Here is a 57,671-nt window from a genome sequence, read left to right as displayed (position 1 = left end):
GCACCACGCAAGGAAATGGAAGCCGCACCGTTCGGGTCACTCGTATTGGCGATAGTCAATCCAGGCACTTTTCCTTGAAGCAACTGAGCCGGAGAAGTATACACCCCCACATTCAAGTCTTCCGCTTTCACCGTAGTGATGGAACTGGTCACATCTTTACGCGTCATGCTACCATAACCAACCACCACTACCTCATCCAGTGTCTCGGTGTCTTCATTCAAAGTGACATTCAACACTTTCGAATCGACCTTTATTTCCTGAGTGGCAAAACCAATAAAAGAAAACACCAGTGTTTTTCCCTTCGGCACATTTACTGTATATTTCCCGTCAATGTCTGTCACCGTACCGTTCGTAGTTCCTTTTTCAAGCACATTTACCCCGATCAAAGGCTCACCAGCTTTATCGGTTACCACACCTCTCACCTGGTTCTGAGCAAATGCCAAGGTACTACTCAATAAAAACAACACAAAGCACAAGCCTTGCATCCATGTTCTTTTCCTCTCTGATTGTACATTAAGCATAATACAAATTTTTAGTTAGAAATATCTTTTTTCGACGGCAAAAGTAAATTGTCCTTGTTACAGAAATATTTCTCAACTATTAAGATTGTATTTACTACACTTCTCGAACAAACAGAATCAACGAGACAAAAATCTTTTCATTCTCTAATGAAAAGGTACAATAAAAATACTGCCTATTCCACCACTTCTATATCTTCATTTTTCAGGTCAATCCGGAAATTCACGCACGGTTCCCCGTTCAAAAATTTCTGAAACAAAGTAGAAAGATCCCGCACATATTCCACCGCCGGTGAAGATGATGCAGAGGTCTGCGCACGGTCAAACAAATAACGATAGGCAGCCAGACGTGATGCCGGAATATCCCTCAAGGCAAGCTGGTCGGCATAACGCAAGCGATAAAGGTCGAGAATCATGTCTTCCATGCACCATTGCGTCCACTCGGCCTCCGCCGATTTATCTTCTCCAGCCACTTCCTGCAACAAACGGGCTCCCGTAAACTTCAAGTAAGGCTTCCAGCTATCCGGCAAATCGCGCGGAATGAAACGCACACGTACCAAGTCACGGAACTGGTAATCGCAGAATTCACGATACGTACGGGAAGAAAGAATTTCCTTGTTCCACACTGGCAGATGAGCTTTCAAGGAATCGGAACGATATTCAGCCTGATACAAGGGAAACAGCTGATTGAATCCTGCCACTGAATCGAGCGTCACAGTATTCACCCGAAAGTCGTCGCTGTTTTCAATGGTCAGAATCTTATAGGCCGGTATGTAGGTAGCCAATGAAGGAATCTGTATATTATACAACTTCTTTCCATCCTTCCCTTCCCAAATACCTGTATCGTTCACGTGCATGTGTCCGGCAAAATGCAGACGGATACCCGCCTCCAGAAAAGCTTCGCTCACCTCTGATTCCGGCACACGGTCCAAATCGAAACGACGGTTGCCCCATATCTTCTTCACATAGTCCGACACGCCGTCGTTGAAATCTACTAACGGATAATGTGAAAAAGCGACCAGCGTTTTATGCAAGCGCTTGGCTTCGGCTACGACCTTCCGTACCCACGGCAATAAAAAAGGTTTATGTGCCAATACATTATTATATCCTATACTGGAACCTTGATACACCATCTTACCCTCTTTCATCCCTTTCGGCAGATAAGCACCGCCATCGATGGCCAGCAGCCAGAGTCCGTCTATCGGCTCTACCAGATAACTGGCATCCATTGCAGTCAGTGAGTCACACAGAGTGTAGGTTCTTTTTTCCAATCTCCCTTCTTTCTGCGCTTCTTTATAACTGTATTTCTCATACGCATAAGAAGTGAAAGGAGTTTCCCAGTACCGATATTCTTTCCTCGGGAAAAAACCGAATGTCGCGTAACACTTCATCTGGTCGGCATAACCGGCACACGAATCTTCCCGCGTCACGCGACTGCCATCCGCAGCCAGATAATTCACATTCTTCTGTTTCAACCCAAACGGAAGCGCCGGATCATGATTGCCGGTGGTCACAAAAAAGCGCATCCCTTTCCGACGGGCATAGTCGTCGAGAATTTCTTTCATTTTCTGCTGGTTGAAGAACTGCCCGTTGTCGGTCAGATCACCCGACAATACTACCAACTGGATGTTTCTTCGGGCTACGTCGTCCAACGCGGTCAGAAAGGCATAATAATTTTCATTGAACAAACGGGTGGACTGCACCTGTACCTCCATGGAACGTACTCGTTCCGGATGTCCGTCAATATCCTGAATATGTGCGTCCGAAATAAACGCAATCTGTGTCTGTGCGTTGCCCGTCAGCGTCATTCCTCCCAAAACTGCTGCAAGCAACAAGGAATAAATCTTATTCATAAAAGCATGATTGAAAATCAAGCACAAAGATACGAATTTTATTGAATGTAAAACCGCTGCCACATTCTTTTCCGCATCCCTATATTTTCTTTCAAATGCCTGCAAGAATTCTCTGTACCACTGTGTGGGATTTGTATCCCACAGTGTGAAATATATATCCCACACTGTGGTTTTTGTATTTCACAGTGTGGGACAGAGAATACACCCCTTCATTTCATCTTAAATGAAAGGGAGAAAGAAATTAATGATGTGCGCATTGATGGTCTTCCCCTTCATGATGATGCGCGCATTCCACTCCGGAATCCTGTATCTTTCCGGCCAGGTAATCTTCAGCTACCTGCATCACCGAGCCTTGACAGCCCCGGATGACCGTAATACCACAAGCCGAGAGCTTGGCCAACGCACCAGCTCCCATGTTTCCCGCCAGCATCACCGTCACGCCATCAGCCTGTAACTTGGACGCAATGTCCGACTTGCAACCACATCCTTGTGGAGAAGGAAGTACCTGCGTACGTGTGATGCGGTTCTCTTCGTCTACCGTAAAAATCGTATAAAACTCACAATGACCGAAATGGTCGTCTACTACTCCGCTACGAGTAGGTAAAGCTATTTTCTTCATCTTATTAATGGATTGATAAATTAATGATTCGCAAAAAGTAAAATACTATCCAAGGACGTTTCCCCAAAAGCACACATAACCTGCCACCATCAGCAACACCATCCCTCCTTCGGCCAGCCGGTTGATACGGATGGCCCGACGCATGTCGTCACTATTTACCGGACGAGGATTACTGCCGATGAAGGGCTTGTAGACTGTTTCCCCGAAATAATCGTGCGGACCGCCAAAACGACAGTTCAAGATACCGGCCAAAGCCGCCTCCGGATAACCGGAATTGGGACTGGCATGCATCCGTCCGTAATGGGCCACAAACTTCAGCAACGTCCAGCGACCGGACACCAATGCCATGAGCAGAGCGGTCAGTCGGGCCGGAATGTAATTGGCCACATCGTCTATACGGGCCGCCCAACATCCGAAATCCTTGTAACGCGCGTTCCGGTAGCCTATCATGGAATCGAGGGTATTCACCATCTTGTATGCCAGCATGCCGGGCACGCCCAGCAGAAAAAACCAGAAAAGAGGGGCAATCACCCCATCGCTCAGGTTCTCGGCCAAGGTTTCCAAGGCCGCCGTACGTACCTCTTGGTCCGACAGGGCGGAAGTATCCCGTCCCACGATGCGCGACACTTGTTTCCGTCCGGCTTCCAAGGAGATGTCGGCGGCTTCAAATACCATCCGTACTTCGTCTATCAAAGTTTTTCCAGCCAGGCAATAGAATACGGCTACTACCGAAAGAACTAACTTTAACCAAGGATGCACCCAATTGGCAGCTTCCAGCAGCCCCCAGCTCACCAGAAAGACCAGCAGAATCAGGCCCACGGCTGTCAGCGCTCCGTTCCGTTTGCGGTGCGTTTCCCGATTGCCCCGCCGTTCACACCGGGCTATCAACATTCCGAAGCCCACCACCGGATGGGGCAGCCACAAAGGGTCGCCCAATAACTTATCGAGCAGGAATCCTCCCAACAAGGGAATCAGTCCCATTCCTATCCACGTATCCATTCGCGTATGCCTTCAATTAATAAATTGTTTTCTTCTTCTGTCTGTATCGCAATGCGGAAATAACGGGCGTCCAGCCCTTCAAAATTGGATGCATCCCGAATGAGCAGCCCGTGACGTTCGGCCAAATAGGCTTTCAAGTCAGACGCACTTCCCTTCCGCAAACGGGCCAGAAAATAGTGGGTATCCGAAGGGAGCACCTCTACCCCACCAGTCGCTTCTAAAGCCTCAGCTACCCGTTTCCGTTCAGCTAACAACGCCGACACATCCATCCGGTACTCGTCCAAGTGCTGCAACAAATACTGTCCGGCTTCCACGGCCAACGCATTCACCGACCACGGCATACGACAGGCCCGTATCCGCTGAAGAAGGGCTTCGTTTCCCGTCACGGCACCCAGCCTCAATCCCGGTACCGCAAAACATTTAGTCATGGAATGCAACAACAAGACATTGGGACGGGCCACGGTCTCGGCCACGGAAAGCACCTCTTTCTCCGTAAAAAGCGCGTACGACTGGTCGATGACAAACAAGGTCCGGGGATACTGCGTAATCAAACGCCGCAACGTATCTGCCTCCCACGTCTGCCCCGTCGGATTGTTCGGATTGCACAACCAGCATATTCCTTCTTCCTCCGTCAAGGCCTCCACGCGGGAGATACCTTCTACCCGATGGGCATGCAGACGACAGGCATCGGCATACTCGCTGAACGTGGGTATCCACACCCGGGAACGACTGCCCCGGAAAGTCTGCGCAATGAGGTAAATGGCCTCCGTAGCCCCGTTGGTCACGCACACTTCCTCCGGACGCACTCCATACAGACGAGCCAGTTCAGTTCCTAACGTATAGGGTTCCGGTTCCGGATAAGAACGGATGCAAGAGAACCGTTCGGCCAGATAACGGTTCAATCCGTCATGATTCACCCGATGATACACATTCGAACTGAAATTAGCCCGAATATGCGCATAGCGAAAGGCATCGTCTCCGTGTCCGTTAATCATTTTTCGTCAGTATTTGGTAAAGCAACGGCAAGTTCAGGTGTTTCCGCACATGGTCTGCCAGTTTGTTGTATTGTTCTTCCTTAAAGGCGGCATAATCCAATGCCGGTTGCGTCAGTTTTTCGGCATAGGGTGCCAACAGCCATTCGATGACTGCCGGATTATCCAGTATCCCATGAATGTAAGAGCCGGCACACTTCCGGTCTGTCACACATCCGTCTGGAGTTCCATCCTCCAAATAGACCAGTGGAGTCATGGTTTCCCCCTCTAGCGCCGAGGTACGTCCCATGTGGATTTCATACCCCGTACAGTCCGGTGTATCGGATTCCAAGAAAGAGAAACGCACCTGCCGCGTGATCTTCTCTCCCTCCATGACCGTTTCCACCGGCAACAATCCCAGTCCCGGCAACTGACAAACATCACCTTCCACCCCGTCGGGGTCGGCAATGCGTTGCCCCATCATCTGGTATCCGCCACAGATTCCCATGACGGTCGCTCCCTTGCGGCGGGCCTGAAGAATGGCCTGTGCCACCCCGTTACGGCGCAGTTCGTACAAATCGCCAAGCGTATTCTTGCTTCCCGGCAACAGGATGATATCGGCTTTCAGCAAATCGTCCACGTTATTCGTGTAGTACAGATTCACCCGCTCATCATGCTCCAACATATTGAAATCGGTAAAATTAGAAAGGTGACGGAGCAAGACCACCGCCACATTGACTTTTCCCTGCACCGCTTTCCGCTGCTTCAGGGAAAGTTCCACCGAATCCTCTTCTTCAATGTAAATATCCTGATAATACGGTATCACGCCCAGTACCGGAATGCCACAGATTTCTTCCAGCATCTTCACGCCCGGCTCAAACAGACGGAGATCGCCACGGAACTTGTTGACGATGATCCCCTTGATGCGCTTGCGGTCTTCCGGAGTCTGCAGTGCCACCGAGCCATAAGCACTGGCAAACACACCTCCCCGATCGATGTCGGCTACTAAAATCACATCGGCATCGGCATGACGTGCCATGGGCAGATTTACTAAATCAATATCCTTCAAATTCAATTCCGAAATGCTGCCGGCCCCCTCCATCACAATCGGATTGTAGCGGGCTGCCAGTCGGTCGAAGGCCTGATTGACTTCCCGACGCAACTCCTCACGCCCTTCGGCACGGAAATATTCATACGCACTCCGGTTGCCGATGGGCTTGCCGTTCAGCACCACTTGCGTAGTCTGGTCAGAAGTAGGTTTCAGCAACAAGGGATTCATATCGGTATGACACGGTACGCCCGCCGCTTCGGCCTGCACCGCCTGTGCCCGGCCAATTTCCAGTCCTTCGGGCGTAGCATACGAATTGAGTGCCATGTTCTGTGCCTTGAACGGAGCCGGATGATACCCATCCTGCCGGAATATACGGCATAAGGCCGCAGCCAGCACACTCTTCCCCACGTCACTGCCCGTACCGGCCAACATGACCGGATGCAAGCGGGGAAGCGGCAAATCGATTTCCACCATTCCTCCGTAAGGAGGCAATGCCTTCATGGCATCTTCCAGCTTCACCTTTCCCGCATACACTTGCGCGGCTACCAGTACCCCGCCATGGGCAAAAATCAGCACCGGGCCTGACGTACGGTTCAAATGGTCCAGAAAATCGGATACCCGGGCCAGCACGTCCATGAAAGACTCTCCACTCGTAGTACGCACCCGCAGGTAATCCTGGTACCATTCCTGAATACGCGGGTCGGTAATCTCATCAAACCGCTGCATCTCCCACTCACCCATGTGCATCTCTTTCAACCGGTCGTCACGTTCCGCATCCGGGAAACCGCAATAGGCAGCCAGGCGCGTGCAACGAGACAACGGACTGGCATATACACGGGTAAAGTCGATGCCGGTGCGCCGGATGGCTTCCTTGCACACCGCCGCCTCTTCTTCAAACGAGACCCTCAGAGGCACATCGGTCTGACCATAACATGTACCAGATGGCACATCGACTGAAGTATGTCGAACCAAATATACTTTCATCTTCTATTCATCCTTAAAAATTATAAGTCACTGCCACCGCTCCCAGCCAGCACGCAAGCTCGCACAACAGGAAAAGGGCTCCGCAACAATCGCCGGTATATCCTCCCAGCCGACGCTTGAGCAAACACACCAACGCGACAAAAAGCACGCAGGGGAACAACAGCATCCCCCAATAAGAGAATGGCAGCAAACACAGCGGCAACAGTCCCCCTACCGCATTGGCCACCCACTCCGAGGTACTCATGCGGGTGTAGACCACCTTGGCCTTGCTTTCTTCCACCTTCCGGGCGTAAGGCAAGAACACCAACATGAAACTACAGACAAACTTGCAAAAAGGGTCGGCCACCCACAACACCCAGGGAATAAGCGGCACCGGCAGAGAAACGAGCAAAGAGAACGACAGCAGGTAATACAGAATCAGCCCTAACACTCCGTAACTCCCGATGTGGGAATCCTTCATGATGCGAAGAATCCCTTCCCGGTCGCGTCCACCGCCAAAGCCGTCGAAGAAATCGGCCAAGCCGTCCTCATGCAAGGCTCCCGTCAGGAAAAGACGGGCACACAATGCTAACAGCACCGCTACGGGGATTGGGAACCACAGGGAAAAAAGCCAGAAGGCAAGGGCCATCACCCCACCCGTGAGCCATCCGCACAGGCTCCAGTAGCTCACCACGTGCCGGAAACATTCGGAGGGCACGGAGCAAATCCGCCAAAAAGGAAGACGGGTGAAAAACATCAAAGCAGCCAACAGATTATGCATACGCTCAGAAATATTTGGTAATGGAAGCATGCGCAAAAGTGTCCATCTCGTTCAACATCCGCACCGCAGAATCGAGTATTGGATAGGCACAGACCGAACCGCTTCCTTCTCCCAGACGCAATCCTAAGTTCAGCAACGGACGGGCATGCAGATAGTCCAACAAGAGTTTGTGACCACTCTCATCGCCCTGATGCCCGTACACGGCATACGAAAGCACTTCCGGATACAAACGAGAAGCTGCCAGCATGCAGTTGGTCATGATAAATCCGTCCACCAAAATCACCATGCGCAGCTCGGCTGCACGCAGCATGCCGCCTACGGCCATCATCATCTCATACCCTCCGAAACGGCACAGGATTTCTTCCACCGTATGCTCTCCCGGGAAATGTTGGAGGGCCTGCTGAAGCACTTTGAACTTATGGGTCATGGCTTCGCCGTACAAGCCGCTGCCGGCACCGACGCACTGTTCCAACGGAATTCCCGTCAGGCAGCTCATCCACAGAGAGGAAGCGGAAGTGTTTCCCACTCCCATCTCACCAAAACTGATTACATTGCAACCGGCTTCCTTCACTCGGTCCACACATTGTGCACCTCGCTCCAAGCACAAATCCATCTCTTCGGGAGTCATCGCATCGCCATACAGGAAATTACGGGTACCCCTACGCACCTTCATATTCACAATCCCTTTTTCGTAAGGCAAGTCATAATCTACTCCGGCATCGACAATCACCAGTCGGAAACCGTGCTGGCGACACAAGAAATTGATGCCGGCCCCTCCGTGAAGGAAATTGCTGATTTGCTGCCAGGTGATTTCTTTAGGAGAGGCGCTGACGCCTTCTTCCACAATGCCGTGGTCGGCCGCAAAAAGCAGGTTGTGCGGACACTTCAAGGAGGGTGACAAAGTCTGCTGTATCATACACACCTGCAAAGCCAGTTCTTCCAAACGCCCTAAAGAACCCTTGGGCTTCGTCAGGTTGTCAATCTTTTCTCGGGCTGCCTGTTCCAACTCCGGACAGGCTATAGAGGGAATAATAAATTTACGCATAATTTATCCTTTCACTTTAAGCGGAATACCAGAAACCATCAGAACTACCTGGTCTGCTTTGGACGCGATGTATTGATTCATCCAGCCCTGCAGGTCGGTAAACCGGCGCTGTACTTCATTGGGAGATACGCCTCCCATTCCTATCTCATTGGTCACGAAGATAAACGTCGCCTCCTGTGCGGTAAAACGGTCGAATTCCTGCTTCAAGGCCTCCAAGGCCAAGGCCACGTCCTGCTGCTCCACAAAATAGTTCGTACACCAAAGCGTCACACAGTCGATTACGGCTACCCGGCCGGTGATATCGTGACGACTCAGTTCCTTTTCTTCCTCGATGTTCGTCCATTCGGGACCACGATTCTGCTGGTGACGCTCCACCCGCTTCCGGAATTCCTCATCCCAGATTTTCGCCGTGGCCATATACACCGGCGAAGAGGTCAGTTCATGGGCCAGCCGTTCGGCATAACTGCTCTTTCCCGACCGTTCGCCACCTGTTATCAAGATTATTTTCTTCATTTCTTCCTTCGCGCTGTTCCTTGCTTCCGTAGGTATATATAAAAAACTGTCTCAGGACAAATGCCGCAGTCCGTAGCCGGAACAACGCACCGTTTGTCCTGAGACAGTTTCCTTACTTCTCATCGTACGATCTACACCGTACGTATTTTTCCGTTTATTCAGCTGCTTTTTCTGTTTCTACAAAATCAGTTTCTCCGTTTGATACCAGCAGGTTGTACCACTGAATCAACTTCTTGATATCGCTGGTATGTACACGATCACGGTCATAATTCGGCAATACTTCCGCCATGAAAGCATGCAATTCTTCTGCAGAAGCCTTTTTGTAATCCAAAGCAGTCACATTACCGTTTTCTTTTTTCTTGACAGATTCCAGTACTTCACCCAGAGGTACTTCCTCTGCATCAGTATACATGGCGATATCACCTAATGAGATTACTTTATCGCTGGCATAAACTGGAACTCTTTTCTTTTCTGCACTGACAGTTTCCACAATCAGCATATTCTTTGCCTGAGAAATCAGTTTGTACAAACCGGGTTTTCCAGAAATAGCTAAAATAGTCTTCAACATATTCTTTTCTCTATGATTAAAATTTGATTACGAGTGACAAAAATACAACGGACGAATGAAATACACAAACTATCTGCCCGTTTTTCTATTGGCAAGCCAAGCTTCCAATGCGGCAATCTGTGTCTCCAATGGCATTTTCTCCTCATTATAGAGCACATAATCGGCTTTCCTTTTCTTTTCTTCATCGTCCATCTGCGCAGAAATCCGGGCTCTGATCTGTGCCTCCGAAGCCGAATCCCGCTGTATGGCCCGCTTGATACGTAATTCCAAAGGCGCATAAACCATTACCACATAATCCACTGTTTTCTGAAAGCCTGACTCAAACAGAATGGCACTTTCCATCATCACGACCTTTGCGCCCGCCTCTTCCTGCCGATGGGCCCACACCTGGAAATCCTCATACACACAGGGATGAATAATTCCATTGATTTGTTCGGCATGCTCCGGTGAAGAGAACAAATAGCTGGCAAGCAGTGGTTTGTTCAAGGTGCCATCCGCCTGATAAACCTCTGTTCCAAGCAAAGTTGAAAGTGCCTCCCGTATCCGGGGATGTGTCAGGGTCAGTCGCTTGGCCTCCCGGTCGGTATCATACAATGGAAAACCTTTCTCCTCCAGCAAATGCGCTACATAGGATTTTCCACTGCCTATTCCACCTGTAATTCCCAGTCTGATCATTCAGCAATCTCCTCTTTCTTGACGACCTTCTCCACGGTCTGTTGCTCAATCAAGTAATCGACGGACAAAGGACTGATACGGATGTGAGTGGCCACATCCGGATATCTTCTCAACGTAAGTGTCAGCTTTTCAGACTTATTGTCCAACACATCCGCATAAGATACTCCTACTAAGAAGTCGCTTGCTTTCACCGACTTAAAGTTCTTCAACCCTACCTGACAGGTCACCTGTACCTTCGAGGGAAAAGTACGCAACACTTTTCCCTGCGGGAAACCTATGCCGACCACCGGTACTTCAAAAGTCTTCTCCGAATACATGTCCACACAAGCCATGACATCGACCGAAGAAGGAACAAACTTCACCCCATGCAACTTCTGCAAATTAAGATGCTTTCTTAATGTATCCGTCACATTGGTCCAATGAAAAGGCTGGGTATAGGCAGTCAATACCGTATTCAATACGCCTTGAGGCGCATACACCACTACAGAATCAGGAATCACCCGAATTTCAGACACATAATACTGTCTTCCGGCCGAAACCTCTCCTCCGACTGCCACTGGTACTTTCTTGGCCACCCCTTTGGAGTAAATGAAATCCAACGTATCCGGATATACCGAAAGCAACTGGGTAGAGTTATTTAATTGAGTACTGATTTTCTTCAGAACCTCTTCCTGCGGAATGCGCACATAAGATCCTTTCTCCTGATAATCTTCAAAATTAAATGTCAGCGGGAAAAACGTACGCCCCAACATATAATTCAACAGTACCGTACCCCTGTCCTCCACTTTCACCCGAATCTCCTTGGGCAGTTCAGAAGTCATTACCACTTCCTTCGGTACATTCTTCAAACGGACAGGAATTTTAAATTCTGTCTGGTAAGTGTCATTCATTGTCTGAAGGAACCAGAAACACAAAGACACAAAGACAAAAAACAGAAAAATCAGAAACTCCCTGCTCTTTGTACTGAGCAAGAAGTTCCTGATTTGTCGTACGAATATCAAGTAATATCTCTTTATGTTCTTTCTATCGAACAGATCCATTGACAATTATTTTGCAGGCTGAGCCTGTGCGTCTGCATAAATTGAGTTCTTATCTACTTTAATTTTTACACCCGCAGCTATTTCCACTACAACTGTATTGTCTTCTACTTCCTTGATCTTTCCATAAATTCCCCCTGCAGTAACTACAGACTGGCCTACTTCCAAGCTCTTGCGGAACTTGGCAATTTCTTTCTGTTTCTTGTTCTGGGGACGAATCATAAAAAAGTACATAATGGCGAAAATAGCCACCATCATAATAAGGAAAGAGTAATCTGCTCCTCCCTGAGCCTCTAAAACAACAGCTAACAAATTCATACGTTTTCTCGGTTTAGATTAATAATAGCCTGACAAATATATTAGTTTTTAGTCAGCTTATTTTCCTTTTTCAATTGATTAACAATTCCGTCCAATGTTCCATTGATAAAGCCGCCACTCTTCGGAGTGCTGTACAACTTGGCAATTTCCACATATTCATTCAAAGAAACATTTACCGGAATATTCGGGAAACTTAAGATTTCAGCCAATGCAATCTGCATAATCACGACATCCATCACAGCCACACGGTCCAAATCCCAGTTCTTCGAGTTTTCACTAATCAAATGACGATAATAATCAGCGTTCAAAATGGCACGGCGGAACAAACGGCGGGCAAAATCCTTGTCTTCCTCATCCTTGAATTCCGGAAGAAGTTCCTGTTTTTCCCCATTTTCAGGATTAAAACGCTTGATGGTTTTCAACACAAACGTATCCACGATTTCCTTATCATCATTCCAATACAGACTCTGATCTTCCAAAACCTCATCGAGTGCTGCATTGTTAAAAATCATCTTCTTATAGATTTTCCGCCACAGTTCACGATCCTCATCATAAGAAGAGGTTTCACTGGCCATATATTCCTTATATATATCACTCTGCATGATTTGCTCGCACAGGTTTTTAATAAAATCCCCTTCATTTTCCCAGGTTTTCTTTTGAGAAGCAGAAAAAGCATTCAGTTGTTTATTGACTTCCAACTGTGCGATGAAACGATTTTCCACAAATTTCATGTTAGGAGACAAATCTTCTTTGGTAGGCACCAGTTTGTTTTTTGCTGCATCCAGCCGCTTGCTGGCATACTTCGTCACTTCCACCATGAGAAGCAAAAGATAGTTGTACAAATCATATGCTTTGGACAGACTGAAGAACAACTCCTTTTCTGCAGTATCCAAGTTTTTACCACCGTTCTGATAATACGCATAAATTATCTGAACTATCTTCAGACGAATAAGAACTCTGTTGATCATAATATATAAACAAAACTACAATTTTAGGTGTGCAAAAATAAGCAAATTTCTTTTACACCCCACCATAGGGTGCCATATTTTTTCTTTTTTTCAGAGATTCGACATTTTTTCCTTGCTCTCTCTTGGCACATTGCAAAAAAATATTCAAATTTGAACGCATTTTTATTAGTAACAGTGAGTTATGGAAGAACTGAAGAAGAAAAGTACAGCTATTGAAAACGACAAAGAAATCGTATTCTCTAAAGCCATCAAGGCAGGAAAACGCATTTACTACCTGGATGTAAAGAAGAATCGGAAAGAGGAGATGTTCATTGCCATCACGGAAAGCAAGAAAGTGGTGTCGATGGACAAAGACGATCCTCAAGTGAATTTTGAAAAACACAAGATTTTCTTGTATAAAGAAGATTTTGAGAAATTCATGCACGGCCTACAGCAAGCCATCGACTTCATTGATCATGAACAAGGCGGACTACACTTGGAAAGCCATGCAGAAACCGTTACTGAAGAAGAAACTCCATCACAGTCTGGAGAAATCAAAATCGACATTGACTTTTAAAAAAGACAGTCAGTTCACCAATTTCCAGCTGAATTACAGGATTTTATTAAGGGGAAAATTTGGAAAATCAAAAAAGAATGCATACCTTTGCACCGCTTTTTCAAGCTCATCGTGTGATATACCACATCGTGTGATGGCGAATTAAGCACAAAATCAACTTAATTTAGAGTAACACAAAAATTTTAGAAAAATGAAATCAATTGAAATCAAAGGTTCTTTGAGAACAGAAACTGGTAAAAAAGCCACTCGTGAACTTCGTAAAGAAAATGGTGTTCCTTGCGTATTGTACGGAATCCAGAAAGATGAAAACGGCAATCAAGTTGCTACTCACTTTACTGTTTCTACTGAAGGCTTGCGTAACTTGGTATACACACCGCATATCTATGTAGTAGACCTGAACATTGATGGCAAAGTAGTAAACGCTATCATGAAAGATATCCAGTTCCACCCTGTAACAGATAAGATTCTGCACGTAGACTTCTATCAGATTGACGAAAACAAACCTATCGTTATGGAAGTTCCTGTAAAACTGGAAGGTTTGGCAGAAGGTGTGAAAGCCGGTGGTAAATTGGCTCTGCAGATTCGCAAACTGAAAGTGAAAGCTTTGTACAACGTAATTCCGGAACGTCTGGTTATCGACGTAACTCCGCTGGGATTGGGTAAGACTGTAAAAGTTGGCGAATTGCACTATGAAGGTCTGGAACTGCTGAACGCAAAAGAAGCTGTGGTTTGCGCAGTTAAATTGACTCGTGCCGCTCGTGGTGCTCAGGCTGCTGCAGGTAAATAATTCAGTAACCTAAACACACAAGAATCCTTTCAATGAAATATTTGATTGTTGGACTGGGGAATATCGGTGAAGAATACCGTGAAACCCGTCATAATATAGGATTTATGGTATTGGACGCCTTGGCTAAGGCGTCCAATATTGTTTTTAGCGATGGACGTTATGGGGCAACTGCACACCTGTCGTTAAAAGGACAACAGTTAATCCTGCTCAAACCGTCCACCTATATGAACCTCAGTGGAAACGCTGTACGCTACTGGATGCAACAGGAGAAAATTCCTCTGGAAAATGTGCTTATCGTAGTGGATGACCTGGCCCTTCCCTTCGGGACGTTGCGACTAAAAGGAAAAGGAAGTGACGCCGGACACAACGGTCTGAAACATATCGCCGCTACCCTAGGAACTCAAAACTATGCCCGCCTTCGCTTTGGCATCGGCAACGACTTTCCAAAAGGAGGACAAATTGATTTCGTATTGGGACATTTCGATGAAGAAGCCATGAAACTGATGCCGGAACGTCTGGAAGTGGCACAGGAAATCATCAAGAGCTTTTGTTTGGCCGGACTGAACAATACGATGAACCAGTATAACAACAAATAAGCGTATGCCGGAAGCAAGAATAGATAAATGGATGTGGGCCGCACGTATCTTCAAAACAAGAACGATTGCAGCCGAAGCCTGCAAAAAAGGCAGAATCTCCATCAACGGAGCCCAGGCCAAACCGGCCCGGACAGTCAAACCGGGGGATGTGGTACAGGTCCGGAAACCACCCGTTACCTATTCCTTCAAGGTGTTGCAGGCCATCGAAAAACGGGTAGGAGCCAAACTGGTTCCTGATGTCATGGAGAATGTCACAACTCCCGACCAGTATGAACTGCTGGAAATGAGCAAAATCAGCGGATTCGTAGACCGGGCCAGAGGAACCGGACGTCCTACCAAGAAAGAGCGCAGAGACTTGGATGAGTTCTTCACCCCGGAATATATGGACGATTTTGACTTCGACTTCGATGACGAAGATGATAACGAGGAAGAATAAAATCAAAGCTTACTCAAAAAAACTGGTTCTACAAAGCTTTTCCACTTTGTAGGACCAGTTCTTTTTTACCTTATTCACTACTATATTTCATTCGGCAAGTTCCGGTTCCGGCATTTCCGACACCTTAAACAAGGTCTTCAAGTCTTTCTCTTCCCCGACTACCCATACCACATCTCCTTTCTGTAAGGTAAAAGAGACTTCCGGCTGACGCAAATTACTGTCATCGGCCGATTCAATACCCACTATCAGGCAGTGATACTTATTCCGGATGCCGCTTTCACGAATGGTACGTCCGCAGAACGGTGATTTGCGGGATACCACAAATTGCTTCAAATACATTTCATGTTCTTCAAAATCTTCATCCGCATGCCTTTCTGCCACTTTCTCCAACTGACTGGAAAATACCGACAATTGATCATCCGTACCGATAACCTGCAATTTATCATTGGGGAAGATGCGATTTCCACCTCCCGGAATATTGATTCGATGTGTTCCACGAATAATCGAAGCCACATGTACTCCATATTTCTTTCCTAAATCCAGCTCCATCAAGGTTTTCCCGCCCCAAAGCGAATCGGCCGGGATGACAAAATCCGACAAGTGCAAATCTCTGTCGAGCAAGCGCCCGGCATATTCCGGCTGACTTTCGCCCAAGTAAGCCTTCCGCACTTCTTTCGAACGAAGATTCTGTACAAACGTACGTTCCAACCCGATGGACTGTTTTTTCAGGAAACGCGACGCAATCATGAACAGCACCACCAAAATGGCAATACCTGCCATCAATGCCACCGAAGCCTGGAACAGGTGCTGGATGATGTAAATCACAAACAACACCGCCAGTACAATACGCAGCAACACAATGGATATCAGTGGCGCATGATTGAAACGGCTGTCCGCCCACAAGGCCTTAAACTCAATGGAATGATTTTTCTTCATGATCATGGCCCGCAGGAAAGGAGCAATCAATGCAATAGTGACCACTGCACCGATTATCTTCCCCCAAAAATCTCCGGTAGCAGATACCAGCAACGGCAGGAACAAATTGAAAGAAAGTACTACCATAGCCACCGAAAGCACAAAATAAATCAGCGTAATGCGTACAATGGAAAGCAGCAGCTTTTTCCAGTTGTTCTGGTGGTTCACCGGTTGTCCTCCTGCGGTATACCGCTCCAGCAAACGCCGCCAGAACAGAGGCAGATGGCGGTCGACAAAGGTATAAGCCGGTCCTGACAGACGAATCATATACGGAGTGAGAAAGGTCGTAATAACGGACACCGCCACTACAATCGGATACAGGAAATGACTCGTGACATGCAGGCTGACACCCAATGCGGCAATGATGAACGCAAATTCACCAATCTGCGTCAGACTGAATCCGCACTGCATGGCTATCTTCAACGGCTGACCGGACAGTAACACACCTCCCGTACCGAAAATGGTCTGCCCCACCAGAATGGCCACCACAATAGCGAGAATCGGCCAGATATATTCCACAATCATGTTTGGATCCACCATCATACCGACCGATACGAAGAAGATAGCCCCAAACAAGTCTTTCACCGGAGCCACCAGTTTGTCGATATGCTCCGATTCTATGGTTTCCGCTAAAATTGAACCCATGATAAAAGCTCCGAAGGCGGGAGAGAATCCCACCCGGGCTGCCAGCACCACCATGCCGAAACACAGTGCCAACGACACAATCAGCAACGTCTCATCACTCATCAGTTTGCGGGCTTTCTTCAAGAACAACGGGATGAGGTAGATTCCCACCACAAACCACAAAATCAGGAAGAACACCAATTTTCCAATGCTGTAAATCATCTCACTGCCTTCAAAATTCTTGCTCACCGCCATTGTGGACAGCATCACCATCAGTACGATAGCCAATATATCTTCCAGAATCAGGATACTAAGCACCAAGCCCGCAAAACGTTGCTGCCGCAATCCCAAATCATCGAATGCCTTATAAATAATGGTAGTAGACGACATGGCCAGCATACCTCCTAAGTAAATGCAGTCCATCTGTTTCCAACCGAACAGCCATCCTACGAAAATCCCGACCATAATCATACAGAAAATAATGGTACAGGCCGAGATGACCGCCGAACCACCCACCTTCATCAGTTTCTTGAAGCTGAACTCCAGTCCCAAGGCAAAGAGCAAGAAAATCACGCCAATCTCCGACCAGGTCTGGATATTGTCTGCATCCGACACTGAAGGAGTAAACGTGAAATGAGGACTGCACACAAATCCCGCTACAATATATCCCAACACAAGGGGCTGCTTTAATTTTTTAAAGATCAATGTGATAACTCCGGCACTAATCAATATTAATGCCAAATCACTGATAAGAGGGGCCAATTCCGACATAATTAGTTGTATTTTATTTTTGCGCAAATGTAACTAATTCTGTTCAAGAATCGTTCGTCGTTCCAATAAATAAATATGAAACAGAAATTTTAGAATCCAACAAGAATGTTATAATTTTGTCCCATTCTAAATAAAGACGTTATGGACACATCTAAAACTACACAAATATTCCCTGTACTCGAAATGAGTTGTGCCGCCTGTGCCGCACGAGTAGAAAAGACTTTAAACCGACAGGCTGGAGTTTATCATGCCAGCGTGAACTATGCGGCTGCTACCGCCACCGTGGAATACAATCCCGAGAGCTGCTCACCGGAAACACTGAAGAGTGCCATCCAGGCAGCCGGTTACGACCTGGTCATCGAAACCCGTGCAAACAAAGAAAAAATAGCAGAAGACGCGCACATACAGAAATACCGTAAACTGAAATTCCGCACCCTCTGCTCCCTGGCTCTGTCTATCCCGGTAGCCATCATCGGCATGTGCTTCATGGACTGGACTTATGCCAACTACGTGATGTGGATACTAGCTACCCCCGTGGTCTTCTGGCTGGGTAGGGATTTCTATCGCAATGCCTGGAAACAGCTGAAACACCGCACCTCGAACATGGACACGCTGGTGGCCGTCAGCACGGGCATCGCCTATGCCTTCAGCCTCTTCAACCTGTTCTGGCCGGAATTCTGGATGAGCCGCGGCATTCATCCCCATGTCTATTTTGAAGCCGCCAGTGTCATCATCTCGTTCATTCTGCTCGGACGACTACTGGAAGAAAGAGCCAAAGGCAACACTTCCGAGGCTATCAAGAAACTGATGGGCCTGCAACCGGCCACCGTTACTCTCCTGAGTCCGAACGGTACCCAAAAAGAAATACCTGTAGAACAAGTACAAGCCGGACAACGCCTATTAGTGAAACCCGGTGCCCGCATACCGGTAGACGGTACGGTAGATGAGGGACGTTCGTATGTAGACGAGAGCATGCTCACCGGCGAACCGCTCCCCACGGAAAAAGTCCCCGGCGAGAAAGTCTATGCCGGCACCATCAACCAGAAAGGAAGTTTCAGTTTCACCGCCGACAAGGTGAGCAGTGAAACCGTGCTGGCTCATATCATCCGCATGGTGCAAGAGGCACAAGGCAGCAAGGCTCCCGTGCAACAATTGGTCGACCGCATTGCCGCTATTTTTGTCCCTACCATCCTGAGCATCGCCGTACTGGCCTTTCTTGCGTGGATATTACTGGACAGCCACAACGGATTTACCCACGGGCTACTGGCCGCTGTCACCGTGACCATCATTGCCTGTCCGTGCGCGTTAGGATTGGCCACGCCGACTGCCATCATGGTGGGCATCGGGAAAGGAGCCGAAAACGGTATCCTGATTAAAGATGCCGACAGTCTGGAGACCGCTCGCAAGGTCAATGCCATCGTCCTCGACAAGACCGGTACCCTGACCGAAGGACACCCGACCGTGACCGACCTCTCCGCCGGCCTGTCGCAAGCCCCCCTGTCACGCATCCTTTTCACCCTGGAAAGTGCATCGGAACATCCGTTGGCACAGGCCATCGTACACCATCTCGCTGCGCAACCTCTCCCTATGGAAGGCTTTGAAAGTCTGACGGGACTGGGGGTACGTGGAAAAATCAACGGAACCTATTATTATGCCGGCAACCGTCGCCTGCTGGAGCAACACGGACTTGCCATTCCCGCCTCCCTGACCGAAGAAGCGACCCGCCTAAGCGAAGAAGCCAAGACGGTTATCTGGCTGGCCGATGAGAAGCAAGCCTTGGGAGTGGTGGCCATAGCCGACCGCATCAAGCCAACCTCCAAAGAAGCCGTAGCACAATTGCAGGAAATGGGAATCTCCACCTACATGCTGACCGGCGACAATCCGGAAACCGCCCGGAAGATTGCGGAACAATGTGGCATCACCTATTTCCAGGCAGAAGTGCTTCCTCAGCAGAAAGCCCAGTTCATTCAGGAACTGCAACGCCAAGGGAAAGTAGTAGCCATGGTGGGCGACGGCATCAATGACAGTGCCGCACTGGCCCAGGCCGACCTCAGCATCGCCATGGGAAAAGGCAGTGACATTGCTATGGACGTAGCCAAGATGACGCTGATTTCCTCCGATTTGAACAAAATCACCGATGCCATCCGCCTTTCCCAAGCCACCGTACGCACCATCCGCGAAAACCTTTTCTGGGCATTCATCTACAACCTGATTGGCGTTCCCGTGGCAGCAGGTATCCTGTATCCCATCAACGGCTTCCTACTGAACCCGATGATTGCCGGTGCGGCCATGGCCATGAGCAGTGTGAGCGTAGTAAGCAACAGTTTGCGGTTGAAGCGGAAAAAATTCACACATACTCACACATCCGCAGCCATCAAAGAAACGATACAGCCCGTGGAAGTACAAGCAGTGGAAACACGCCCCATAGAAGTACAGCCGGAACCCGCACAGCCGGCAGCCGCTCCCTCTCCTGCCCCAACCGTTTCCGGCGTCCAGAAGACCTACTTGGTGGAAGGCATGATGTGCGACCACTGCCGCACGCGGGTAGAAAAAGTGCTGAACACCGTAGAAGGCGCCACCGCCCAAGTCACCCTGACTCCTCCGGAGGCTGTCATTACCTTCCAAGGAAAAGTTCCGTCACTGGAAGAGTTGCAGCACCTGATTGACGAAAAAGCCGGCGACTATACGCTAAAAGAAAAGAACTGATTAAAAGTATTTTATCCGAATCCAGTACTTTCTGGGAAGTACTGCAGTACTGCTGAGAAAGTACTACAGTACTGCCAAGGGAGTACCACAGTACTGCAAGGGAAGTACTCAGACACTCACTCCGCTTTTACATAAAAAAGCCAGACAGACTGACCTTAGTTTTTACTCCATACCCTTCACAAGTTCCAAAAAAGTCGTATATTTGAAGCAAGAATTCAACTATACGACTTATGAAACTTATGCAATTTATCCAAGGAATGCTCTTAACCACCTGCATTCTTCTCTTTGCAGCCTGCAAAGACAATAACGGTCCGATTTATCTCGTCAACGCGGACAACCAGCAAAAAATAACCAACGGCACCATAGAACTCAGTTTGTTCGGTACGGGCGAAAAATTCTTCATCCGGGGAGGAGAAGGAAACTACACTATCAAAAATGAAGATGCCACCATCGCAGACTACCGCTACGATGGAGAAACCCTGACCTTTCTTCCAGTCAGCATCGGCCAGACTTCTACCACCATTTCCGACCGGGAAGGCAACAGCTACACCGTCTCCATCTTGGTCAGCAATCCTACCGATGAATATCGGGTAGAAAGTCTGGATGCCGAGGTGGAAGGTGACAACCTCACTAAAGGAGACGAAGCGACCTTGAAGGCACGCATCGTAGAAGAATCCCCTATTCAGGCAGAAGGACGCTTCTCTCTCATTTATTCAGATTCCTCCCTGTCATATGGAGAACTGAGAATTTTCCCGAACAGTACCAACAACTATCAACTCGGTATTTTTGAACGTACCCTTAAATATGCAGAAGATACGGGAGAACCCTACCTGCGTATTGAGGCCACCATGGCCGGAAGTACCAAACAGCAATATACTTTCATGCTGTTTGAAGACGAAACGACAGCTGAAGAAACAACCTCTGTCAGCCTCATCAAGGAAGACGTGACCGACCAGTACAAAGGAGAATTCAACGGACTGACCAAGGCTTACCGTATCTATCACTTAATCAAACAGTAACGCCGGTCTGCTTTTTCGCACATGTCCCGTATCGAACTCCAATCTTTCGATCTGTTCCGTCGCATCGAACAGATTCACCGTCAGCCGACGGCCGCTCCCGACAATTTACAAGCCAAATACATCCTGCTCCACAAAGTGCTGGAGCAGGCTTGTTATGAATTGACCACGGGGGTCACTCTCTCCTTTGCCAACTTGTTTTCCCGTTTGGATTACATCTGCAAGGAAAAGAAGATGACGCCTTCCGACCGATATGCCATCCAGACCATGCGCCGCAACTGCAACGCTGCCATGGGCGACCGTTTTCAGGCCGACATGCAGGAATACCTTTATGACCTGCGTGCCTTGGTACGTTTTGTCTCGCTGGGTTTTGAAGAAGACATTCCGGCTTCCATTCTTCCGGAGATCCCCCACTCCAACCGTCCCTATCAAGGCACACGGCTATCACACATTCCCTACGTGCGGGCTTCCGTGACCAGTTGGAACGACACCCAGATATTTGCAGCCACCGACAGTGACACAGATCCCTTCATCATCATCAACTATGCCAAGGGAGGGTATCAAGGCGACTTGCTGTATCTGAAAGACCTGCTGACAGAGAACCTGCCCCTGAACCTGCTCGATGTGCGGGTGGATGAAGAGAACCATTACATTCCGAACCTCATCGTCATCCATCCCGATTACCTGATTGACATCAGTTCGCTGGCGGCCTGTTTCCGGGAATACGGGCACCATCCGCTCAACTATTTCATGAACAAAATCAAGCCGAAAGCCTATACGGCCCCCATCCTGATGGGTAACCTGGCCAGCCAGTTTCTCGACGACTACATCAACGAGCAGCCCCAAGAGCCGGTCACCTATCCCCGTACCATCCAGAAATTCTTTGCCGCCTCGGCCCTCGATTTCTGTACCTGTCAGATTCCGGCTGATTTCCATGCCCAAGCGCAGGCCCAGATGATGAACATCCGCTCGTTTGTACATGATGTATTGCCCCGCAACATCCGGCATTTCAACAAGAAAAGCACCCTACTCGAGGCCTCTTTCATCTGCGAAAAACTGGGGCTGCAGGGACGTGTGGACATGATGCAGAAAGACTTTCAGGTGCTCATCGAACAAAAGGCCGGGAAGCGCGACGAATACAACCACCGCCACAAGGAAGACCATTTCATCCAGATGATGCTCTATCAGGGCGTGCTGCGATACAACTTCGGACAGGAAACAGAGCACATGCAGACCTTCCTGCTCTATTCCAAGTATGCCGACGGACTGCTATTAGAGCATTTTGCCGAAAATCTGTTCCGGGAAAGCATCAAGCTCCGCAACTACATCGTACACAACGAGATGCAGCTGGGCGAAGGAGCCATCGGCGAGGTGGTGGATTCCCTCAGCACCGACCTCCTGAACGAGTTGCAGGTGAGCGGAAAGCTGTGGAACGACTACCAGGAACCGCAGTTGCAGACGGCCATCAATACCTTGAAACGCTGTACCCCGCTGGAACGGGCGTACTTCAACCGTTTCTTCACGTTCGTGGCAAAGGAACAAATTCTCAGCAAGACCGGAGGAAGCAGCGATGCTTCGCACGGATTTGCCGGCAACTGGCACATCCCGCTGCACGAGAAACTGGAGGCCGGCAACATCTTGCTGGGACTGACCATCCTGCAGAAACAAAGCAGCGGACCGGGCAAAGGATACGACCTCATCGAACTGCACATTCCGACACAGGAAGAAGACTTCCTGCCTAATTTCCGTACAGGTGACATGGTGATTCTGTATGCTTATCAGGGAGAACCTGACCTGCGGAAACACATCCTCATGAAGGGAAACATCCTCGAACTGCACCCGGACCGCATGACACTGGTCTTGCGCAACGGGCAGCAGAACAAAGATATTATCGGGGGCGGAGACGACCTTTTCGCCATCGAACATGATTTTTCTGATACCTCGGCCTACAATGGGTTCCGCGGACTGTACGCCTTTCTGTCCGCCCGTGCCGACCGGAAAGAGTTGCTGTTGGGCGTACGTACCCCCGAACTGAAAGAGGAGGAAGTCACCCTGAACGGCGAATACGGCCGTTTCAACGAACTCATCCAAAAAGAGAAACAAGCCAAGGATTACTTTCTGTTAGTAGGTCCCCCGGGTACCGGAAAGACTTCGTGTGCCCTGCGCTACATGGTGGAAGAAGCCTTGAGTGACCCTGATACGTCCATCCTGCTCCTGTCGTACACCAACCGGGCGGTAGATGAAATCTGCGGCATGCTCCTCGACTCCGGTATTGCCGAGAAGACCCCGTTCATCCGCATCGGCAGCGAACTGTCGTGCGACAAGCGTTTCGTGCCTTACCTGCTGAAGCACAGCCTGGCCGACTGCCCCAAGCTGACTGACATCCGGCAGAAAATCGACCGCACCCGTATCTTCGTGAGTACGACGACCTCTCTCAACAGTCGCCTCAACCTCTTCACGTTGAAGCATTTCCAGCTGGCACTCATCGACGAGGCCTCACAGATACTGGAACCCGACCTGATTGGTATCCTCTCAGCCCGCCACCAGCAGCATAACGCCATCGACAAGTTCGTATTAGTGGGCGATTACAAACAGCTTCCGGCCATTGCCCAACAAAGCGCCGAAGAAGCGGCTGTCACCGACCCGCTCCTGCGACAAATCGGACTGGAGGACTGCCGCAACTCCCTCTTCGAACGCCTGTATAAGTCGAGTCCCGACACGTGCCGCAGTGTGCTCCGCCAGCAAGGACGCATGCACCCGGCCATTGCCGAGTTCCCCAACCAGACCTTCTACTACTGGGAGCAACTGGAGTGTGTGCCGCTACCCCACCAGCTGGAAGAAACACCCTACGAAGCCGGACTAACCGCTCAAGACCCCATCGACCGCCTGCTGCTGGAACGGAGAATGGTCTTCATCCCGGCAGAAGTTCCCGAAAGTCTCAGCGGCTCCGACAAGACCAACCCGCACGAGGCCCGCATCGTGGCCACTCTGCTGGCTCATATCTACCGCCTGACGGAGTCTCATTTCGACCCCAACCGGACGGTGGGCGTCATCGTGCCCTACCGCAACCAGATTGCCATGATTCGGAAAGAAATAGCCAGCCTCCAACTGCCCGCCTTGCTGGACATCTCCATCGACACGGTGGAACGCTACCAGGGCAGCCAGCGGGATGTAATCATCTATTCATTCACCGTACAGAATTTCAGTCAGCTCAATTTTCTGACAGCCAATACGTTTCAAGAAGGTACCTTCCTGATAGACCGCAAGCTGAATGTGGCACTAACTCGCGCCCGCAAGCAATTGCTGCTGACCGGCAACCCGCACATTCTCGGGGCCAACATCACATTCTACAAACTGTTGGAATACATCCGCCTGCACAACGGTTACCTGGAAACGGATGCCGAATCGTTCTGTCAAGGCAATTTCACCCTCCCGTCTTACCGCCGGAACTGGGAACTGGAGGAAGGAAGCTATTCTTTGCCCGCCCACTTCCAGCAGGCTTTCGAGCAACTGGTTCCACCCCCGCAGGATTGGGAAGCGAACGTGGCCCACTACCGCGAAGTCACGGCTTACGGCCGGTGCGACTTCCGTACCCAGCCTGAAGAGATGACTCCGCAAACCTTCTGCCAGGTATACAATTATTTCTACCTGCGAAAACAATATGCAGCGGCACAGGCCCTTTTTACCGGAAGCGGCAACTGGCTGTACGACCTGATTCGGAAAGTTTCCGGCCGGGTGGTATTCTGCGACCTTTCCTGTGAGGCAGGCGCTTCGGGACTGGCCTTTGCCGATGTGTGCCGTTCCCTGCCTCACCTGGACCTGACCTATGTGGGTATCTATCCGATGCAGGAGATGGGGGAAACCACCGAAGCCTTTTTCCAGACCTCGGCTTACAAGCACATTCAGACAAGCTCATATTCCCGGTTATCGGCCGTAAAACCGACGTTCTGGCAGGCCCATTCCGTACTGACCGAGCTGGTGATTTTCAATCTCTCCAGCCTGTTCGACCGCATTTCACCGCAGGAAGCACGCGACCTGGCCCTGCAAATCAACCAGCTGGTGCATGCCCGTCCTTTGAACCATTACGTGCTGGTGTATCGCGACGATGCAGGACCTTGCAGGAACAACCACTCCTATACGGCCTTCTGCAACCACCTTTCACCGGAGCTGAAACCGCTCCAGCCGCAGATGCCCCTGTATGGAAAAATCCATTGTAACCCGACCGAAGGACTTCCTCTTTCGCAAGAATTCCTTTATGAAATACGTACCAACTGATGAAAAAGAAACCTATCCAGCGGGCCCTCATCGTAGGGGCCACTTCCGGCATCGGAAAAGAAACGGCCTTGCAACTGCTCCAAAAGGGGTGGATACTCGGACTGGCAGGCCGACGCGAAGAAAAACTGAAAGAATTGCAGCAGCTGGCTCCGGACCGCATCCACATCCGGGCCATCGACATTTGTCAGGCGGAGGCTCCCGACCGCCTGCAGGAACTGATTGAAGAAATGGGAGGCATGGACCTCTACCTGCACTGTTCAGGCATCGGCCACCAGAATTACGCACTGGCACCGGACATCGAACTCCAGACACTGGAAACCAATGGAACGGGATTCGTACGGATGGTCACCGCGGCATTCCGCTACTTTGCCCGGCAACAAGGAGGACATCTCGCGGTCATTAGTTCCATTGCCGGAACCAAAGGACTGGGAGCCGCCCCGGCCTACTCCGCTACCAAGCGTTTCCAGAATATCTACATCGACTCCTTGGAACAGCTGGCCTACATGCAGCATCTCCCTATCCGGTTTACCGACATCCGACCCGGATTCGTGGCCACCGGCCTGCTGAACGACGGCAAGCACTATCCCATGCTGATGTCCACGGAGAAAGTGGCCCGTCACATCGTGCGAGCCTTGGAGAAAAAGAAACGCATCGCCCTTATCGACTGGCGCTACCGCATCATGGTAGCCCTCTGGCACCTGATCCCCCCTTTCATCTGGAAACAACTGCCCATCAGGAATTGACGGGCACCCGTCTTTCCTTCGCCACAATCTCCTTCAAACGGCGATATACATAGATGAAAGCCGGCACCAGGAACAAATTGGCAAACAGCCAAGCCGTCGGGTCGCCGAAGCAGACACCCCAGAACTTCCAAGCCGGTACAAAAATAAGGCTGACCAGCACACGGGCTATCATTTCGGCTACGCCCGAAAACATGGCCAGCCGTGTATAACCTGCTCCCTGAATGCTGTAGCGAAGGATGCTCAACGAACCCAACAGGATGAAGAAAGAGGTATTGATGTGCAGGAACAGCACGGTATCTTTCATAATCTCTGTTTCATCGGGGGAGATAAACAGCAAGGCAAACTTGTCGGCCAGTCCCCACATCACGATGGCAATCACTACGGAATAGACCAGCATCATCAGCGTGGCCGACTTGATGCCCATCCAGATGCGGTCGGGCTTTCCGGCACCATAGTTCTGTCCGGAATACGTGGCCATAGCCATACCCAAGCTGTCCAGCGGACACATCACGAACATCTTGATACGCATGGCCGCAGTAAAGGCAGCTACACAGGCCGTACCCAGTGCATTGTTTGCACTCTGCAACATGATGCTGCCGATAGCCGTGATGGAAAACTGCAAGCCCATCGGCACCCCGATGGACAAAAGTTGACGGGCCAGATCTTTCCGGAAACGGCGGTCGGACGGCTCGGTTTTCAGGATGTCAAACTTGCGGTACATATAGATGTAGCACAGCAAAGCCGAAAGTCCTTGCGAGAAGACCGTGGCAATGGCCGCACCTGCAACGCCCCATCCCAGTGTTAGGATACAGAACAAATCGAGTACAATGTTCAGCAACGTGGAGAACAGCAGGAACCAGAACGGAGTCTTGCTATCCCCCAGCGCACGGATGATGCTGGAAAGCAGGTTGTAGAAAAACGTACACGGTACGCCGATAAACGTGATGAGCAGATAGATGTAAGCCCCTTCAAAAATATTCTCAGGTGTCTGCATGGAACGTAGGATAAATCCGCAGAGTAGACTCGTAACAATGGCCACCGCCACCGACATCACGGCCGCCAGCTTCAGGCTGACCGACACATAGCGCCGCATCGTGACATAATCGCGGGCCCCGAACTTCTGGGCCACCGGAATGCCGAAACCACCACAACACCCGTTGCAAAATCCCAGTATCAGGAAAACCACCGATGTGCTGGCTCCCACGGAAGCCAAGGCATTAATACCTAAGAATCGTCCCACAATGGCCGCATCCACCAGCGAATACGTCTGCTGAAGCAGGTTGCCCAGCAACAAAGGAAAAGTAAAATTCAAAATCAGTGGCAGACTCGGCCCTGATGTCATCTCTCTCGACTGTGCCATATATTCTCTCGATATCCTTAAAATCTAATAAGCGTGCAAAATTACACTAAAGTTGTGATACCAAAGAAAATCCTCGCGTTAAATTAGCTAACCCGAGCAGCTTTTTTGCCTTAAATCAGGCCCTTAAAAAAACACAAGTGCGTTTCCACCCAAACGCAAGTACGTTTTATCTGAAACGCCTTTACGTTTTACTTCAAACGCAAGTGCATTTGAATCCAAACGTCCTTGCGTTTTCGCCCCCCTTTTCGGCAGTGATTTATTATCATTTGTGAATTTTTTAGTGCCGGAATTGACTTACCTTCGCAGCCAAATCAAAGAAACAGAGAAAAGACATGAAAGACAGTATTGACTTCGGAAGCATGAATATTTCGAAATTGTTCCGGAAATTACTTATTCCTACCGTACTGGGAATGATTTTCTCAGCCATCTTCATCATCACCGACGGCATCTTCGTAGGGAAAGGCATCGGCAGCGATGCCCTGGCGGCCGTCAACATCACGGCTCCCCTTTTCCTGATTAATACAGGCGTGGGACTGATGTTCGGCATCGGTGCCTCGGTCGTGGCCTCCATTCACCTGTCGCAAGGAAAAATAAAAGTGGCCCGCATCAATATCACGCAGGCTGTCGTGGTTTCCTCCTTATTGCTCATCGCCTACGCCGCAGTCATTCTCTGCAACGTGGAGAAAATCGCCTTGCTGCTGGGAAGCTCGCCCCGCCTGCTGCCCCTCGCCGCCGAATACATGTACTGGTTCGTCCCTTTCCTGGTATTCAGTGCCCTGCTAAGTTCGGGCATGTTCTTCGTGCGGCTGGACGGCTCACCCAACTATGCCATGGTGTGCAACATCATCCCGGCCCTGCTCAACATCGGCCTGGACTACTTATTTATCTTCATCTTCAAGTGGGGCATGTTCGGAGCCGCCTTGGCCACCAGCCTGGGCTACATTGTCGGCGCCGCGATGATTCTGGTTTATCTGATGCAGCCTCAGCGAGTTCTCCGTTTGTGTAAAGTCAAGCTGTCCTGGAAAAGCCTGCGGCTCACCCTCCGCAACACCGGCTATATGTGCAAGTTAGGAGTGTCCAGTTTCCTCTGCGAGGCAGCCATCGCCACCATGATGTTTGCCGGAAACTACGTCTTTATCCACTACCTGGGAGAAGATGGGGTAGCCGCCTACAGCATCGCCTGCTATTTCTTCCCCATCATCTTCATGGTGTACAACGCCATCGCCCAGTCGGCCCAACCTATTCTCAGCTACAACTTCGGGGCCGGACATCCGGAACGCGTGCGGGCAGCCTTCCGACTGGCCCTGCTGACTGCCATCTCCTGCGGTGTCGTGGTATTCGCCGTCACAGCCTTGTTCTCTTCCCAAATAGCCTCCTGGTTCATCGACAGCCGCTATCCGGCACACGACCTCGCCGTAGAAGGACTTCCCCTGTTTGCCTCCGGCTTCATCTGCTTTGGCATCAACATCGTGTCTATCGGCTACTTCCAGAGTGTGGAACGCGACCGCCCCGCCATGGCCATCACCCTGCTGCGCGGCTTCATCCTCGTGCTGCTCTGTTTCTGGCTGATACCCCTGATATGTGGCGTACCGGGCATCTGGTTGGCCGTCCCCGTTTCCGAGCTGCTGACCTTCCTTTTTGTCCTCACTCTCTACTGCCGCGGCAAACGAAGCTAAGATTTTATTACCTTTGTAGCGACATAGATACCCAAAGGAATGAAAACTTTTAGCGAGATACTGCACGAAAAATATGGACTGAGTGCCTCGGAATCCGAGCAATTGCTGGCACAGATGGAACGGCTCACTTACCGAAAAGGGGAACACATCGTACGGGAAGGAGAACGCAACAGCAGTCTCTACCTGGTGGCCCAAGGTATCTGGAGAGGACATTATCTGCGCGACGGAGTGGACATCTCACTCTGGTTTGCATCCGAAGGAGACACGCTCTTCTCTTCGTGGAGCTACGTGGCCGACCGTCCCTCTCTTACCTCCATCGAAGCCATGAGCGACAGCACGGTCTTCCGCATCTCCAAGCAAAAGATGGAGACTTTTTTCGCCTCTTCCATCGCCTTTGCCAACATCGGAAGAATCATCTTCGAGCGGCAGTTTCTGGACATGGAAAACTGGATGATAAACGGAGGAGCTGCACAGGCAAAACAGCGTTACCTTGCCCTGCTGGAACAGAATCCAGAATTGCTGCAACATGTTCCGCTCAAGCACATCGCCTCTTATCTGATGATTACGCCTCAGTCGCTCAGCCGCATACGGGCAGGACTGAACAAAAAGAAATAAGAAGAAAGACTTCCACAGCCCACATCCCTTTGTCAGTATCCAAAATCAAAAAATAAAAATAAAAACAAGCTCTTTCGCTATACTGATTTATAACCATACCCTATCAGGAACACCCTCATTTCATCTTTGCTCGAAAAAACTTTGTATACTTTTGTGACACTGTAAACTGAATGTATGATAGAAATAGATGAGAGGTTAAAACAAAAGTTCCATCAACAAATGGATGGGATATACGCACAAGACGAGGAACAACGCCTGTGCCTTATCGCGCAGTCCTACTCTATCTGCGAAAACTCCATTGCCGTATTAAGTAATTTGCGTACGGGGAAAAGCCATATCTTCTTCGGAAAGTCCTGCAAAATATTGGGACTAGGTAGACCAAGCACCATCCAAACAGTGGATTCCGTATGGGAAGAAGAGATTTACAACCGGATTCATCCGGACGACTGGAAAAAGCGATGTCTGCAAGAATTAACTTTTTTCCGAAAGGTATCATCCTCTCATTCAAAAGATATATTTTCCTGGTATCTTGAGAATACCATAAGAATGTGTGACAAAGAGGGGGAATACCACTATTGGAAGCATCGTATCTTTTATTTCTCAGGCGACGGACAGCAGGGAATAAGTTATTCTCTCTGCCTGTACAATCTGACATCCGAAGACAGCGAAGCAGCTTATCTGATAAATACGATGACGGGCGAGAAAAAAATTCTTCTCACGGATGAGAATCAACTTCTTTCTGCTCGGGAAAAAATCATATTGCAAATGATACAAAATGGGAAATCCAGCAAAATGATTGCAGAAAAACTGGGAATCAGCAAACATACGGTAGACCGCCACAGGCAGAATATCATAGCCAAACTACAAGTAAATAACACCACAGAAGCATGTCATAAAGCAAAAAGGTTGGGATTGATTGATTAAGCAAACAGCCCAAACATTGCCCAAAAGGCGAAAGGTTTCACCATCTCCACATGGATGCGATGGCGACACCCGTATCTCTTTCATATAAACGATACTACTATTTTATAGGGATATAAGCACATTTTTAATCACTTACTTAAAATAAAACCTATCAAAACAAAAATGACAGAATGGGATAAAATGCAAGCACATCAAATCTGCAATGACTTTGATGCCGATTTGTTTGAACGAAGAGTGAAAGCCAAAAAACTATTTAAAGAATTTAACCGTACCGAAGACGACGAAATTGAACGTCGTCAGGAAATCATGCGGCAACTCTTCAAGAAAGTGGGTAAACGCGTTTGGCTGGAGCCTGACTTTACCTGCGAATTCGGAAAAAACATTACGATTGGAAACGATGTCTATATTAATTTCGGATGTACATTGCTCGATTGCGGACAGATCACAATAGGCAATCACACGTTATTAGGACCGAATGTAAGTGCATACTCGGCCAATCATTCACTCGATCCGGATGAACGGATAGCCGGTGCCTTAGTTCCGGGACCTATTACGATAGGTAATCGTGTTTGGATTGGAGGCGGCAGCATACTCCTCAGTGGCGTTACGATAGGCGATGATACCGTGATTGGTGCTGGAAGTGTCGTGACTCATGACATACCTTCAGGAGTCGTGGCCGCCGGGAACCCTTGCCGTGTATTAAGAAAAATCACCGAGAAAGATAAAGTCGGTTTTATTGTATAGTAAACGATCTTTATCAGCATAAATGAAGTCCTGTCAAAATAATGCCTTCAAAAGGGAAAAGTATTCACTTGATTTATTCATTATCAAAATATTAAAGAACCATGAAAAAATCTCTTTTTTTAGCTATGGCTGCAATGATGGCAGCCGCTTGCTCTCATCCAACAGCAGACAAAACCGAACCAACTGTAGAAAGTTCCAGACTGACAGACTGTAACGTTTCTTTAAATGGCCTTCATTTTACCAAATCACTTAACGGAGCTGAAAAACAAGTGAGTGATTCGGCAGGTATTGTCACCTTCCGTGCCAAACCTCAGGCAGACTTTTTCTGTGATCCTAACGGAAAAATATCACAAGATGATGCCGCCATCCTTTTTATGGAAATAGACAACCAGAAACCTTTCACGTATTCTGCCAAGGTCAAAACGGGATTCACTCTGGAAGGGACCTACAATGCGGCCGTACTCTTTGCGTATGCCAATGACACGTTGTGGCAGAAACTGTGTTTCGAACAGGATGAAAGAGGAACGCACCGGGTGGTAAGTGTGCGTACCATCGGCACCTCCGATGACAACAACCATGAAGTGGTAAACGAGGATACAGAATCCATTTATTTTAAAATATCTTCCGATACGCAAACCATAGCCAATTACTATTCGTTGGACGGCAAGACATGGCAAATGGTCCGTCTCTATAAAAACGAATACGGAGATAAAATTTATCTGGGTATCTGCAGTCAGGCTCCTCAATCGGACGAATGTATCTCGACCTTTGAGAATTTACAGCTAACTACTGATCATGTAAAAGATTCCAGATTGGGAGAATAAAAACAAGTCTTTCATATTCAGTTCAGTACAGATGCCGTAATCTCCGGTTCCTGCATGAAAAGCATGAAAGCATCTGTACTTTTTCTATTATTACCCTCATTCTTCTCCATACAGACAGAAATGGATTGAAGCGCCATGCCTTGTCCGGCATCCCCGACCAAGGTGTTGATTGAGCCCGAAGGAAACTCGGTACGGCTCTTTGTGAAAGGGTTTGAAAATCTTTATCAGAAACTCTATAAACTATTTATATACTAATTCTACGATTGTAAATACTATTATGAGAAAAATCAAAAGAATCGTTTTGCTGGCATGCAGTGTGTTCTGCCTGTCGGGTGCCGTATGGGCACAGAACCCTAAGCCTTTCGTCATTCCGGAACTGAAGGAATGGAAAGGTGGCGACGGACAGTTTGTACCCACGGCGGCTTCCAGAATTGTATGTATCTCGGGCGAGGCGGAGCTGCTCCGTGTAGCCGAGGCCTTTGCAGCCGACTATGAGGAGATGTTCGGAGTACGCATGCCGGTATCAGTCGGCAAGGCCGCCGCTGGTGACTTTGTGTTCCAGCTCAAGGCCGATCGCAAGATGCCAAAGGAAGGCTATGACATCCGAATCACCGACCGCGTACTGATTTCCACCCCAGAGACTTCAGGTGCTTTCTGGGCCACCCGCACCCTGTTGCAGATGACCGAGCAGTCAGACACCCGCAGTCTGGCCAAGGGCAGTATACGCGACTTCCCGAGCTATGCCGTGCGCGGCTTCATGTTCGACTGTGCACGTAAGTTCTTTACCATCGACTTTCTGCGCGATTATGTGAAGTTCATGGCTTACTATAAGATGAACACCTTCCAGCTTCACCTGAACGACAATGGTTTCAAGCAGTATTTCGAAAATGACTGGAACAAGACCTATGCCGCCTTCCGTCTGGAGTGCGACACCTATCCGGGCCTGACCGCCGAGGACGGTTACTACACCAAGCAGGAGTTCATCGACCTACAGAAACTGGCCGAGAACAACTATGTAGAAATCATTCCGGAAATTGATGCTCCAGCTCATTCCCTGGCTTTCACACACTATAAGCCTGAAATTGGCAGCCAGACTTATGGCATGGACCATCTGGACCTGGGCAATCCGGAAACCTACAAGTTCATGGATGGTCTGTTCAAGGAATATCTTGAAGGCGACAATCCGGTGTTCCGCGGCAAACGGGTGAATATCGGTACCGACGAATATTCCAACAAGGACAAAAAGGTAGTGGAGCAGTTCCGTGCCTTTACCGACCATTATATCAAGTTTGTGGAGAAGTATGGCAAGCAGGCCTGCGCCTGGGGTGCGCTGACTCACGCACAGGGCGACACTCCGGTGAAGGCGAGCAACGTGATTCTAAACGTCTGGCACAATGCCTTCTCAAAGCCACACGAGATGAAGAAGCTGGGCTATAAAATCATTAATATTCCTAACGGACTGGTTTATATCGTACCTCAGGCAGGCTATTACAACGACTATCTGAACTACCAGTATCTGTATGAGAACTGGACTCCGGTCATAGTGGGCGATGAGGTGTTTGACGATAAGGATCCGGCCATTTTAGGCGGTATGTTTGCCTTATGGAACGACCATGTGGGTAACGGTATCTCCATGCAGGATGTACACCACCGCGCGTTCCCGGCTATGCAGACCATGGCGGTAAAGATGTGGACCGGCAAGGACACCAAACTGCCTTATACTGAATTCAACCAGAAACGCATCACTTTGAGCGAGGCTCCGGGAGTGAATATTCTGGGGCGTATCGGAAACGGAAAAGAACTGGTTTATGAAACAGATGTTGTATATCCGAACATGAAGACTCCACACCGCGAAATAGGCTATGATTACACCGTAAGCTTTGACATCGAAGGAACCAATGAAACTAAAGGTACCGAGCTGTTCCGTTCACGCGATGCTGTATTTTATCTGTCAGACCCACTCAGCGGTATGTTAGGTTATGCCCGCGACGGTTACCTCTATACTTTCGACTATCGGGTAAAACCGGGTAAAGCAAACTTGGCCATTGAAGGCGACAATCAGTCTACCCGTCTCTACGTAAACGGAAAGTTGGTAGAAGAACTGGACAAGCAGACTTTATACTATAATGAAGGTGGAAAGGACAAGATGTACCGCTCATGCACTTTAGTATTTCCATTGGAACAGGCAGGAAAATTCTCCAGTCGCATCAACAACTTGAAGGTATATAATTACAAGCAACATTAATCCTATCCTAAAAAAGTAAGGCTGTCTCAAAGTGAATTACCCCCCAAAAGTTAGATACAAAACTTTTGGGATGCGGTTCACTTTAAGACAGTTTTTTATTAAAATCATAAACCAAATTATAAACATCTATTCATTTGTAAATTTGCAATGAACCTTCTCTTCTATTATTTTGTTATCATAAAAATAATAAGTTCCTTGAATCACCAAGAATCCAGGGCTATAAAGAACCATATTTTTTACCAACCTGAACATTATGAAAAAATCTCTATTAATTATTTCATTGTGTGCATTTATTTTTTCTTGTTCTAAAGATTTACCAGAAAATCAAAGTACACAAAACTCAACGAGGCTTATAGGAAAAACTTTTAGTACTCAGAGTCTTTCCTTCACCTTTACAAGCAGTGATTCAGTTTCTTTCCAAAGCAAAAATACGTTATATCTTTTGAAAGGAAAATCAAAATATGAAATGAATAATGACACCATCGTCATAAAAAATCCTTATGGAAAAAGACTGAAACCCAATGAAACTACCGACAGTTATATACTTAGCTTCATCGGTTACTTACGGAATGATAGAATAGAAGCTACGTTTTTCATCATTGGCCCAGAGGAAAAAGAACAGTACTTAGGACATGATGTCACATTGTTTATGGAATAAGATCCATTAAAGTAAGCACTATCTATAGCATACATATTCTAATAAAAACGAAAAAAGGTGTGAAACCACTTGGGTTCCACACCTTTTCTTATGGATGTTTATCGATAATTATTTCACTTCCTCGAAGTCAGCATCCTGTACATTGTCATTGTTCTTGCTGTTTGAACTCTGACCATTGTTTGCCTGACCTGCATTAGGACCAGCCTGGGCACCGCCCTGTGCACCGGTCTGAGCGTACATTTCTGCACTTGCAGCCTGGAAAGCGGTCTGCAATTCAGCACTTGCTGCATCGATACCAGCCAAATCCTGAGCCTTGTGAGCGTCTTTCAGTTTCTGAAGGGCAGCTTCGATAGGAGCTTTCTTGTCGGCCGGAATCTTATCGCCAAGGTCTTTCAACTGATTTTCAGTAGTAAAGATCAAGCTATCTGCCTGGTTCAGCTTGTCGATACGTTCCTTTTCCTTCTTATCAGCTTCTGCGTTAGCTTCAGCTTCAGCCTTCATACGGTCGATTTCTTCCTTGCTCAAACCAGACGAAGCTTCGATACGGATGGCCTGTTCCTTACCCGTAGCCTTATCCTTAGCAGATACCTTCAAGATACCGTTGGCATCGATATCGAATGTAACTTCAATCTGAGGCACACCACGACGAGCCGGAGCGATACCTGTCAAGTTGAACTGACCGATTGACTTGTTCTGAGCAGCCATCGGACGTTCACCCTGCAATACGTGGATGGTAACTTCTGTCTGGTTATCAGCGGCAGTAGAGAAGACTTCACTCTTCTTGCACGGAATAGTCGTGTTGGCATCAATCAGCTTGGTCATTACTCCACCCATTGTTTCAATACCCAATGTCAACGGAGTGACATCCAGCAATACGATGTTACCTACACCGGCTTCCTTGTTCAAAACGGCACCCTGGATACAAGCACCTACGGCTACTACTTCATCCGGATTTACACCCTTAGAAGGAACTTTGCCGAAGAAGTCTTCAACCAGTTTCTGTACAGCCGGGATACGTGAAGAACCACCAACCAAGATGACTTCATCGATATCTGCATTGTTCAAACCAGCATCGCTCATAGCTTTCTTACATGGTTCAAGACAAGCCTGAATCAAGTTGTGAGCCAAAGCTTCGAATTTAGCACGAGTCAATGTCTTAACCAAGTGTTTAGGAACACCGGCCACCGGCATGATGTACGGCAGGTTGATTTCAGTTGATGTAGAAGAAGACAATTCAATCTTAGCTTTTTCAGCAGCCTCTTTCAAACGCTGCATAGCCATCGGATCAGTTGTCAAGTCAGCACCTTCATCATTCTTGAATTCCTGTACCAACCAGTCGATGATAACCTGGTCGAAATCATCACCACCCAGGTGAGTATCACCGTTAGTTGACAAAACTTCGAATACACCGCCACCGAATTCCAGGATAGAGATATCGAATGTACCACCACCAAGGTCGAATACGGCAACCTTCATATCCTTGTTAGATTTGTCGACACCGTAAGCCAGAGCGGCAGCAGTCGGTTCGTTCACAATACGTTTTACATCCAGACCTGCAATCTGACCAGCTTCCTTAGTAGCCTGACGCTGAGAATCTGAGAAGTATGCCGGAACGGTGATGACAGCTTCTGTAACTTCCTGTCCCAGATAATCTTCAGCAGTCTTTTTCATTTTCTGAAGAATCATTGCTGAGATTTCCTGCGGAGTATACAGACGTCCGTCGATGTCTACACGCGGAGTATTATTATCGCCTCTTACTACTGAGTAAGGTACACGTGCAATTTCTTTCTGAACCTGATCGTAAGTTTCACCCATGAAACGTTTGATAGAATATACCGTACGTTTCGGGTTTGTGATAGCCTGACGTTTAGCAGGATCACCTACCTTACGTTCACCGCCGTCCACGAAACCTACTACTGAAGGAGTGGTACGTTTACCTTCGCTGTTGGCAATTACCACCGGTTCGTTACCTTCGAATACTGCAACACATGAGTTTGTTGTTCCTAAGTCAATACCAATAATCTTTCCCATAATTGTATCTATTTTTTATTATTTTCTAATCAGTTAATTCTGTAGCGCCGAAGCGTTACGCCCTATAAAAGACAAATGTCATGCCAGAAGAAAAAAAAGTCCGTGCCAGCATTTTTTTCTGACACGGACTGCCATTTTGGCTGTTTTATGTGACATTCTTGTCTCCAGACACACTATGGAGACTGACAAAATCAGAGGAACTCTCCCCAAAGAGGAGTACTCAGAAGGGGTTCCGTCAGGAAAGGCACTTGGAAAATCAACACGATTCCTATGGCCAGGGCCACCATCCACAACAACACCAGCACCACTTTAGCGGAGGTACCCATGGGCTTCCAGCTTCCAAACGACTGCATGACGGCCTGAATCAGTCCGGCAATAGGGATACCCACCACCAGTAGTCCGCACACGGTCAGCCCGACAATCACACCCGGAATGGTATGCACACTGCTCCAGTCTACCCAAGGTATGATATTATATATAAAGGTAGGCAGGTTGACAATCACCCCTGTGGCAGCCATCAGCAAGGCAAACAATACCACCAAACCGACCAGTAGGAAAGGCGCGCAGCAAATCAACAACAGCACCAGACACAGTTTCAGCAAGAAACCGAACACGGCCACCACCCCGTTTCCCAACTTATGCAAGGCCGAACGGGGCCGTCCGGAATGTACGTAGTCGTTCACTTTCTCAAAACCATCGGTCACCGTCCGGCCGATGTTCTCCACATTGATGGGCTCCCCCCGCATCTGCAATTTCTCCGTAGCTGTTCGTGCCTGTGGAATGATAATCCAGGCCAGCAGATAGGCTAGAATCAATCCATGAATCAGGAAACCGGCCAGGATAAAGACGATACGGGTCCAAGTCACGTCCCAGCCAAAATAGGCCGCGAGACCGGATACAACTCCACCCAAGACACGGTCGTCCGGATTACGGAACAGACGGCGGCTGGTTCCCGTCGATTCGGTGCCATAAGCCTTCTCGCCCGAGGCGGATGCATTTTCCTCCTCCCCGTCGTTTAGCTCTTCAGGCTTGCCCATCCGGGCTATGACCTCTTCCACCTCTTTTATCGTAATCACCTGCAAGCCGCCGCGCAAGGCTTCGTCAAACAGTTCGGCGATGCGGGCTTCCATGTCGCGCACAATCTCATCCGCCCCTTCTTCCTTGCGGAAATGATAGCGGAGGTTATTCAAATAATTATCCAGCAGGATATAGGCATCTTCATCAATGTGATATACGGTGCCTCCTAAATTTACAGTCAGTGTCTTTTTCATGTCATGCAGGTTTTAAATGTTCTGTCTTAAATGGTTTACCGTATCAGAAAGTCCATCCCAGGCGCTTTCCAGTTCTTTCAGGAAATTCTCTCCTTCCGGAGTCAGTCCGTAATACTTGCGGGGAGGTCCCTGGGTAGACTCCACCCACTCGTACGACAGGAGTCCGTCGTTCTTCAGACGGGTCAGCAACGGATAGAGCGTGCCTTCCACCACAATCAACCGGGCCTCCTTCAGCTTCTGGATGATGTCGGACGAATAGGCAGACTCCCGGTGCAATAGCAGCAGGATGCAGTATTCCAGCATTCCTTTGCGCATTTGTGATTTTACGTTGTCTACATTCATTTCATCTCATTTATCTTGTATGACACAAATATAGGCTTTATATAGATACTATGTATTGCAAGGTATTATAATTTTAGAACATTTAACAAGATTCTATCTCCATAAAAGCAAAGCAATCGAAAGAAAAAGTACTTTTGTAGAAAACACACTTATTTTATAACAAAACGCCTATGTTTAATATCAGAAAAGCGACAATCGAAGACATTGAGATTATCCGGGGACTGGCCAAGCAGACCTTTCCGGTCACATACCAGAAGATTCTGACCCCGGAACAAATTGATTACATGATGGAGTGGATGTATTCTGCCGAAAGCCTGAAAAACCAGATGGAGAAGGAGCACCACATTTACTACCTCGCCTACGAGGAATGCGAACCGGCCGGCTACGTATCCATCCAGCAGGAAGGACCCGACCTCTTTCACCTGCAGAAGATTTATGTGCTCCCCTACTTCCAAAAATACAAACTCGGACGGCAACTGTTCCAGCAGGCCATCAAAGGCATCAAGGAACTTCATCCGGAACCTTGCCGGATGGAACTGAACGTGAACCGCCACAATCCGGCACTGGGATTTTATGAGCACATGGGCATGAAGAAGGTGCGCGAAGGTGACTTCCCCATCGGCAACGGATATTATATGAACGATTACATCATGGGGCTGGACATCTAAGCGGGCTGCCCCGTTCTGTTCATCTCTTTGCGCGGCGGGCAAGAATCAGGTTCTTACAGCTTGCAGAACAAAGAGATGAAGAACGGAACGGACATATCCACCAGGATGCCATGGAAAATGGCTATCGGCACCACCTCCTTGCCGGCCACCCGGATAATGGAGGGCAGGGCCACATCGACAGAGGTCACCCCGGCAACCGAAATAGGGGCCAGTTTCCCGAAATACTTGCAAATCAGCGGGGCTCCCACCAGCGCCACAAGTTCGCGGATGACATTCGTCAAGAGGGCGATGGTAGCCAGTTCCGTGGCCAACTGTGTCCCGATGACCGGGGCTTTCAGTTCCACAATCAGAATGGAGGCCAGGGAGTAATATCCCAATCCGCTACCGATGGCCATACAGTCGAACACGCTCCAGCGGGTCAGCAGCACACTGACCAAGGCGGAGAATAACAAGGTTCCCCCAATCGTAGCCAAGGGAATCAGCAGCATCTTCCACCGGAAACCGTGGATCAGCGCCTTGAAATCTTCACCTCCTCCAATGCTGACACCTACCTGAAACATCAGGGCATACAGGATATACAGCGACAACTGGTGCATATCTCCCATTTCCCAACCAGACACATTCCACACGTAACCTAACAGACAGCCCATGAAGAACATGGACAGTACCAACAGACTTCCTTTCATTTTTCACCTCCTTCCTTGAAAAACCACAGATACACCAGCCGTGCCAGCAGCACGCTTCCCGTAATGCCGGCCACACTGAGCAGCAGGGCCTGTCCGCCGAACGAGCCCAGATTCTTCACAATCAACGGGTTATAGCCCACGGAAAGTCCCAACACAAACAGCATCAGACAAATGGTGACCGAAATGGTTTGATTCACTTTCTTCAAAAAATCACACGTACGAAGGACATATCCCAACAGAACCCCTGCCAGGACAGTCAATATAATACTCCACATAACAAAATCGAAATTAAAAGTTTATAAGCAATTTCTACCACACGTCAGGAAGACGCCACTTCCTGTCTTACAAACTTTCGTGAAGGAATCCGCTGAACCAATGTGCACGTGAAAGGCACAGCCGGTACATCGCCGTACCCGCTTTCCGCTGAATGACCTTATGTGCTCCGTACACTTTCATACTTTACTCTTTTATTATTCTCCAAACTCTCCCTATGATATAAGAAAAACTTCTGCCCACCTTCTATGTTTTTCAGCCCGAAAACGTACGTTTCCGCTCCCAGAAACATAAGTTTCCCGATAGGAAAACGTACGTTTCCCTCATGGGAAACATAAAAAAGACCTCGAAGGCAGTCTTTCTTCTCCAAGGGATTTTTTATTTTATGTGACGAACCTCTTCGCAAGCAAGCGGTCCCATCCGCTCCCTCAGGTTCTGAATCACGGTGCAAAGGTAAGCCATTTTAAATTAATATGCAATTAATATGCAACATTTTATAAGAAAAGGCCGCCAGAAGTACTTCCAGACGGCCTTTCGCACCAAGAAAAAACAATCAACGGCGCCCCGTGACTTGCAGATATTCCCGTTTTTTCAGTTCATAATCCGTGTAACTTTCCACGTATTTGTCACAGCTTTGCTGAAACAAGGTCTGCGCATCGAGCAAATCACTCATCGTACAGGTGCCCGACTTGTAATAATCGGTGTTCAAACGCAGGTTCTCTGTGGCCTGTTCAATGGACAGACGGGCAATCTTCATCTGTTCGTAGGCCTCATTCACCCCGTTCCACGCATTTTTCATGCGGATAACCAGCAGCTCTCCCTGGTCGGCCAACTGGTTTTCTGTGTTCTTCACCTGGAGTTTCTCCTTCTTGAGGGCATGACTGCCTCCCCACCATCCAGTCAGAGGAACGGTCACCGTGGCAAACCCCACCCAGAAGCGCTGGTCTTCCGGCAAGAAGTTATGATACACATACCCTCCGCCAATGGCCACCGTAGGCAGATTCTTGCCCAACTCCATCTTGTATTGCAGACGGCTGGCCTTCACATTCTGTTGCAACAACGCATATTCACTGGTCAGTCCCAAAGCTGACTCCGGGTCGCAGTAAAGACTATCCGGACGGGAAGGCAGCTGGTCGTCGATGGAAAAGGCCACCGCCAGGGAATCGGAGCCAAGGCCCGTATATTGCGCCAGCATGTTCCGCGAAATGGACAACGCATTCTCCAGCTGCAGGCGGCTGCTCTTGGTCTCGTTCCGGCGAAGCTGCACCTGCAACAAATCGTTGCGTGTCACCACGCCTGCCTCCACCGAGGCCTCCACATCGCGCAAGATACGCTCCAGTTGCGTTTCCACCTTGCCCAAAGTCTTGAGTTTCTCCTGCAGAGTGACCACCCGCCAGAAATACTGTTCCGTGGTCAGCGTCACCTCGTTGTCGGACAAGTTCCGCTGCAGGCGTTTCACCTCTACCCCCACTTTGGCCAACTGGTTCCCGTTGACAATCTGTCCGCCGGTAAAGAGCGGCAGGGAGGCGCTCACTCCTCCCGCAATTCCGTTCTTAAGCATCGACATGTGCATGTCCGGAGCCAGATCCATCTGCATCAGCCCTTTATCGGCCATAAGACCGGTACCCGCCGCCATGACACTCGGAAAATAATTGGTAAACGCCTTCTTCTTGTCCTGTCGGGCCATTTCCAGTTCGTTACGGGCATTCTTCATCTTCACATTGTTTGTCAAGGCAGCCTGAATACATTCATCCAGGGTGTAGGCTTTCTGCCCGAAGGCCAGATTCACACACGCCCCACCTATCAATAGAAAAGCTATGATTCTGTTTCGATTCGTTTTCATAATGATTCTTCTTTATCTTGATTCCTAATTGCCCCGTCAGGCATTTTCCAAAGCTTCCAACCGGGCACGTTTCCGAGTACTTCCCCTGAATATCACCAGATAAGCCACCGGAAGCACCGTCAGCAGGAAGAGCATGGTAATCAGCGTACCGTAGCAAATCACCGTACCCATCGGCATCCAAAGTCCGCTCTTGCCCAATATCATCGGGATGACTCCCATGGAAGCCGCAGCCGAAGTCAGGAAGATAGGCCGCATACGGCGGCGGGCCGAATGGTAAATGGCATCGCGCACACAGAGTTTCTCCGTAGCCCGCAACTCTTCGGCATAGTCAATCATGATAATGCCGTTACGTACAATGATACCCATCAGGCTGATGATACCCAGCGTACAGGTCACACCAAAGTCTACCCCCTGAATCAGCACACCTACAGCCGTTCCGAAAAGGCAGAGCGTCATGCTGGCAAAAATCAGCAGAGCAATGCTGATGCGCCGGAAATGGGCCAGCAGGATGAAGAAGATGATGAAGGCGGCAATGGCCAGCGCTCCCATGATGGGAGGAAGATTCTCGTTGTCCTGCTCGTCGTCACCCCCGTAAGTCAGTGTCACTTTCTCCGGCAAAGGGATAGAAGCCAGTTTTTCCTTGATGACGCTGGTCAGGGAAGCCACATTCACATCCCGGCGCACATCGGCCATCACCGTAATCGTATAGACTCCGTTCCGGCGGACCAGCTGCCCGTCTTTCACAGAGGGCACGACTTCTGCCACCTGACGCAAAGGCACCTGCGTACCTCCCAACACCGGAATCAGTTCGTTTTCCAGGTCGGAGAAACCGGCACAGTCGGCTTTCTCGCTTTTCAGGGCTACCGGAATGTCATAATCGCCTTCCCACACGTGGGCCACCTTCAGTCCGTCGCCGTAGCGCATGGCCAGCGTGGTTTCCAGCTGGGCGTTCTGGATGCCCAGGCGTGAAGCCTCATCTTCTTTCAGCACCACCTTGGCCGATGTCTGCGGCTCACTGAAATTGGTCTGTGCCAGCCGTATTTCCGGCATCTGGCGCAACAGGCTCAGGTATTTTCCGGCTACGGTTTTCAATGAATCCAGGTTCTCGCCACTCAGACGGAGCTCAATCGGATAAACCGCCTGACTGAAACTGATTTGCTTGAACCTTACCCGCACATCGGGGAAGGCATCGGTGTAACGCGGAGAATATTCATCCAGCAGTTCCTCGGTTTCCTTGTTGCCCTTGGTGTTCACAATCAGCTGGGCATAGTTGGTTCCTCCTAACTGAGGGGCGTATGCCGTATGGAAACGGGGCGAAGAACAACCCACAAACGAAGTGACGGAGACCACCCTCGGGTCCTTGCGGAACACCTGTTCCATCGTATCGGCCGCCCAGGCGGTCTTTTCCACCGCCGTTCCTGTAGGCAGATAAATCTCTACGGCAAACTGGTTACGGTCGGCCGCCGGCATCAGTTTCTGCGGCAGTTTTCCCATCAGGAAGATACCGATGACGACGGAAGCCACCCCTCCCATCAGGGTGATATAAGGATGAGCGAAACATTTGTCCAATAGTTTGTTGTAATAGGTCTGCAGAAACTCCATGAACGAGAATCCCTTTTTGTGCGAAGGCACCGGCTTCCGGATGAACCAGAACTGCATGAACGGTACCAGCAGCATGGCTACCAGCAGGGAGATGCTCAGAATCAGCGTAATGGACCAAGGGAAGCTCAGCAGGAAGTCGTGTATCATGCCCGGAATCACAATCAGGAAGGGGAAGAACGTGATACTGATGGCCAGCGTAGCCGAGAAGATGGATTTGAAGAAATGCGTGGCACTGTAAATGGATGCATGCCAGCGCGACATCCCTTCTCCGATTTTCTCCAGGTAGCTGTCGATAATGACGATGGAATTGTCCACAATCATTCCCAAGGTCACAATCAGGGCCGCCAGCGTCACGGTGTTCAGTTCGATGCCAAAGGCATAAAAAAGCCCCAACGAAATAAAGATGGTAATCGGAATGGTGGAAGCAGCCACCAGTGCTACCCGAAGCGGCAACAGCAGCATCACCACAATCACCACGGCCACAATGGCAATGACCAGCTCGCGCAAAAAGTCATAGACACTGTCGCCCACCACCTGTGCCTGGTCCGTGATGCGGTACATATTGACTTCCGAAGGCAGTTCCTTCTTGAACTCTTCCAGCACCTGGTTAATATCATCGCCCATCTGCACGATGTTCTTGCCTTTTTTCATTTCCACACTCAGCAAGATGCATTTCGTGCCGTTGTTCTTGATGTAACTGTCGGCATGAGGGTATTCCTTCACCACGCGGGCTACATCCTGCAGGCGTACCACATTGCCCGAGGGGTCGCTGTACACAATCTGCTGCTGCACGTCGTAGAGCGTGTTGAACGTCTTCTCCACGTGTACCGGCAAGACATACTCAGGAGTCTGTATGCGTCCGCCGGTGGTCACAAAGCCCTTGGCGAACAACTGTCCGGCGATGAGCTGTTCATTCAGCCCGTAATGCGAAAGGCGTTCGGGATCCAGGTAAATGGAAATCTGCTCCTGCCTTTCTCCGCTCACACTCAAACGGCCCACACTGGGGATACGGCGCAAGCGGTTTTCCAGTTCGTCCATGTAGTCCGACAGTTCCCGATAGGTCTTGTCCTTGCTCTCCATGGTAATCAGCAACGCCGAGGTATCGCCGAAATCATCCATCACCTGCACGGCCAGCACATTCGGCGGCAGCTCCGACTTGAACGCGGCCACTCCGTGCTTGAACTTGCTCCAGAACTCATCCTTGTTGTTCAGGTCGTCGTTCAGTTCCACCTGCACAAAGACAATTCCGTCGCGGGTGGTCGAAAAAGTCTTCTCCTTCTTCACCTCCTTGTAGGTAAAGATATAGTTTTCCAATGGCTTCGTCACCTGTTCCACCATCTCATTGACCGTGTTCCCGGGAGCCACGGCAATCACCATTCCCTGTCGTATGGTAAAATCCGGGAACTCATTTTTCTGCATCTGCGGCAGACTGTATATACCGAATGCCACCAGGCAGCATGTCACCAGTATCACAATCTGGCGATAATGCATGGCCCACTCTACTATGTTCCGTTTCTTTTCCATGTGCTTAACCTATTTATATAGCCAACGGCGTGCCTTCACACACCTTCTGCTGGCCTTCCACAATCACTTCCTCTCCTTCACTCAATCCGGCCACCACCGTTACTCCGCTTGCCGTGAACTTGCCACACGTCACCACGCGCTTGGAGGCTTTGCCGTCTGCCCCCTTCACCCACACGAAATAGTGGTTGCTTTCATCCAGCTGAATCACGCTGGCAGGAAGTACGCAGGCCTGACTTTTGTCGGCATCCTGCAGCCATACCTCCGTCACCATACCGGGAAGCAAGCCCGTGTGCGGCGTCTGAATACCGATGTTCACCTCGTACGACCGTGACAGCGGATTGGCCTGGATACCTTTCTCCATCACCACCCCTTCTACCTGTCTGCCGTTCAACACAGGAGCCTCTATTACTGCTTTCTGACCTTTCGTTACGTGCATGATTTCCGTTTCCGGCACGGCAATCCGTACTTTCAGACGATCGTCGGACACCAGCTTCATAACCTGTACCCCGGGCACTACATTCTGCCCTACTTCCAGGTTCTTTTCGGCAATCACCCCGGCAAACGGAGCCACCAGCCGACAGTCTGTCAGGTTCTTCCGGGCCACTGCCTCCATGGACTGGGCCTGCTGCAACTTACTCTGCACTTCTACCCACTTCATGTCGGCCAGACTTCCTTTTTCATGCAGCTCCTTCATACGCCGGTAGGCATCTTCCGCCTGCTTCAAGGCCGCCTTTGCCGCCTGATACGTGCTTTCTACGGACGCTTCGTCCAAAGTAGCCAGCAACTGTCCCTGCCGCACCCGGCTTCCTAAATCCACCTGTACCGACTTCACTCTTCCCATCAGCGGAAAACTCAACGCGCTCCCGTTTTCCTCTTGTACCGTACCCGAAAAACGGACGGTTTCATTCCGAACTGATGACGCTACGGTCATGACCTTTACCTTTACAGGTTCCACCTGCTGCGAAGCCTGCTCTCTGCTTCCGCATCCTGACATCAAGACCACCAATGAGCCTATGGCCATCCAATGCAATTCTTTCATAAATCTTATCCTATTTAGTATGTCTACGATTTGTGAGCGCAAAGAAAAAGGCATTACACACTACATAGGATAGATAGAACACCTTAGAAGTGTTCCATTTTTCCGTCCCCCCATGAAATACGCCGAATAGAATATTCCTAAAGAAAAATAGAACACTAATAAATGGAAAACATTCTGTTCATTTGCATCCGAATCAGAACTAAAGGAGTTATGGAAAAGGAAATCGAACTTATCAGGATGTCCAGCATCGAAATTATGGAGAAAGTAGCTGCCTACAAGGACGAAGAAATTATCAGAATGAACCAAACAAGCGAACAGAATGGAAACAAATCAACCTCAATGATAAGAGCCGGGTTCTTTTTAGCCATCCTGTGCCAAAAAGGGACAGCCTCCCTGTCCATCAATAACCAATCTTATGATATACGTCCCAATGACCTGCTGATATGTCATCCGCAGACTTTACTCAAACACGGAACCGTAGACAAAGACTTTATTTGCTATGGATTCTGTCTTTCCTCTGAATATGCCAAACGTATCTTTGTCATGTCATCTTCCACCAGCAACTGGTGTTCACGGTTGTATCTGGAACAGCATCCCATTATGTCGCTCAATGAAGAAGAAAGTCAGCTTTTTTATCAATACTACAACCTATTGTATTCCAAACTGACCGGAGCTCCCCATCGCCACCAGAGAGAACTCATCAACTCCCTCCTGCAAGCATTCATTTATGAGTTTCAGGATGCATTGGAAAAATATATCCAGCTGCGTCCCACCAGCTTCAATTCCTCCAGCAACTTGTTCAATGCTTTCATCGAACTGCTGATTTCGTCCTACCCCAAGGAACGCGCCGTGAGCTACTATGCCAGCCGGCTGTTTGTTACCCCCAAATACCTGTCGTCCATCTGCAAGGAAAATTCCGGGGAAACCGCCTCCGACCTGATTACCAGCTACGTCATGAAAGATGTGGAATACTTACTGAGACGCCCCGAAAAGAGCATCAAGGAAATTGCCAACGAACTGAATTTCGCCACGCTGTCGTTCTTCGGCAAATACGTGAAAAGGAACTTAGGTATCTCTCCCAAAGAATACCGGGAAAAGCTGTCGCTGCAAAACGAAGAGGCGCAGTAAAAATAGAAAATCGGTATACATGAAGACAAAAAAGTCCGCCCGTCTTATGCAGACAAGCGGACTTTTTTTATGATTCAGTCAATCACTACTTACTGATGCTGTTCACGCAACAAATCGTTCACGGTCTTTACCGGATTGAAGGTACTCAACGGTACTTCTACGAATACCGTGTTCCAGTCGCTCATGGAACCGTTCCACAAACCCGGCAATTCGAGGGCTTTCAAGTCCTTTCCGTTCTTCGACTTGTAAGAGATGAAACCGGTAGCCTTGTCCACGTGTTCCAGCAAGTTAAACTTGTTTCCTTTGTAATCGCGGATGGCGCATACCAAATCCACCGGATTGAAGTGGGTACCCTTCTCGAACATGGCCTTCTTTTCCGGATCTTTCATGTCAATCTGTGAGCTTTCCAGAATCTGGAGAGAGATGGTTCCATCCGGATTGTAAGCCAGGAACGGACCGCCGCCCGGTTCGCCCACATTCTTCACCATACCGCACACACGCATCGGACGGTTCAGTTTCTTACGCAGATAGATTACCAAATCGGCATCTTCCAGTTCTTTCAGGTCGGTTCTGCGGCAACGCAACTGCTGCTGTACAAAACGAATGATGGTTTCCAGCTGTTCGTGGCTATAGTGACCGCTGTCTAACAGTTCCAAATATTCGAAGGCCTGTTTCTGCAAAGTGACCAGTACACCGGCCAGCAATTTCTTGTAAGTCACAGTGTCCGCCTTCAGACGGTCGGGCACCACGTTATCAATATTCTTGATGAATACGATATCGGCATCCAAATCATTCAAGTTCTCAATCAAAGCCCCGTGACCACCCGGACGGAACAACAGCTTGCCGTCTTTGTCGCGGAAAGGTTTGTTGTCCATATCGGCTGCTACCGTATCGGTACTCGGTTTCTGTTCTGAGAAACTGATATGGAATTTTGTACCATATTTCGCCTCATATTCACCCACCTTGGCAGCCACCAGTTTTTCAAACAAAGCCCGGTGTTCGGTAGATACTGTGAAATGTACGTTCACTTCACCTGTCTTTCCGGCTGCATACAACGCACCTTCTACCAGATGTTCTTCCAACGGAGTACGCACGCCATCGGCATAGCGGTGGAACTTGAGCAATCCCTTCGGCAGGGCACCGTAGTTCAGACCGGCAGCTTCCAACAGGTTGGATACAATGGCTTTGTAGTTCTGTTCCGACAACAAAGCATCGATGTTCTTGCCCGTATTATCCATGCAAGCCGCATTCAAGTCGTTATAGAATGCAAAGTCATGAATATGGTCGAAGAACTTCTTCTCGAAATCCGTTGTCGGTTTGTCGTAATCCGCCCCTAAGAATTCAAACATATTCTTGAACATACGGCTGGCAGCCCCTGAAGCCGGCACAAACTTGACAATCTTCTTATCTCCATCTTTGTAAGCATCCCATGCCGCAAGATACCGTTCCACATCTTTGTCCTCGGCTTTCATGATGCCTCCGTTTTCTACAGAAGCCGCTGCTGACAATTTCAAATACGGAAAACCCTTTTCAAAACAAGCCAACTGTTCGGCAATTTTCTCTTCCGAAATGCCTTTCTTGGCCAACAATTCTTTGTCTTCGTGTGTTAACATATTGTTTTATTTAGGTAATGAATATTCTTCCTTTATTCAGAATCATGCTCAAAAATAGAAAAAATACGGTAAGAATGCACCATATCGATGAAAAAAAAGTAACTTTACCCACAAACAACAAAACGAGGCATTATGGAGAACAATGAATTTTTCACGCCGGAAGAGCACAAACAACTGATACAGCTTTACAAAAGATTGTTATTGCTGTCAAAAGACACGTTACAAAAAGATGACTGCCGCAAACTGAAGAACCACCTCATAAAAGCCATGTCGGAAGGAACCATTCCTCGGAATGTCTTCCAGATGAACCCCATCATCAAAGACATGCAGACAGCCGTTATTGTGGCTGAAGAAATCGGTATGCGCCGAGCTTCGATTCTGGGCATCATGCTTCATGAGTCTGTGAAATACAACTTGTGCAGCCTGGAGTCTGTCAAAGAGGAATACGGAGAAGACGTGGCCGGCATTATCCGAGGGCTTGTAAAAATCAACGAACTGTATTCCAAGAGTCCCATCGTCGAATCAGAAAACTTCCGTAACCTGCTTTTGTCGTTTGCCGAAGACATGCGGGTGATTCTGATCATCATTGCCGACCGTGTGAACCTGATGCGGCAAATCAAAGACAGTCCGAACGAAGAAGCCCGACTGGAAGTGGCCAATGAAGCGGCTTATCTGTATGCGCCGCTGGCACACAAACTGGGACTGTACAAACTGAAATCGGAACTGGAAGATTTATCACTGAAATACACGCAACACGACGTGTACTATTATATAAAGGAGAAACTGAATGCCACCAAGCAGGCGCGCGACCGCTACATTGACGCATTCATCGAACCGATCAAGAAAAAACTGGAAGAGGCCGGACTTAAGTTCCATATGAAGGGACGTACCAAGTCTATCCACTCCATCTACCAGAAGATGAAGAAGCAGGGATGCCCCTTCGAAGGTGTGTACGACCTGTTTGCCATCCGTATCATCCTCGATTCTCCGCTCGACAAGGAGAAACAGGAATGCTGGCAGGCCTACTCCATCGTGACCGATATGTACCTGCCTAACCCCAAACGTCTGCGCGACTGGCTTTCCGTGCCGAAGAGCAACGGATACGAGTCCTTGCACATCACCGTCATGGGACCAGAAGGAAAATGGGTAGAAGTACAGATTCGTACGGAACGTATGGATGAGATTGCTGAAAAAGGTCTTGCCGCTCACTGGCGATACAAAGGCATCAAGGGAGAAAGCGGTCTGGACGAATGGCTGAACTCCATCCGGGAAACCCTGGAAAACTCCGACAACGACCTGGATGCCATGGACCAGTTCAAGCTGGACTTATACAAAGACGAGGTGTTCGTCTTCACTCCCAAAGGCGATTTGTACAAGCTGCCGCAGGGAGCCACCGTGCTCGACTTTGCCTTCTCCATCCACTCTAACTTAGGATGCCGGTGTACGGGTGCCCGCGTGAACGGAAAGAACGTACAGCTCCGTCAGAAGTTGAACAGCGGCGACCAGGTGGAAATCATGACCTCGAATACCCAGACGCCGAAACGCGACTGGCTGACCTTCGTCACCACGGCGAAAGCCCGCAACAAGATACGTCAGGCACTGAAAGAAATTGCAGCCCGACAGACCCAGTTTGCCAAGGAAACCCTGGAACGGAAATTCAAGAACCGGAAAATGGAATACGATGAAGCCATCCTGATGCGCCTCATCCGGAAACTGGGCTTCAAGACCGTAACCGATTTCTACCAAAGCATTGCCGACGAGTCGATTGATGTGAACGACATCATCGACAAGTACCTCGACATGCAGAAGAAGGAGACCGAGCAGCGCGAAGAAATCAGCTACCGCAGTGCGGAATCGTTCAACATCCAGCAGCCGACTGATGCCAAGGACTACAAGGACGACGTACTGGTCATCGACCAGAACCTGAAGGGACTGGATTTCACTCTGGCCAAATGCTGCAACCCGATTTACGGCGACGAAGTGTTCGGCTTTGTAAGCATCAACGGAGGTATCAAGATTCACCGTTGCGACTGTCCGAATGCCAAGGAAATGCGCTCCCGCTTCCCCTACCGTATCGTCAAGGCACGCTGGGCCGGGAAGAGCCAGGGAAAGCAGTATCCCATCACCCTCCGTATCATCGGACATGACGATATCGGCATCGTGACCAACATCACGTCCATCATCAATAAGGAAAACAACATCCTGCTGCGGTCTATCAGCATTGACTCGCACGACGGACTGTTCTCGGGCATGCTGACCGTGACGGTAGACGACAATACCAAGCTGGAATCGCTGATCAAGAAGATAAAAACCGTGAAAGGAGTGAAGCAGGTGAACCGATAACAACACTTCAAGTATGTTAATAAAACTGCACGGACACATTCTTTTAGCATAAAAACACTATCTTTGCGAAGTTGTCAAGAGTAAGGATTAAAACAAAAGAAAATGAAAAAGATTTTATTTACTACTTTGTTGTGCGTACTGAACATCCTGTTCGTCATCGCACAGGGAACGGCACAGATTACGTTTGAAAAAACTTCATACAACTTTGGCTCTTTCTCTGAAAACAGCCCGAAAGTGACTTGCAAATTCAAATTCACCAATACAGGCGACGGACCGCTGGTAATTCATCAGGCCATCGCTTCTTGCGGATGTACTGTACCCCAGTACCCGAAAGAGCCCATCAAACCAGGTGAAAGCGGTGAAGTGACAGTGACTTACAACGGAGCCGGAAAATTTCCGGGACATTTCCGCAAGACCATCACCCTTCGTACCAATTCCAAGAACGAAATCACCCGCTTGGTAGTGGAAGGAGACATGACTCCGGCATCGGCTGATGCAAACAAATAAGAAAGCAATTGTTTTTCATACTCATTCAGGAGAGACATCCAAGGGGTGTTTCTCCTGTTTTTTTATGCCCCAAAAGCCGTTCAAAAAACGTCCTTGTGTTTTGTTTCAAACGCCAAAGCGTTTTGATCCAAACGCAAGGACGTTTTACTTCAAACGCACTTGCGTTTAAGTTGAAACGTAAAGGCGTTTTATCTGAAACGCACTTGCGTTTTTCCAACGCGCAAAAATAAGGTGCCTTTTGCATGAATATGAATGATTTTTACTACTTTTGGACACTCAAAAGAATATTAATCAAATCATAATGCAATATTATTCATGAAAGAGACACAAGAAAAACCGACGGGATTGCCAGAAAACGCGTTCCGTCCGCTCAAACCCGGGGAAAAGTATGAACCGCTCATGTCGCCCGGGAAAACGTATCCTGAAGTAAACCTCTGGTCTGTGACATGGGGACTCGTCATGGCCGTCATCTTCTCAGCTGCCGCCGCTTACCTGGGCCTGAAAGTGGGACAGGTGTTTGAAGCCGCCATCCCTATCGCCATCATCGCCGTGGGTATCTCCAGTGCCACTAAACGCAAAGGCGCACTGGGTGAAAACGTCATGATCCAGTCCATCGGTGCCTGCTCGGGTGTCATCGTGGCAGGAGCCATCTTTACCCTGCCGGCCCTCTACATCCTGCAGGAAAAATATCCGGAAATGACGGTCAACTTCATGCAGATGTTCATCAGCTCCCTGCTGGGCGGTGTGCTGGGCATTCTGTTCCTGATTCCCTTCCGTAAATATTTCGTGAAAGACAAACACGGCGAATATCCCTTCCCGGAAGCTACGGCCAGTACCCAAGTACTCGTGTCGGGTGAAAAAGGAGGCGACCAGGCCAAACCATTGCTGGTTGCCGGACTGGTGGGCGGTCTGTACGACTTTATCGTGGGTACCTTCGGCTGGTGGAACGAGAACTTTACAAGCCGTATCTGTGGATGGGGCGAAACCGTCGCCGACAAATTCAAGCTGGTATTCAAAATCAATACGGGAGCTGCCGTATTGGGACTCGGTTATATCGTCGGATTGAAATATGCGGCCATCATCTGCGCCGGTTCGCTGGTGGTATGGTGGGTCATCGTGCCGGGTATCTCCCTGTTCTGGGGCGACCAGGTGCTGAATGCCTGGAACCCGGACATCACCATGGCCGTGAAAGACATGTCGCCCGAACTTATCTTCAAGGAATATGCCAAGAGCATCGGTATCGGAGGCATCGCCATGGCAGGTATCATCGGTATCGTACGTTCATGGGGTATCATCAAGAGTGCAGTCAGCCTGGCTGCCAATGAGATGAAAGGAAAGAAAACGGTAGAAAAAGTGGAACGTACACAGAAAGACCTGTCCATGAAAATCATCGCCTTCGGTTCTTTGTTCACCTTGCTGCTCGTGGTACTCTTCTTCTATTTCGACGTGATGCAAGGTAACCTCCTGCATACCATCGTAGCCATTCTGCTGGTAGCCGGAATTTCCTTCCTCTTCACCACCGTGGCGGCCAATGCCATCGCCATCGTTGGTACGAACCCGGTATCGGGTATGACCCTGATGACTTTGATTTTAGCTTCCGTCATCATGGTGGCCGTAGGATTGAAAGGAGCTACGGGTATGGTCGCTTCCCTGGTGATGGGTGGCGTGGTCTGCACCGCACTGTCCATGGCCGGTGGTTTCATCACCGACTTGAAAATAGGTTACTGGCTGGGTAGCACACCCAAGAAGCAGGAAAGCTGGAAGTTCCTCGGCACCCTGGTTTCGGCAGCTACCGTAGGCGGTGTCATCATGGTGCTGAACGATTCGTATGGATTCACCAGCGGACAACTGGCTGCCCCACAGGCCAACGCCATGGCAGCTGTCATCGACCCGCTGATGAACGGAGTGGGTGCCCCGTGGCTGCTCTATGGCATCGGTGCGGTACTGGCACTGGTACTGACCTTCTGCAAGGTGCCTGCCCTGGCTTTCGCGCTGGGTATGTTCATTCCCTTGGAACTGAACCTCCCGTTGCTGGTGGGTGGTGCCATCAACTGGTACGTGACTTCCCGCAGCAAGGACGAAGCCGTCAACACGGCACGTGGTGAAAAAGGTACGCTGCTGGCTTCCGGATTCATTGCCGGAGGTGCCCTGATGGGAGTGGTAAGTGCCATTATGCGCTATTGCAACATCAACCTCATCCACGAAGAATGGCTGAGCAATCCGATGAGTGAACTGGTATCACTGATTGTGTATCTGTTGTTGATTGCCTACTTGGTCAAGGCCAGCATGAAACTGAAAAAATAACATCTGACACATGAAAAAACTACTGCTTATGGGGTGGCTGTTGGTATCCAGCCACCTCTTTGCCCAAAAAGGCATTGAAATCAAGATATGGCCCGATGGTGCTCCGAACACCAACGAAATGACCCAACAGGTAAAAGATGGACCGCTTTACGTGGAAGAACCCGTATTGACCGTCTATCCGGCAGAAAAAAGTAACGGAATGGCCATCGTGGCCTGTCCCGGAGGAGGATACTGGACGTTGGCCATGGGACACGAAGGGCACGACATGGCCGCCTGGTTCAACAGCCAAGGTATTACCTACGCCGTACTCCGCTACCGCATGCCCAACGGACATCACGAAGTGCCGCTGAGCGATGCCCAGCAAGCCCTGCGCATCATGCGGCAGCACGCCACGGAATGGAACGTGAAGAAGTTAGGTATCATGGGGTCATCGGCAGGAGGCCATCTGGCCAGTACGGCTGCCACTCATTTCACCGATACGGAAACCCGCCCGGATTTCCAGATTCTGTTCTATCCGGTCATCACCATGGACCCGAGCTATACACACATGGGCTCTCATGATGATTTGTTAGGCAAGAATCCATCGAAGGAATTGGAACAGAAATATTCCAACGAACTACAGGTTACTCCACAAACCCCACCGGCCTTCATTCTGCACAGCAGCGACGACACGGTAGTGCCTGTGGCCAACAGCGTGAACTACTATACCGCCCTCGTCAAGCAGAAGGTCTCTGCCAGCCTGCACATCTATCCGGTGGGAGGACACGGCTGGGGATACAACGACAGTTTCCCCTATAAACGCCAATGGACGGGCGAACTCGAGAAATGGCTGCGTGAAATCAATAAATAATTTGCGCAACTATTTGTAGAACAAAAGAAAAGTTGTACCTTTGCACCCGCTAATACGGGTTATTAGCATAATTCAAATCATTTACATTAAAAAACTAATTAAGAAAAATGGCAACTAAAATCAGATTGCAAAGAAACGGACGCAAAGGATATGCGTTCTATTCAATTGTTATTGCAGACGCAAGAGCACCACGTGATGGTAGATTTACTGAAAAAATTGGTACTTACAATCCGAACACCAATCCTGCCACAGTAGATTTGAATTTTGAACGTGCATTACACTGGGTATTGGTAGGTGCACAGCCTACTGACACAGTACGCAACATCCTGTCTCGTGAAGGTGTATACATGAAGAAACACCTGCTGGGCGGTGTAGCTAAAGGCGCATTCGATGAAGCACAGGCTGAAGCTAAATTCAACGCTTGGAAAGAAAACAAACAGTCAGGTCTGGCTGCTTTGAAAGCTAAAGAAGAAGAAGCTAAGAAAGCTGAAGCTAAAGCACGTCTGGAAGCTGAAAAGAAAGTAAACGAAGAAATCGCTAAGAAGGTAGCTGAAAAGAAAGCTGCTGAAGCTGCTGCAAAAGCTGAGGCTGAAGCTGCTGCCAACGCAGAAGCTGCTCCTGCTGAAGAAGCTGCAACTGAAGCTCCTGCTGAAGCATAATTCTTCTTTCAGAAAAAGACAAACAAAAGACTGTCCTTGCAAAAGGATGGTCTTTTTTTGTACAGAATTGTCGTATCTTTGCACCGCATTCCCCAATCATCCAATACTCGTTTTTATGCATACAAAATATACCAACCGCGAAATATGGAAGGTGGCCTACCCCATCCTGATCAGCCTGCTCATGGAACAGCTTATCGGCATGACCGATACAGCTTTTATGGGACGTGTAGGCGAAGTGGAACTGGGGGCCTCGGCCATTGCGGGCGTATATTACCTGGCCATCTTCATGTTAGGATTCGGGTTCAGCATCGGTTCACAGATTCTGATTGCCCGTCGCAACGGGGAAGGCAATTTCCGGAAAATCGGTTCCATCTTCTACCAGGGCATTTATTTCCTGCTGGCCATGGCCTTGGTCATGTTCACCCTGTCTCAACTGTTTTCTCCCTGGATCTTGTCGCACGTGGTAGCGTCTCCCCGCGTCTGTGAGGCGGCCGTGAGCTACATCAACTGGCGGGTATTCGGATTTTTCTTCTCGTTCGTGGCCATCATGTTCCGGGCCTTCTTTGTGGGCACCACCCAAACCAAGACCCTCACGCTCAACTCCATTGTCATGGTGACATCGAACGTGGTATTCAATTATATTCTGGTATTCGGGAAATTAGGATTTCCAGCATTGGGCATTGCCGGGGCGGCCATCGGCTCTTCACTGGCCGAACTGGTGTCCATGCTCTTTTTCATTATCTACACCACCCGACGAGTAGATTGCACTAAATACGGACTGAACCAACTGGTGAGCTTCCAATGGACAGAGTTAAAACGCATCATGGGCGTATCGCTATGGACCATGATACAAAATGCGGTATCCATCAGCACCTGGTTTCTGTTCTTCATCTTCATCGAGCATTTGGGCGAACGTTCATTGGCCATCACCAACATCGTGCGAAACGTGTCGAGCGTGCCGTTCATGACCATTACGGCTTTTGCCTCCACCTGCAGCGCTCTGGTCAGCAACCTGATTGGGGCCGGAGAAGCCCGCTACGTCATGCCGACCATCCGGCAACACGTACGGCTCTGCACCTACATTGTCTGGCCCGTCATCCTGCTGATAGCCTGTCTGCCCACGTATGTACTCCGTATCTACACCGATATGCCCGACTTAGTGGATGCTGCCGTCCCTACGCTTTGGGTACTCTGTTCCAGCTACCTCTTCCAGTGTGCCGGATTCATTTTCTTCCAGTCTGTATCGGGCACAGGTGATACCCGGGCCGCTTTCTTGCTGGAGATGATTGCCCTGAGCTGCTACCTGATTTTCATCGTCCTCATCATCCTGATTCTTAGGATGAACGTAGCCGTCTGCTGGTTCTCCGAACATGTATATGCCGGAGCCATCGGCCTACTGAGTTATATTTACCTGAAAAAAGGAAGTTGGCAAAGGAAACAAATTTAAGGATATAAAAAAGGCTACTCATTAAATGTTATAAAGTCAGCCAACTAACTCACACACAAAGCATTGTGGATTAGTTGGGGATATTCAGTAAATGTCCCCAAAATAAGATGGCATATGAAATGATTATGGTC

48 protein-coding genes and 1 pseudogene (1 of these 49 running past the window's edge) are annotated in these 57,671 nt (G+C 49.0%); 23 read left to right on the top strand and 26 right to left on the bottom strand.

Going from position 1 to position 57,671, the window contains the following annotated elements; all coding sequences use genetic code 11:
• The 15 genes and pseudogenes from RDP42_RS04255 to nusB form a co-directional block, all read right to left on the bottom strand.
• Window positions 1–521 carry the 5' end (the start) of a TonB-dependent receptor gene (locus RDP42_RS04255; RefSeq protein ID WP_308762674.1) on the bottom strand. It extends 2,494 nt beyond the left edge of the window, so the window shows 521 of its 3,015 coding nt (coding positions 1–521); it begins with the start codon at window positions 519–521; its stop codon lies beyond the left edge, outside the window.
• A 173-nt stretch (window positions 522–694) separates the two neighbouring features.
• Window positions 695–2,371: a metallophosphoesterase gene (locus tag RDP42_RS04250; protein WP_308762673.1), complete on the bottom strand. Its 1,677-nt coding sequence runs from the start codon at window positions 2,369–2,371 to the stop codon at window positions 695–697.
• 241 nt (window positions 2,372–2,612) lie between these two features.
• Window positions 2,613–2,990, bottom strand: a complete 378-nt coding sequence (locus tag RDP42_RS04245; RefSeq protein WP_308762672.1) for a NifB/NifX family molybdenum-iron cluster-binding protein — start codon at window positions 2,988–2,990, stop codon at window positions 2,613–2,615.
• Window positions 2,991–3,035: 45 nt separating this feature from the next.
• The gene (gene cbiB / locus RDP42_RS04240) at window positions 3,036–3,989 is read right to left on the bottom strand and encodes an adenosylcobinamide-phosphate synthase CbiB (protein WP_308762671.1); all 954 of its coding nucleotides are present in this window, start codon (window positions 3,987–3,989) and stop codon (window positions 3,036–3,038) included.
• Window positions 3,974–4,984, bottom strand: coding sequence for a pyridoxal phosphate-dependent class II aminotransferase (locus RDP42_RS04235; protein WP_308762670.1), 1,011 nt, complete (start codon window positions 4,982–4,984; stop codon window positions 3,974–3,976). The genes cbiB and RDP42_RS04235 overlap by 16 nt, the downstream gene beginning before the upstream one ends.
• Complete coding sequence (locus RDP42_RS04230) at window positions 4,977–6,485, bottom strand: cobyric acid synthase (protein WP_374046914.1); 1,509 nt, start codon at window positions 6,483–6,485, stop codon at window positions 4,977–4,979. Before RDP42_RS04230 ends, RDP42_RS04235 begins: the two co-directional genes overlap by 8 nt.
• Window positions 6,486–6,995: pseudogene (gene cobC / locus RDP42_RS12510) on the bottom strand (alpha-ribazole phosphatase); the annotation flags it as partial.
• Between the two features lie 13 nt (window positions 6,996–7,008).
• Window positions 7,009–7,755, bottom strand: coding sequence for an adenosylcobinamide-GDP ribazoletransferase (locus tag RDP42_RS04225; RefSeq protein ID WP_308762668.1), 747 nt, complete (start codon window positions 7,753–7,755; stop codon window positions 7,009–7,011).
• A gap of 4 nt (window positions 7,756–7,759) precedes the next feature.
• Window positions 7,760–8,800 carry a nicotinate-nucleotide--dimethylbenzimidazole phosphoribosyltransferase gene (cobT, locus tag RDP42_RS04220; protein ID WP_308762667.1) on the bottom strand — a complete coding sequence of 347 codons (1,041 nt, stop codon included), beginning with the start codon at window positions 8,798–8,800 and terminating at the stop codon, window positions 7,760–7,762.
• Window positions 8,801–8,803: 3 nt separating this feature from the next.
• Window positions 8,804–9,313, bottom strand: coding sequence for a bifunctional adenosylcobinamide kinase/adenosylcobinamide-phosphate guanylyltransferase (cobU, locus tag RDP42_RS04215; protein ID WP_308762666.1), 510 nt, complete (start codon window positions 9,311–9,313; stop codon window positions 8,804–8,806).
• 154 nt (window positions 9,314–9,467) lie between these two features.
• Window positions 9,468–9,881, bottom strand: coding sequence for a DUF5606 domain-containing protein (locus tag RDP42_RS04210; RefSeq protein WP_303915941.1), 414 nt, complete (start codon window positions 9,879–9,881; stop codon window positions 9,468–9,470).
• A gap of 69 nt (window positions 9,882–9,950) precedes the next feature.
• Window positions 9,951–10,556, bottom strand: a complete 606-nt coding sequence (gene coaE / locus RDP42_RS04205) for a dephospho-CoA kinase (protein WP_308762665.1) — start codon at window positions 10,554–10,556, stop codon at window positions 9,951–9,953.
• Entirely contained in the window at window positions 10,553–11,590 is a 1,038-nt protein-coding gene (locus RDP42_RS04200; RefSeq protein WP_308762680.1) for a YbbR-like domain-containing protein, read from the bottom strand. Before RDP42_RS04200 ends, coaE begins: the two co-directional genes overlap by 4 nt.
• Before the next feature lie 12 nt (window positions 11,591–11,602).
• Window positions 11,603–11,911: a preprotein translocase subunit YajC gene (gene yajC / locus RDP42_RS04195; RefSeq protein WP_308762664.1), complete on the bottom strand. Its 309-nt coding sequence runs from the start codon at window positions 11,909–11,911 to the stop codon at window positions 11,603–11,605.
• 41 nt (window positions 11,912–11,952) lie between these two features.
• The gene (gene nusB, locus RDP42_RS04190) at window positions 11,953–12,879 is read right to left on the bottom strand and encodes a transcription antitermination factor NusB (RefSeq protein ID WP_204475659.1); all 927 of its coding nucleotides are present in this window, start codon (window positions 12,877–12,879) and stop codon (window positions 11,953–11,955) included.
• Window positions 12,880–13,060: 181 nt separating this feature from the next.
• Here nusB and RDP42_RS04185 point away from each other — a divergent pair, with 181 nt between their 5' ends.
• The 4 genes from RDP42_RS04185 to RDP42_RS04170 all read left to right on the top strand — a co-directional run bounded on the left by RDP42_RS04185 (window position 13,061) and on the right by RDP42_RS04170 (window position 15,254).
• The gene (locus RDP42_RS04185; protein ID WP_308762663.1) at window positions 13,061–13,435 is read left to right on the top strand and encodes a PUR family DNA/RNA-binding protein; all 375 of its coding nucleotides are present in this window, start codon (window positions 13,061–13,063) and stop codon (window positions 13,433–13,435) included.
• A gap of 190 nt (window positions 13,436–13,625) precedes the next feature.
• Complete coding sequence (locus RDP42_RS04180) at window positions 13,626–14,222, top strand: 50S ribosomal protein L25/general stress protein Ctc (protein WP_308762662.1); 597 nt, start codon at window positions 13,626–13,628, stop codon at window positions 14,220–14,222.
• 32 nt (window positions 14,223–14,254) lie between these two features.
• Complete coding sequence (gene pth, locus RDP42_RS04175) at window positions 14,255–14,818, top strand: aminoacyl-tRNA hydrolase (protein WP_308762661.1); 564 nt, start codon at window positions 14,255–14,257, stop codon at window positions 14,816–14,818.
• A gap of 4 nt (window positions 14,819–14,822) precedes the next feature.
• Window positions 14,823–15,254: an RNA-binding S4 domain-containing protein gene (locus tag RDP42_RS04170; RefSeq protein ID WP_204475663.1), complete on the top strand. Its 432-nt coding sequence runs from the start codon at window positions 14,823–14,825 to the stop codon at window positions 15,252–15,254.
• 87 nt (window positions 15,255–15,341) lie between these two features.
• Here the strand turns inward: RDP42_RS04170 and RDP42_RS04165 are convergent, their stop codons facing one another.
• A complete protein-coding gene (locus tag RDP42_RS04165) occupies window positions 15,342–17,624 on the bottom strand; it encodes a cation:proton antiporter (RefSeq protein ID WP_308762660.1) in 2,283 nt (760 codons plus the stop codon).
• 141 nt (window positions 17,625–17,765) lie between these two features.
• On the opposite strand from RDP42_RS04165, the gene RDP42_RS04160 reads away from it, so the two are divergent.
• The 4 genes from RDP42_RS04160 (at window position 17,766) to RDP42_RS04145 (ending at window position 26,364) form a co-directional block, all read left to right on the top strand.
• Window positions 17,766–20,330 (top strand): copper-translocating P-type ATPase, encoded by a 2,565-nt coding sequence (locus RDP42_RS04160; RefSeq protein WP_308762659.1) that lies wholly within the window; start codon window positions 17,766–17,768, stop codon window positions 20,328–20,330.
• Window positions 20,331–20,560: 230 nt separating this feature from the next.
• Window positions 20,561–21,349, top strand: coding sequence for a hypothetical protein (locus RDP42_RS04155; protein ID WP_308762658.1), 789 nt, complete (start codon window positions 20,561–20,563; stop codon window positions 21,347–21,349).
• Window positions 21,350–21,370: 21 nt separating this feature from the next.
• Window positions 21,371–25,621 (top strand): AAA domain-containing protein, encoded by a 4,251-nt coding sequence (locus tag RDP42_RS04150; RefSeq protein ID WP_308762657.1) that lies wholly within the window; start codon window positions 21,371–21,373, stop codon window positions 25,619–25,621.
• The gene (locus RDP42_RS04145; protein ID WP_308762656.1) at window positions 25,621–26,364 is read left to right on the top strand and encodes an SDR family NAD(P)-dependent oxidoreductase; all 744 of its coding nucleotides are present in this window, start codon (window positions 25,621–25,623) and stop codon (window positions 26,362–26,364) included. Before RDP42_RS04150 ends, RDP42_RS04145 begins: the two co-directional genes overlap by 1 nt.
• Here the strand turns inward: RDP42_RS04145 and RDP42_RS04140 are convergent.
• Complete coding sequence (locus RDP42_RS04140) at window positions 26,354–27,724, bottom strand: MATE family efflux transporter (RefSeq protein WP_308762655.1); 1,371 nt, start codon at window positions 27,722–27,724, stop codon at window positions 26,354–26,356. The genes RDP42_RS04145 and RDP42_RS04140 overlap by 11 nt on opposite strands.
• A gap of 332 nt (window positions 27,725–28,056) precedes the next feature.
• Between RDP42_RS04140 and RDP42_RS04135 the strand changes: the two genes are divergently transcribed.
• From RDP42_RS04135 to RDP42_RS04105, 7 genes are all read left to right on the top strand, one after another.
• Entirely contained in the window at window positions 28,057–29,400 is a 1,344-nt protein-coding gene (locus RDP42_RS04135) for an MATE family efflux transporter (protein WP_308762654.1), read from the top strand.
• 39 nt (window positions 29,401–29,439) lie between these two features.
• Window positions 29,440–30,015 (top strand): Crp/Fnr family transcriptional regulator, encoded by a 576-nt coding sequence (locus RDP42_RS04130; RefSeq protein WP_308762653.1) that lies wholly within the window; start codon window positions 29,440–29,442, stop codon window positions 30,013–30,015.
• Between the two features lie 219 nt (window positions 30,016–30,234).
• Window positions 30,235–30,939, top strand: coding sequence for a LuxR C-terminal-related transcriptional regulator (locus RDP42_RS04125; protein ID WP_308762652.1), 705 nt, complete (start codon window positions 30,235–30,237; stop codon window positions 30,937–30,939).
• 180 nt (window positions 30,940–31,119) lie between these two features.
• Window positions 31,120–31,683 (top strand): sugar O-acetyltransferase, encoded by a 564-nt coding sequence (locus tag RDP42_RS04120; RefSeq protein WP_308762651.1) that lies wholly within the window; start codon window positions 31,120–31,122, stop codon window positions 31,681–31,683.
• 101 nt (window positions 31,684–31,784) lie between these two features.
• Entirely contained in the window at window positions 31,785–32,507 is a 723-nt protein-coding gene (locus RDP42_RS04115) for a DUF1349 domain-containing protein (protein WP_308762650.1), read from the top strand.
• A 277-nt stretch (window positions 32,508–32,784) separates the two neighbouring features.
• Entirely contained in the window at window positions 32,785–34,752 is a 1,968-nt protein-coding gene (locus RDP42_RS04110) for a family 20 glycosylhydrolase (RefSeq protein ID WP_308762649.1), read from the top strand.
• A gap of 253 nt (window positions 34,753–35,005) precedes the next feature.
• Complete coding sequence (locus RDP42_RS04105) at window positions 35,006–35,410, top strand: hypothetical protein (RefSeq protein ID WP_308762648.1); 405 nt, start codon at window positions 35,006–35,008, stop codon at window positions 35,408–35,410.
• 108 nt (window positions 35,411–35,518) lie between these two features.
• Here the strand turns inward: RDP42_RS04105 and dnaK are convergent, their stop codons facing one another.
• The 3 genes from dnaK to RDP42_RS04090 form a co-directional block, all read right to left on the bottom strand.
• Entirely contained in the window at window positions 35,519–37,441 is a 1,923-nt protein-coding gene (gene dnaK / locus RDP42_RS04100; protein WP_072543014.1) for a molecular chaperone DnaK, read from the bottom strand.
• A gap of 191 nt (window positions 37,442–37,632) precedes the next feature.
• Window positions 37,633–38,712 (bottom strand): PspC domain-containing protein, encoded by a 1,080-nt coding sequence (locus RDP42_RS04095; RefSeq protein ID WP_308762647.1) that lies wholly within the window; start codon window positions 38,710–38,712, stop codon window positions 37,633–37,635.
• A 12-nt stretch (window positions 38,713–38,724) separates the two neighbouring features.
• Window positions 38,725–39,054: a PadR family transcriptional regulator gene (locus tag RDP42_RS04090; RefSeq protein ID WP_072543016.1), complete on the bottom strand. Its 330-nt coding sequence runs from the start codon at window positions 39,052–39,054 to the stop codon at window positions 38,725–38,727.
• Window positions 39,055–39,224: 170 nt separating this feature from the next.
• Here RDP42_RS04090 and RDP42_RS04085 point away from each other — a divergent pair, with 170 nt between their 5' ends.
• Window positions 39,225–39,722, top strand: a complete 498-nt coding sequence (locus tag RDP42_RS04085) for a GNAT family N-acetyltransferase (RefSeq protein WP_308762646.1) — start codon at window positions 39,225–39,227, stop codon at window positions 39,720–39,722.
• A gap of 53 nt (window positions 39,723–39,775) precedes the next feature.
• On the opposite strand, the gene RDP42_RS04080 is transcribed toward RDP42_RS04085, so the two are convergent.
• From RDP42_RS04080 to RDP42_RS04060, 5 genes are all read right to left on the bottom strand, one after another.
• Window positions 39,776–40,408, bottom strand: coding sequence for a lysine exporter LysO family protein (locus RDP42_RS04080; RefSeq protein WP_308762645.1), 633 nt, complete (start codon window positions 40,406–40,408; stop codon window positions 39,776–39,778).
• Window positions 40,405–40,683, bottom strand: coding sequence for a LysO family transporter (locus RDP42_RS04075; RefSeq protein ID WP_072543019.1), 279 nt, complete (start codon window positions 40,681–40,683; stop codon window positions 40,405–40,407). Before RDP42_RS04075 ends, RDP42_RS04080 begins: the two co-directional genes overlap by 4 nt.
• Window positions 40,684–41,234: 551 nt before the next feature.
• Window positions 41,235–42,524: a TolC family protein gene (locus tag RDP42_RS04070; protein WP_308762644.1), complete on the bottom strand. Its 1,290-nt coding sequence runs from the start codon at window positions 42,522–42,524 to the stop codon at window positions 41,235–41,237.
• 36 nt (window positions 42,525–42,560) lie between these two features.
• Window positions 42,561–45,650, bottom strand: a complete 3,090-nt coding sequence (locus tag RDP42_RS04065) for an efflux RND transporter permease subunit (RefSeq protein ID WP_308762643.1) — start codon at window positions 45,648–45,650, stop codon at window positions 42,561–42,563.
• Window positions 45,651–45,663: 13 nt separating this feature from the next.
• On the bottom strand, window positions 45,664–46,689 hold the full coding sequence (locus tag RDP42_RS04060; protein ID WP_308762642.1) for an efflux RND transporter periplasmic adaptor subunit: 1,026 nt from the start codon (window positions 46,687–46,689) through the stop codon (window positions 45,664–45,666).
• A gap of 210 nt (window positions 46,690–46,899) precedes the next feature.
• Here RDP42_RS04060 and RDP42_RS04055 point away from each other — a divergent pair, with 210 nt between their 5' ends.
• Complete coding sequence (locus tag RDP42_RS04055; RefSeq protein ID WP_308762641.1) at window positions 46,900–47,817, top strand: helix-turn-helix domain-containing protein; 918 nt, start codon at window positions 46,900–46,902, stop codon at window positions 47,815–47,817.
• A gap of 89 nt (window positions 47,818–47,906) precedes the next feature.
• On the opposite strand, the gene RDP42_RS04050 is transcribed toward RDP42_RS04055, so the two are convergent.
• Window positions 47,907–49,430: a DUF4301 family protein gene (locus tag RDP42_RS04050; protein ID WP_308762640.1), complete on the bottom strand. Its 1,524-nt coding sequence runs from the start codon at window positions 49,428–49,430 to the stop codon at window positions 47,907–47,909.
• Between the two features lie 132 nt (window positions 49,431–49,562).
• On the opposite strand from RDP42_RS04050, the gene RDP42_RS04045 reads away from it, so the two are divergent.
• The 6 genes from RDP42_RS04045 to RDP42_RS04020 all read left to right on the top strand — a co-directional run bounded on the left by RDP42_RS04045 (window position 49,563) and on the right by RDP42_RS04020 (window position 57,540).
• Window positions 49,563–51,773 (top strand): RelA/SpoT family protein, encoded by a 2,211-nt coding sequence (locus RDP42_RS04045; protein ID WP_308762639.1) that lies wholly within the window; start codon window positions 49,563–49,565, stop codon window positions 51,771–51,773.
• A 102-nt stretch (window positions 51,774–51,875) separates the two neighbouring features.
• A complete protein-coding gene (locus RDP42_RS04040) occupies window positions 51,876–52,280 on the top strand; it encodes a DUF1573 domain-containing protein (RefSeq protein WP_204475733.1) in 405 nt (134 codons plus the stop codon).
• 315 nt (window positions 52,281–52,595) lie between these two features.
• Window positions 52,596–54,584, top strand: coding sequence for an OPT family oligopeptide transporter (locus RDP42_RS04035; protein ID WP_308762638.1), 1,989 nt, complete (start codon window positions 52,596–52,598; stop codon window positions 54,582–54,584).
• A 10-nt stretch (window positions 54,585–54,594) separates the two neighbouring features.
• Window positions 54,595–55,434, top strand: coding sequence for an alpha/beta hydrolase (locus tag RDP42_RS04030; RefSeq protein ID WP_308762637.1), 840 nt, complete (start codon window positions 54,595–54,597; stop codon window positions 55,432–55,434).
• A 107-nt stretch (window positions 55,435–55,541) separates the two neighbouring features.
• On the top strand, window positions 55,542–56,093 hold the full coding sequence (locus RDP42_RS04025; protein WP_303912386.1) for a 30S ribosomal protein S16: 552 nt from the start codon (window positions 55,542–55,544) through the stop codon (window positions 56,091–56,093).
• A gap of 115 nt (window positions 56,094–56,208) precedes the next feature.
• On the top strand, window positions 56,209–57,540 hold the full coding sequence (locus tag RDP42_RS04020) for an MATE family efflux transporter (RefSeq protein ID WP_308762636.1): 1,332 nt from the start codon (window positions 56,209–56,211) through the stop codon (window positions 57,538–57,540).
• Window positions 57,541–57,671: the final 131 nt, after the last annotated feature.

The organism is uncultured Bacteroides sp. (assembly GCF_902472605.1).
In the GTDB taxonomy this organism is placed as follows: domain Bacteria; phylum Bacteroidota; class Bacteroidia; order Bacteroidales; family Bacteroidaceae; genus Phocaeicola.
This window is presented reverse-complemented; position numbering and strand designations above follow the sequence as displayed.

Bases quoted from the DNA above. Each gene is read 5' to 3' on its own strand.
- RDP42_RS04145 (WP_308762656.1), top strand. From the start codon at position 25,621: ATGAAAAAGAAACCTATCCAGCGGGCCCTCATCGTAGGGGCCACTTCC.
- RDP42_RS04225 (WP_308762668.1), bottom strand. From the start codon at position 7,755: ATGCATAATCTGTTGGCTGCTTTGATGTTTTTCACCCGTCTTCCTTTT.
- RDP42_RS04120 (WP_308762651.1), top strand. From the start codon at position 31,120: ATGCAAGCACATCAAATCTGCAATGACTTTGATGCCGATTTGTTTGAA.
- RDP42_RS04110 (WP_308762649.1), top strand. From the start codon at position 32,785: ATGAGAAAAATCAAAAGAATCGTTTTGCTGGCATGCAGTGTGTTCTGC.
- RDP42_RS04040 (WP_204475733.1), top strand. From the start codon at position 51,876: ATGAAAAAGATTTTATTTACTACTTTGTTGTGCGTACTGAACATCCTG.
- RDP42_RS04085 (WP_308762646.1), top strand. From the start codon at position 39,225: ATGTTTAATATCAGAAAAGCGACAATCGAAGACATTGAGATTATCCGG.
- RDP42_RS04245 (WP_308762672.1), bottom strand. From the start codon at position 2,990: ATGAAGAAAATAGCTTTACCTACTCGTAGCGGAGTAGTAGACGACCAT.
- RDP42_RS04180 (WP_308762662.1), top strand. From the start codon at position 13,626: ATGAAATCAATTGAAATCAAAGGTTCTTTGAGAACAGAAACTGGTAAA.
- RDP42_RS04210 (WP_303915941.1), bottom strand. From the start codon at position 9,881: ATGTTGAAGACTATTTTAGCTATTTCTGGAAAACCCGGTTTGTACAAA.
- RDP42_RS04160 (WP_308762659.1), top strand. From the start codon at position 17,766: ATGGACACATCTAAAACTACACAAATATTCCCTGTACTCGAAATGAGT.
- RDP42_RS04165 (WP_308762660.1), bottom strand. From the start codon at position 17,624: ATGTCGGAATTGGCCCCTCTTATCAGTGATTTGGCATTAATATTGATT.
- RDP42_RS04235 (WP_308762670.1), bottom strand. From the start codon at position 4,984: ATGATTAACGGACACGGAGACGATGCCTTTCGCTATGCGCATATTCGG.
- RDP42_RS04070 (WP_308762644.1), bottom strand. From the start codon at position 42,524: ATGAAAACGAATCGAAACAGAATCATAGCTTTTCTATTGATAGGTGGG.
- RDP42_RS04025 (WP_303912386.1), top strand. From the start codon at position 55,542: ATGGCAACTAAAATCAGATTGCAAAGAAACGGACGCAAAGGATATGCG.
- RDP42_RS04130 (WP_308762653.1), top strand. From the start codon at position 29,440: ATGAAAACTTTTAGCGAGATACTGCACGAAAAATATGGACTGAGTGCC.
- RDP42_RS04060 (WP_308762642.1), bottom strand. From the start codon at position 46,689: ATGAAAGAATTGCATTGGATGGCCATAGGCTCATTGGTGGTCTTGATG.
- RDP42_RS04095 (WP_308762647.1), bottom strand. From the start codon at position 38,712: ATGAAAAAGACACTGACTGTAAATTTAGGAGGCACCGTATATCACATT.
- RDP42_RS04150 (WP_308762657.1), top strand. From the start codon at position 21,371: ATGTCCCGTATCGAACTCCAATCTTTCGATCTGTTCCGTCGCATCGAA.
- RDP42_RS04155 (WP_308762658.1), top strand. From the start codon at position 20,561: ATGAAACTTATGCAATTTATCCAAGGAATGCTCTTAACCACCTGCATT.
- RDP42_RS04020 (WP_308762636.1), top strand. From the start codon at position 56,209: ATGCATACAAAATATACCAACCGCGAAATATGGAAGGTGGCCTACCCC.
- RDP42_RS04140 (WP_308762655.1), bottom strand. From the start codon at position 27,724: ATGGCACAGTCGAGAGAGATGACATCAGGGCCGAGTCTGCCACTGATT.
- RDP42_RS04135 (WP_308762654.1), top strand. From the start codon at position 28,057: ATGAAAGACAGTATTGACTTCGGAAGCATGAATATTTCGAAATTGTTC.
- coaE (WP_308762665.1), bottom strand. From the start codon at position 10,556: ATGATCAGACTGGGAATTACAGGTGGAATAGGCAGTGGAAAATCCTAT.
- RDP42_RS04075 (WP_072543019.1), bottom strand. From the start codon at position 40,683: ATGTGGAGTATTATATTGACTGTCCTGGCAGGGGTTCTGTTGGGATAT.
- RDP42_RS04090 (WP_072543016.1), bottom strand. From the start codon at position 39,054: ATGAATGTAGACAACGTAAAATCACAAATGCGCAAAGGAATGCTGGAA.
- RDP42_RS04035 (WP_308762638.1), top strand. From the start codon at position 52,596: ATGAAAGAGACACAAGAAAAACCGACGGGATTGCCAGAAAACGCGTTC.
- RDP42_RS04045 (WP_308762639.1), top strand. From the start codon at position 49,563: ATGGAGAACAATGAATTTTTCACGCCGGAAGAGCACAAACAACTGATA.
- cbiB (WP_308762671.1), bottom strand. From the start codon at position 3,989: ATGGATACGTGGATAGGAATGGGACTGATTCCCTTGTTGGGAGGATTC.
- RDP42_RS04030 (WP_308762637.1), top strand. From the start codon at position 54,595: ATGAAAAAACTACTGCTTATGGGGTGGCTGTTGGTATCCAGCCACCTC.
- RDP42_RS04105 (WP_308762648.1), top strand. From the start codon at position 35,006: ATGAAAAAATCTCTATTAATTATTTCATTGTGTGCATTTATTTTTTCT.
- yajC (WP_308762664.1), bottom strand. From the start codon at position 11,911: ATGAATTTGTTAGCTGTTGTTTTAGAGGCTCAGGGAGGAGCAGATTAC.
- nusB (WP_204475659.1), bottom strand. From the start codon at position 12,879: ATGATCAACAGAGTTCTTATTCGTCTGAAGATAGTTCAGATAATTTAT.
- cobT (WP_308762667.1), bottom strand. From the start codon at position 8,800: ATGCGTAAATTTATTATTCCCTCTATAGCCTGTCCGGAGTTGGAACAG.
- cobU (WP_308762666.1), bottom strand. From the start codon at position 9,313: ATGAAGAAAATAATCTTGATAACAGGTGGCGAACGGTCGGGAAAGAGC.
- RDP42_RS04080 (WP_308762645.1), bottom strand. From the start codon at position 40,408: ATGAAAGGAAGTCTGTTGGTACTGTCCATGTTCTTCATGGGCTGTCTG.
- pth (WP_308762661.1), top strand. From the start codon at position 14,255: ATGAAATATTTGATTGTTGGACTGGGGAATATCGGTGAAGAATACCGT.
- RDP42_RS04250 (WP_308762673.1), bottom strand. From the start codon at position 2,371: ATGAATAAGATTTATTCCTTGTTGCTTGCAGCAGTTTTGGGAGGAATG.
- RDP42_RS04125 (WP_308762652.1), top strand. From the start codon at position 30,235: ATGGATGGGATATACGCACAAGACGAGGAACAACGCCTGTGCCTTATC.
- RDP42_RS04170 (WP_204475663.1), top strand. From the start codon at position 14,823: ATGCCGGAAGCAAGAATAGATAAATGGATGTGGGCCGCACGTATCTTC.
- RDP42_RS04055 (WP_308762641.1), top strand. From the start codon at position 46,900: ATGGAAAAGGAAATCGAACTTATCAGGATGTCCAGCATCGAAATTATG.
- dnaK (WP_072543014.1), bottom strand. From the start codon at position 37,441: ATGGGAAAGATTATTGGTATTGACTTAGGAACAACAAACTCATGTGTT.
- RDP42_RS04230 (WP_374046914.1), bottom strand. From the start codon at position 6,485: ATGGTGGAAATCGATTTGCCGCTTCCCCGCTTGCATCCGGTCATGTTG.
- RDP42_RS04185 (WP_308762663.1), top strand. From the start codon at position 13,061: ATGGAAGAACTGAAGAAGAAAAGTACAGCTATTGAAAACGACAAAGAA.
- RDP42_RS04050 (WP_308762640.1), bottom strand. From the start codon at position 49,430: ATGTTAACACACGAAGACAAAGAATTGTTGGCCAAGAAAGGCATTTCG.
- RDP42_RS04065 (WP_308762643.1), bottom strand. From the start codon at position 45,650: ATGGAAAAGAAACGGAACATAGTAGAGTGGGCCATGCATTATCGCCAG.
- RDP42_RS04115 (WP_308762650.1), top strand. From the start codon at position 31,785: ATGAAAAAATCTCTTTTTTTAGCTATGGCTGCAATGATGGCAGCCGCT.